The organism is Plantactinospora sp. A48, assembly GCF_055793945.1.
This window is the reverse complement of sequence record NZ_JBTIXF010000043.1, coordinates 1-57,578: the sequence shown is the minus strand read 5'-3', so window position 1 is coordinate 57,578 and position 57,578 is coordinate 1. Positions and strand designations below refer to the sequence as shown.

The following is a 57,578-nucleotide window of genomic DNA, read 5'->3' as shown; positions in this document are numbered from 1 at the left end:
TTTGTTGCACACACATCAAGATCATGGCGGGGATGATCTATTTGTCGAGCACCCCACATCGACGTGCCTCGCCATAACCCAACGAACCGAACCAGTTACCCGACAGTCTCTCAGAGCCTGCGAAGTCCACTCAGCACCCTCTCCAGCAGTTCAGTGCCCACCGCGTCATTCGAGTCGTCGAGGGACGTGGGCTCATGCACGGCCACCATGCCGTCGGCGGCCATGTCGGCGATGAGCACACGGGTAACTCCCAGCGGCAACTGCATCCGCGCCGCGATCTCGGCAAGTGACTGCAGCCGTCCATCACAGAGCGCGGCAATGTATTGATGCTCCCGACCGTGACCACCATTACCGTTTCCGGCGGTCCGACCACGCACCGTCGTTTCGACGAGCGCTTCGAGAGCTATGTCGAGCTTGGGCCGAGTGCGACCGCGGGTGACGGCATATGGCCTGACCAATGAACCCGTCGGCTCATCACGCTCGGGCATCATCGCCGCTCACCCCCTTCTCTTCCCATGCGTTCGACCCTATTGAGGTGCGATCCGTTCCTGATCCCCGGCCCGGTCCGGCTGGCTGCCGGCCGGGTCTGGCGGTGCTCAGCCCAGCATCCCCGCGGCCGCGCGTGGCGACGGCGTCAACGCCTCACCCACCCGGTCCACGAGCAGTGCCATCTCGTAGCCCACCTGTCCCACGTCGCAACTGCGAGCGGCGAGCACGGCGAACGAGGAGCCGTCCGAGATGGACATCAGGAACAGAAACCCATTGTCCATCTCGACGACCGTTTGCAGAACCGCCCCACCCTCAAAACAGCGCGCGGCGCCCTGGGTGAGGCTGACCAGACCGGACGCGATGGCGGCCAACTGGTCGGCACGGTCCCGCGGCAGGTCCTTCGACGAGGCCAGGAGCAGGCCGTCCGCGGAGACCGCGACCGCGTGGGCGACCCCGGGTACGCGTTCGGCGAAGTTGGCGAGCAGCCAACCGAGATCCTGCGTCGTTGTCATCCTTCATGCTCCTTCTGCCCGCCTCCGGCCAGATGGCCGAGGCCGGGCTGCGAGGACTGCCGACCAGCCGGAGAGGACTCCGGTCGGTGCGTGTTGTCTTCGGCGGGGTTCGTACGACCACGCTGCACTCCGCGGTGGTAGGCGGAGAGCAGTCCCCGGACCGCCTCGGGCGTGCGGCGTTGAACCGAGTTGTTCGGCTTCTCCACCCCGCCCGGGACCAGCTGTGCCATCGGCTTGCGTTTCGGCAGGCCGGTCGGCGTGGTCTCGTTGACCGGCCGCTCGCTCGCGGCGGTCGCCGCGCGCCAGCCCTCGTCCGCCGCCGTCTGCCAGCCTCCGCCGACCGCCGGTTCGGAACGGCGGGCTGCCGCGCCCGCGCCGAAGCCCGCTGCCGCACCGCCGAGCGTGCTCTGCGGACGGGTCGGCAACGGCGAGCCGGCGGACGCGACCGCTGGTTCGGGTTGCCGCCGCTCGGGCCGGACGTCATCCGGCCGAGCCGGCGCCTCGGGCGCCGCCTCGCGGATGGCGGCGAACTGTTCGGTCGCCGCCGCAGAGGGCGCGGTGGCCGCCGGCGTCGGCCTGGTGGCGACCGCCGGCGTCACGGTGCCGTTCTGCCGCGTCGGCCCCTCGGATTCGTCACCGGTGGAACCACGCGTACGGAACCATGCCGACTCCAGCTCCCGGAAGATCGGCAGTTCCATCGTCTCGTCGGCGAAGTGCTGCTGCCGGGAGTCGGTGGCCGACCGCACCGAGGGCGGCGGCGGTGCCGAGCGCTGCGCCGGTACCGGCCGGGGCGCCGGAGGCGTGTACGGAGCCGGTGGCGCCGACGTCACCGGCGACATGAACTGGGTTTCCGCGTCGCCGGCCATCGGTCCGGCGGAAACCGGGCGAGGCATGTCGGACGGCCGCCGCTCGCCCTGCTGTGACGCGGGCGGGGCGGACGCGGGCCGGGGCGTTCCGGCGGACCGGTCGGCCGGTCGGCCCAACCGCGGCAGCTCGGCGGTCATGTCCAGCGCCGCCGCGAGCCGCTCGGGTACCTGCGGCGCCCCGGTCTCGCGGTCGGGCTGCTGCTGCACCGGCGGCCACGCCGGTGGTGCGGGCGGGGCGGGCGGGGCGGACGCCACTGGCGCGGCCGGCTGGAACGGCTCGGGCCGCGCCTCCGCCGGGGGCTGGGGCGTCCGCTCGGGAACCGCCTGGGGCGGTACCGCCGGACCGGTGTCGCCGGTGGGACCCGACACCGGGGTGGCCGCGACCACCCAGGACGACGAGGTCGAGGGCGGAGCCGAAGCCACCGGCGGCGCGGAGGTCGGCTCCGGCCGGCCCATCGGGTCGTTCGGCCGCTGCTCGGGCGCGGTCTGCTCGGGCTGGCGCTGCTGTGCTCCAGGCCCGTCGTCGACCTCGCCCTCGACGGTCCACTGTTCGGTCCGACGCTGCGGCAGCGGCTCGTTGTCGTCGGGTCGCTGGCGCGGGAAGGCGTCAGCGGTACCGGTCGAACCCACGCCCGTGAGATCCGACCAGGCCGGCATCGACCGTCCGGGGCCGCCGTTGCGCGGTCCCGCGCCGTTCCCGTTCATCCCGGCACCGCTGGTCGGGGCGGCGGAGTGGCTGGTCGGAGCGCCGGAGTGGCCGTTCACGCCGTTGAGCGCCGGCGCACCGGTCCCGTTGAGCGGTCGCTGCGGCGGCCGGCCCTCCAGCGCCAGTGGGTTGCCATAGCCCGAGTTGGGCGCGGCGGGGGCACCGGTCAACGCGGCCGGAGCCTGGGGGCGGCCGGCCAGGGCCCGGGGCACCAGGACCGAGGGCGGGAGGGTCACGTCGGCGATCGTTCCCCGGTCAACGCCGGGTCGCAGCTCGACCCGTACGCCGTGCCGGGCCGCCAGTCGGGCGACCACGACCAGGCCCATCATCCGGGAGACCGCCACGTCCACCTGCGGTGGCGTCGACAGTCGGTCGTTGAGGTCGTAGAGCTGCTCAGGGGTGATGCCGATGCCGCGGTCCTCGACGTAGAGGGACGCCCGGTCGCCCACCCGGCGCGCCTCGACCATGACCTGGGAGTCCGGCGGGGAGAACGCGGTGGCGTTGTCGAACAGCTCGGCGACCAGGTGGACGAGATCGTTGACCGCGTGCGCCGCCACCTCGATGTCCCGGTCGATCACCCCGAACTCGATCCGGGTGTAGTGCTCGACCTCGGACTGCGCGGCGCGGAGCACGTCGATCAGCGCCGCCGGTTCGCGCTGCACGCGGGTCGAGTCGGCACCCGCGAGCACCAGCAGGTTCTCGTCGTTACGGCGCATCCGGGTGGCCAGGTGGTCGAGCTGGAACAGCTCGGCCAGCCGGTCCGGGTCCTCCTCGCCGCGTTCCAACCGGTCGAGGTGGCCGATCAGCCGGTCGACCAGGATCTGCGACCGGCGGGCGAGGTTGACGAACATCGTCGCGACGCTGGACCGCAGGGCCGCCTGCTCGGCCGCCGTACGGACCGCCTCCAGGTGGACCGCGTTGAACGCCTCGGTCACCTGCCCGAACTCGTCCTTGCTGCGGACCGGCAGCGGCTCGGCGATCTGGTTGGCCACCTGCGCCGGGGACATCTGCGCGGAGATCTGCGGATCGCGCAGCCGGGTCACCGCCTGCGGCAGACCGTACTGGGCGATGGAGAGTGCGCCGTGCCGCAGCTCGCGCAGCGACCGGGCCATCGACCGGGCCACCATCCAGGCGAAGAGGATGGACAGCAGCAGAACGGCGAGCAGCAGGCCGGTCTCGACGAAGACCTGGCGCTGGGTGGTGGTGCGGATCTGGTCGGCCTTGTCGACCACCTGCTCGTCGAACCGCGCCTCGACCGTACGGAAGAGTTTGTTGTTGCCGGACAGCGCGCTGTCCCAGTCGCTGGGGTTACTGAACGGCGCCAGCCTGATGTTGTTCTCGGAGGACTTGCCGGTGATCCAGCCACCGTAGGTCTCGACCACCCGCTGGTCCGGACCCGACAGCGTCCGGTCGAAGAAGCTGATCTCGTCCTCGTTGGCGATCGCCTTGAAGCTCTGCACCGCCTGCCGCTGGCCCTGGTCGGCACCGATGTACGCGGTGCGGCTGACCGCCGTGAGCTCGTTGTTGACCAGCGCCTGGTGCACGATCGCGCGACGCTCGGAGAGGAACTCCTTGGCCCGGGAGATGTCGGCCACGGCCCGCATCCGCTCGCTGAGCGCGGGATCGCCGGCCAGCTGCGCGGCGATGTCGCGCATGTCGAGCAACTCACCGATCAGGCTGTCGTACGACTGTTGGGCCGAGCTGGCCTGGGTCTTGCCGTTGGTGACCTGGCTGCGCAGGCCGGGCAGGGCGGCGAGGTCCTGATCGATCTTGACGAGCAGGTCGGCGGAGCTGGTCGGCAGATCGGTCAGATCCTGCCGACGCTCGGAGTAGGTGGCCCGACTCTTCTCGACCTTGTCGTAGAGCGAGGTGTAGCTCTCCTTGAGCCGTCCCTTGGCCGGGTCGTTCTGCCGGGTGCCGAGGTACCGGATGGCCAGCGTGCGTTCGTCCTGGAGATTGTCGATCAGGTCGCCGGAGGTCTGGGACAGGGTTGCCAGGCCGTGTGCGCGGTTGGCGTTGTTGAGCGCCCCAAGGTGATCGATGAGACCGCTTGTCCCCACCACGATCGTGGCGATGGTCGGCACGATCATGATGAGACCGAGCTTGGACCAGATCGGCATGTCGCGCAGCCGGCCAGTCGGTCGGCGTACCCGCGACAGGACTGAGCCCGCCGCCTTTGGCCGTTCGCTCACGTCACCGCCCTCCCACTTCGGCACCCGAAGGACGAACTGGGCACCGCTCAGCGACCGACCCGGTCGGATCGGACCCCCGAGATTCCATCACGCCGCCTCGCCAGAGGAAAGCCCAGGTTGTCACTCGCCGGAAGTGTGATGGGATATTAATGAGATTTGATTGCAAACCGTTTTCCTGGAGTCACTCACAGTGATTGACAGTTCTGCTGGCGCCATCCTTCTGGCCGGCCCTTCCGGGTCCGGGAAGTCGTACATAGCAGGTCGCACCGGGCTTCCCGTGCTCTGTTTGGACGACTTTTACAAGGACGGCGATGACCCGACCCTGCCTCACAGTGGCGGCCGAGTCGACTGGGAGTCACCGCAGGCATGGGACGCCCAGGCGGCGGTACAGACCATCGCCCGACTGGTTACCGAAGGCAAGGCCGATGTGCCGGTTTACGCGATCGGCGCGGACCGTCGAGTGGCCACCCAGACATTTGAGCTGGCCGGACGGGCATTCTTCGTCGCCGAAGGGATTTTTGCCGCCGAAATAGTCCAGGAGTGCCAGCGACTCGGCCTGCTGGCCGCCGCGTACGCGCTGCGCCGGCCCCGGTGGGCGACCTTCGCCCGGCGGCTGGTGCGGGACCTGGCCGAGCGGCGCAAGACGCCGGGGGTGCTGTTCCGGCGCGGTTTCTCGCTGCTGCGCGCCGAGCCCGTCGTGCTGGCCCGGCAGGCCGAACTCGGTTGCCAACCGGCGGGCGGCCGGACGGTGCTCCGCCGGATCGCCGCCCTCACCGCCGGTTCGCCGAACCCGCGCCCGCCCGCCGAGCCAACCGGCCCGGCTATGCCCGCCGAGCCGACCGGTCCGGCGGTGCCGGCCGGGGTCGCGGATCAGCCCCGTAGCGCCGCGTAACCCGGCTTGATCACCTCGTCGATGAGCGCCAGCCGCTCGTCGAACGGGATGAAGGCGCTCTTCATCGCGTTGATCGTGAACCACTGGAGTTCCGTCCAGCCGTAGCCGAACGCCTCCACCAGCAGCGCCATCTCCCGGGACATCGAGGTGCCGCTCATCAGCCGGTTGTCGGTGTTCAGGGTCACCCGGAAGCGCAGGTCGCGCAGCAGGCCGATGGGGTGCTCGGCGATCGACGGCACGGCCCCGGTCTGCACGTTCGACGACGGGCACAGTTCCAGCGGGATCCGCTTGTCCCGGACGTACGCGGCGAGCCGGCCGAGCACCGGTCGCGCGCCGGGTTCCACGGCCGGGGTGATGTCGTCGACGATCCGCACCCCGTGCCCGAGCCGGTCCGCGCCGCACCACTGGATGGCCTGCCAGATGGAGGGCAGTCCGAACGCCTCACCGGCGTGGATGGTGAAGTGGAAGTTCTCCCGCTGGAGGTATTCGAAGGCGTCCAGGTGGCGGGTGGGCGGGAAGCCGGCCTCCGCGCCCGCGATGTCGAACCCGACCACCCCGCCGTCGCGGTGCCGGACGGCCAGCTCGGCGATCTCCTGGGACCGGGCCGCGTGGCGCATGGCGGTCAACAGTGTGCCGATCCGGATCACCCGACCGGTCCGGGCCGCCTGGGCGGCCCCGTCGGCGAAGCCCGCCAGGACCGCTTCGACCACCTCGTCCAGCGCGAGGTCCCGGTCCAGGTGCTGCTCGGGGGCGAACCGCACCTCGGCGTAGACCACCCCGTCGGCGGCCAGGTCCAGCGCACACTCGGCGGCCACCCGGTACAGCGCCTCGGGCGTCTGCATGACCGCGACCGTGTGTTCGAACGTCTCCAGGTAGCGCTCCAGCGAGCCGGACGCCGCCGCCGCCACGAACCACCGGCCGAGTTCCCCGGCGTCGGTGCTGGGCAGCGGGTGTCCCACGTCGGCGGCCAGCTCGATGATCGTCTGCGGCCGCAGACCGCCGTCGAGGTGGTCGTGGAGCAGCGCCTTCGGTGCCCGGACGATGTCTTCGTACGCGATCACGGCCATGCTCAGACCCTAGTCAGGCCGGTCAGGCCGAAGGCCGCCACCCGTACAACCGGTCCACGGCCAACCGGACCACCAGCCGGTGGTCGGTCACCATCGCCCGACGGTAGTCGGCCCAGTCCGGGTGCTCGCCCCGGATCTCCCGGTAGACCTCGACCAGCTCCTCGACCGCCGCGTCGTCCTCCTCGGCGGCGACCGCGGAGAGCGTCACCGATCCCTCGGCGACCGCGTACGCCGAGCCGTCCGGTGGGCTGACGTAGAAGCTGGCTCGGGGATCCCGGCGCAGGTTGCGGGCCTTGGCCCGGTCGGCGGTGGTCGAGCAGCGGAGGAGTCCGCGGGCCGGATCCGCCAGGTAGTCCACGTTCGACAACTGCGGCCGACCGTCCCGCTTGAGGGTGACCAGCACCCCTCGACCGGTCCGGCCGAACAGCTCCCACAACGGATCCACGCCGGTCACGACGGCATCCGCCGGACGGCGCCGGCACCCACTGCGGCGGTCTTCGTTGGCATGTCGCCGAGCTTACGAGGTCCACCCCGGTCCTGTCCCGACCCGCACGGCGCCGATCCGCGCCGGACCGGGTGGGCCTACCGTGGTCGACGTGGAGTTGCCGTACCGCGCCACGCCGACCGGGCTGGCCGTCTGATGCGTGCCGACGTGCTGAGCCGGCTGCGCTGCCCGGTCTGCGCCGAACCGCTGCGAAGCACCGCCCCCGACGCCACGCCCACCCCGGAAGCCGGGCCGGGCCCGCCCGGGCGCAGCCTGCGCTGCCCGCGCGGGCACAGCTTCGACGTGGCCCGCCAGGGGTACGTCAACCTGCTCACCGGGCAGGCCCCGCACACCGGGGACAGCCCCGAGATGGTGGCCGCCCGCGAGGAGTTCCTGTCCGCCGGGCACTACCGGCCGATCGCCGCGCTCCTGGCCGAGGTCGCGGCCGGGGAGCTGGGACGCGATCGGGCGCCCGGCGGGGCGTACCCGGATCTGGTCGTGGACGCCGGCGCGGGCACCGGCCGATACCTCGGCGCGGTGCTGGACGCGGCACCCGAGGCCGTGGGCCTGGCCCTGGACGTCGCCAAACCGGCCCTGCGGCGGGCGGCCCGGGTCCATCCCCGGGCCTCCGCCGCGCTGGCCGACACCTGGCGGCCGATGCCGCTGGTCGACCGCGCGGCCCGGCTGGTGCTGAACGTGTTCGCCCCGCGCAACGGGCCGGAGTTCCACCGGATCCTGCGTCCGGACGGCGCGTTGCTGGTGGTCACGCCCGCGGCCGACCATCTCGGTGCGCTGGTCGAGCGGCTGGGTCTGCTCCGGGTCGACCCCGCCAAGGCGGACCGGTTGGCCGACAGCCTGGCCGACCGGTTCGAGCTGGTACACCGGCACGCCCACCGGCACGAGCTGCGGCTGGACCACACGGCGACGCGCACCCTGGTCGGGATGGGCCCGAGCGCCTGGCACACCGATCCGGCGCGGCTGGCCGCCCGGCTGGCGGGGCTTGCCGAGCCGGTCGTCTGCACCGTCTCGGTCGACCTGGCCGTCTACCGGCCCCGCTGATCAGGTCGACAGGTCGACCTCTTCCCAGCCGCCCGGCGGATCGTGGTACGGCCCGTGGAAGATCACCGCCCACTCCAGCGCCCAGCGGCGCTGGCCGATCGCGTTCGCGTCGACCACCCCGGGCAGCGGCGCCCCGGTCTGCTCGGCCTCCAGATAGGCCCAGTCCAGGCAGTAGTGGAAGTCGAGCAGCACGGCCGCCTCGGCGGCGTCCCGGGGCGCGGCGAGGGTCCGCGACCGCCACTGGGTGAGCGTCTCCCCGGTGGCGATGTTCGGCAGCAGGTCCATCAGCCGCTCGTCGGTGGGCTCGGTCGGGTCCAGATGCTTGGTCAGGCCGAGCACCCAGGCCAGCGCGAACACGGCGTCGTGATGCAGCACGAACGAACGGTGGTCGCCCACGCTGCCGGTGACGAACTGCCACTCCGGCGGGGTCAGCTCCTCCACCAGATGCGAGCTGAGCAGCCAGCTCATCCCGGCCCGGGGCGACATGCCGAAGCAGCGGGCCAGGATCAGCTGCAGGACCGCCGTACGAGCCTCCAGCTCACGGGTGGAGCGCAACTCGACCTCGTCGCCAAGCTCCCACACCAGCGGAAACTCCGGTGGCGGCAGTGGCAGCCGGAGCCGGCGCAGCTCGTCCACGTTCGCGGCCCGGACGGCCTGGGGGTCGGGAGCGGGTACGGCCACGTGACATCCCTGCTAGTCGCCACCGGCGGTGAACGCCGGACTTTCCCCCTGGGCGGGCAGGATAGTCCCTTCCCCGACCACCCGCGCACGACCCCAGGACGGTCGCTACGCACCGTAGCAGTGCTCAGCCGATCCGTTCCAGCACCAGGGGGGTGGGGGCTGGTGCCGCACCGGAGAGCGTGACGGCGTCCGCCGCGTCAGCGGCGGCGGCCGGGATCCGGGCGGCGTCGTCGGTACGCAGCTCATAGAGCACGTCACCGGCCCGGACCGGTTCGCCGGGCCGCCGGTGCAGCACCACCCCGGCGGCCGCGCTCACCGGATCCTCCTTGCGGGCGCGGCCCGCGCCCAACCGCCAGGCCGCGATCCCGATCCGGTACGCGTCGACGCGCTCGACGTATCCGTCCCGGTCGGCCCGGACCAGCTCGGTCTCGGCGGCGGTAGCCAGCTTGGCGTCCGGGTCACCGCCCTGGGCGCGGATCATCGCCCGCCACGAGTCCATCGCCCGACCGTCGGCCAGCGCGGCGGCCGGGTCGACATCGGGCAGCCCGGCGGCGGCGAGCATCTCCCGGGCCAGCGCCAAGGTCAACTCGACCACGTCGGCCGGTCCCCCACCGGCCAGCACCTCGACCGACTCGGCCACCTCGACGGCGTTGCCGATGGTCAGGCCGAGCGGGGTGGACATGTCGGTGAGCAGGGCGACGGTCCGCACCCCGTGCGCGCCGCCCAGCTCCACCATGGTCCGGGCCAGCTCCCGGGCGTCCCCGACGGACTTCATGAAGGCGCCGGACCCGACCTTGACGTCCAGCACCAGCGCCCCGGTGCCCTCGGCGATCTTCTTGCTCATGATCGAGCTGGCGATCAGCGGGATCGCCTCGACGGTCCCGGTGACGTCGCGCAGCGCGTACAGCTTCCGGTCCGCCGGGGCGAGTTCGGCGCCGGCCGCGCAGATCACCGCGCCGACCTCGCCGAGCTGCTCGATGAACTGCCGGTTGGTGAGCGTCGCCCGCCAGCCCGGAACCGACTCCAGCTTGTCCAGGGTGCCGCCGGTGTGCCCCAGCCCGCGCCCGGACAGCTGCGGTACGGCCGCCCCGCACGCCGCCACCAGCGGGGTCAACGGCAAAGTGATCTTGTCGCCCACGCCGCCCGTGGAGTGCTTGTCCACGGTCGGCCGGCGAACCGCCGACAGGTCCAACCGCTCGCCGCTGGCGATCATCGCGGCGGTCCACCGGGCGATCTCCGGGCCGGTCATTCCGCGTAGCAGGATCGCCATGGCCAGCGCCGACATCTGCTCGTCGGCGACCTGCCCCCGGGTGTAGGCGTCGACCACCCAGTCGATCTGCGCGTCCGACAGCACCCCGCCGTCCCGCTTCACCCGAATAACATCAACCGCCGCAAACTCAGCCACCGTCGTTGCCCCATCGGGTCGGGATCTCCGTGGGCGGCTCACCCTCGCCGGCCCAGAACATCGCGCCATCCGCGTCCACGACCACCACCCTGGGCGTACGGGCCAGGCCCCAGGCGACCGCCTCGGCGGTGTCGGTCCAGGTCGGTCCCTCCTCCAACACCCCGGTCTCGGTCTCGGCACCGGTGCCGGCGGAGCGGTCCCAGTATCCGGTCCAGACCTGCTGGCCGGCGGAGACGTCCGGGTGCACGAACACGGTGCCGCGACCCCGCCAGGCGGCCAACCGGGCCGGCACCTCGGGCACCGCCGTGTCCCCGGTGATCGCGTCGAGGTCCGCCACGTCGAAGGCGTGCGGCAGCAGTTCGCGCATGGTCAACGAACCACCCCTGGCCTCCACCTGGCAGTCCGGGCCACCGTTCTCCCAGAGCAGTTGCCGGCACCGCCCGCACGGCATCAGCGGCTCGCCGGTGGCGTCGACGCAGGAGAGCGCGACCAGCCGGCCGCCGCCGGAGGCGTGCAGCGCCGAGACGACGCCGCACTCGGCGCAGAGCGTCACGCCGTAGGCCGCGTTCTCCACGTTGCAGCCCACCACGACCCGCCCGTCGTCGACCAGGCCGGCGGCGCCGACCGGGAACTTCGAGTACGGCGCGTACGCGTGCCGCATCGCCTCGATCGCGGCGGCCCGCAGCCGGGCCCAGTCGACCCGCTCTCCGTTCACTGGTTCACCCGCACCTGATCCATACTGCACCGGCTCAGCCCTTGACGTACGGTTTGCCGTCGGCGGCGGGTGCCCGGACCCGACCGACCAGACCGGCCACGGCCAGGATGGTCGCCAGGTACGGCAGCATGGCCAGGAACTCGCTGGGGATCACGCTGTTGTTCGCGCTCAGGTACGTGCCGAGCTGGTCGGCGAAGCCGAAGAAGAGCGCCGCCAGCAACGCGCCGGTGGGCGTCCAACGTCCGAAGATCATCGCGGCCAGGGCGATGAAGCCCTTCCCGCCGATCATGTTCTTGGTGAAGCTGAACAGCGCCAGGGTGTAGGAGGCGCCGCCGACGCCGGCGACCAGACCGGCCATGAAGACATTCCGGTAGCGCAGCCGCAGCACCCGTACCCCGAGGGTGTCGGCGGCGGTCGGGTGCTCGCCGACCGCCCGGGTGCGCAGTCCCCACCTGGTCCGGGTGAGGGCCAGGTGGATGACCAGGACCAGGACCAGGCCGAGGTAGAGGAAGATGTTGCCCCGGAACAGCGCCGGTCCGAGCACCGGGATGTCCTTGAGCAGCGGGATCTCCCAGTTGCCGAATCGGGGCGCGCTGTTGTACCGCTGCGCGTCGGTCTGCATCAACCGTTCGTAGAGGAAGCCGGTCAGGCCCACCGCGAGCAGGTTGATCACGATACCGATGACCACCTGGTCCACCAGGTAGCGGATCGCCAGCACGGCCAGCAGCAGCGAGATCAGCGCTCCGCCGAGCGCGGCGGCCACCAGGCCCACCCAGACGCTCTGGGTGACGCTGCCGAACAGCGCGCCGGAGAAGGCGCCCATCAGCAGCTGGCCCTCGATGCCGACGTTCACCACACCGGACCGCTCGCAGAGCACCCCGGCCAGCGCGCCGAAGATCAACGGCAGGGCGGCCAGGAACGTCCCGCGCAGGATGTTGACCAGCGGCATGAAGTTCTGCCCGGCCGGTGCGTCGGAGACCTGCCAGCACAGGAACGACAGCACGAACCCGACGATCCCCACCCCGAGCAGGGTGGTGAACCAGCGCCGGTCGCCGACGACCAGCAGCGCGGCCCCGGCCAGCGCGGCCAGCACGCCGAACAGCACCGCGCCGGTCGTACCGGGGATCGACAGGGCGGCACCGCCGGCGTCCTCGCTGAGGGTGAACCGGGCCCGCTCGGTGGTGGCCAGCGGGCCGAACACCGCCGCCGCGACCAGCCCGAGCACCAGCAGCCCGGCGCCCACCTTGCGGTTGCGGGTCCAGAAGCCCTGCGCGACCGGGGCCACCGCCACGTCCTCGACCGCCACCGTGGACATGCCGTTCACCAGCCCTTCGCGAGGCTCGTCTGCAACCGGGCGGCGCGGGCCGCCCGGAGCCGGAAGATCGCCTTCACCAGGGCCGGCGCGGCGATGAAGATGACGATCAACGCCTGTAGCACCGTCACCAGCTCCAGCGAGATCCCCGAGTACGACTGCATCCGGTTGCCGCCGGCCTGGAGGGCCCCGAACAGCAGGCCGGCCAGCAGCACGCCCCACGGTTTCACCCGGCCGAGCAGCGCCACCAGGATGCCGTCGAAGCCGATCTGGGCCACCACCTGCGCGGTCAGCGCGTTGGCCGTGGTACCGACCACCATGTTCGCGCCGCCGAGCCCGGCCAGGCCGCCGGAGATCACCATCATCAACACGTACGCCTTAGTGACGCTGATCCCGGCGGTACGCGCGGCGTCCGGGTTGGCGCCCACCGCGCGCAGCTCGAAGCCGAAGGTGGAACGGTCGAGCAGCCAGGCGACGCCGGCGGTGGCCAGCACCGCGACCAGGATGCCCAGGTGGACCCGGGGGGTGTCGCCGAGCAGCCGGGGCAGCTGGGCGGAGGAGTCGACCGACCGGCTGATCGCGTCGCTGCGGGACGGATCGTGTACGCCCTTCTGGTTGATCGTCCAGGTCAGCAGGTTCAGCCCGACGTAGTTGAGCATGATCGTGGTGATCACCTCGTGTGCCCCGGTGCGGGCCTTCAGGTAGCCCGGCACGAAGCCCCAGATGGCACCGCCCAGGATGCCGGCGGCCAGCGCCACGATCAGGTGGATGACCGGCGGCAGTGGCAGCAGGAAGCCGGCCAGGGCCGCCAGGATCACCCCGAGGGTGGCCTGGCCCTGCGCGCCGATGTTGAACAGTCCGCCCCGGAACACCAGCGCCACCGCCAGGCCGGTGAGGATCAGCGGGGTGGCGTAGGTGAGCGTCTCCGAGATCGGGTACACCACCTGCTGCCAGCCGGTCTTGCCGCCGCTCAGCCAGTCGGCCACCGCGGCCGGGTCGACGATCGCGCCCTTGAACAGGTTGGCGTACGCCTCGCTGACCGCGGTCCAGCTGGAGGTCAACGCGTCGGAGGGCCGGGACGTGAGGTACGCGTACGTGGCCAGCACCTCCGGGTCGGAGATGATGATCAGGATCGCGCCGATCACCCCGGCCAGCACCAGGGCCAGCACCGTCACCGTGAGGGTGTTGGCGGACCAGAGCTGCTGCACGAACGTCTGGGTGAACGAGGGCGCCCGGTCGGTCTGGCCGGCACCGGCCCGGCCACCGCGGTTCGGGCCAGCACCGGTCCCCGCACCACCGCGGTTCGGGCCGGCACCGGTCCCCCCACCACCGCGGTTCGGGCCGGCACCGGTCAGGTCGTCGGCGGGCGGGACCTCGTGGGCCGCCGTCTTCGCGGTCTCGGCCTCGGTCGCCGGTTCCTTGTCGGGCGAACCGGCGCCCGGCTGGACGTCACTCATGCCTCTTCCTCGGTTCCGGACTGACCGGTGGCGGACGTTCCCGGCGCACCGCTGGCGGCGTCCTCGTCGGCGTCCCGGCCGGCGGAGTCGGGGGTCACCCCGGCCATCAGCAGGCCGATCTCCTCGCGCGGGGTTTCCGGACCGACGATCGCCAGGATCCGGCCGCGGTACATCACCGCGATCCGGTCGGCCAGCCCGATCACCTCGTCCAGCTCGCTGGAAACGACGAGTACGGCCGTACCGATGTCCCGCTCGTGGATGATCCGGCGGTGGATGAACTCGATCGAGCCGACGTCGACCCCGCGGGTCGGCTGGGCGGCCACGAAGAGCTTCAGCGGCCGGGACAACTCCCGGGCCACGATCACCTTCTGCTGGTTGCCGCCGGACAGGTTGCCCACGGCCGTGTCGGCGGACGGGGTCCGCACGTCGAACTCCTCGATCCGCTGCCGGGCCGACTCGCTGATCGCCCCCGGCCGCAGCGCGAAACCGGAGCCGAACGGCGGCTGGTCGTACAGGTCGAGAACCAGGTTCTCGGCGACGCTGAACTCCTTGACCAGGCCGTCGACGCTGCGATCCTCGGGGACGTACCCGACGCCGGCCCGCAGCACCCGCTTGGTGGGCCAACCGTCGATCCGGTCCCCGGCCAGGGTCACCGAGCCGGCCAGCGCCGGCCGCAGGCCCATGATCGCCTCGACCAGCTCGGTCTGGCCGTTGCCCTGCACTCCGGCGATCCCGAGCACCTCGCCGGACCGCACCGTGAGGTCGACGCCGTCCACCGCCCGGTGCGCCCGGTCGTCGTCCACGACCAGCCCTTCGACCCGGAGCATCGGCTCGCCGGTCCGGGCCGGCGCCTTGTCGACCCGCAGGCTGACCTGCCGGCCGACCATCTGCGCGGCGAGTTCGTCCTCGCTGTCGGTCGGGCTGGCCGTGCCGACCGTACGGCCGCGCCGGATGATGGTGATCCGGTCGGCGATGGCCTTGACTTCCTTGAGCTTGTGGGTGATGAACACGATCGACTTACCGGCGGCCTTGAGCGACCGCATGACGGTGAGCAGTTCCTCGGTCTCCTGCGGGGTCAGCACCGCGGTGGGCTCGTCGAGGATCAGCAGGTCGACGTCGCGGGTGAGCGCCTTGACGATCTCGACACGCTGCTGCACGCCGACCGGCAGGTCCTCGATCACCGCGTCCGGGTCGACCCGCAGGTTGTACCGGCTGGACACCTCGGTGACCCGCCCACGGGCCCGCCGCCGGTCGAGCAGACCCGCGAGGCCGCCCCGGATCTGCTCGGCGCCGAGCATCACGTTCTCGGTCACGGTGAACACCGGGACCAGCATGAAGTGCTGATGGACCATCCCGATGCCGGCGGTGATCGCGTCGGCCGGTCCCTTGATCGACAACGGCTGGTCGTTGACCAGGATCTCGCCCTCGTCGGGTTGCAGCAGCCCGTACAGGACGTTCATCAGCGTCGACTTACCCGCGCCGTTCTCGCCGAGCAGCGCGTGAATCTCTCCTGGCTCCACCGTGAGGTCGATGTGGTCGTTGGCGACCAGCTCACCGAACCGTTTGGTGATGCCGCGCAGTTCGAGTTTCAGCGCAACCTCCTGGAGGACGGGGGGGACGGTTTCCCCCAAACCCCGCCCGCTCTGGGCGGTCAGGCTTGATCCCGACGCGGGCGGGGTCGGCGGAAACCGATGGTGTGGGCTGGCCGCTGGCCGTCCCGAGCGCCGTGGGGCGCCGGGACGGCCAGCGGGGGCGTCACTTCGGCTGGCTCGGGGAGCTGACCGTGATCTTGCCGGAGACGATGTCCGCCTTGACCTGCTCGACCTCGTCCTTCAACGCGGTCGGGATCTTGGTGTCGAACTCGTGGTACGGGGCGAGCGCGACGCCGCCGTTCTTCAGCGTGCCAACGAAGCCCGGGTCGTGCTGGAGCTTCTCGCCGTTGGCGGCCTTGGTGACGGCTTCCTTCACGGCGTCCGAGATGTTCTTCGCGACCGTGCTGAGCAGCACAGAGCAGTTCTGCGTGCTCTGGCAGCCGTCGACGTCCACCCAGATGGCGTTGTACTTGCCGTTGGACGCCTGCGCCGCGGCGGTCGTACCCAGGCCGGCGCCGCCGGCGACGGGCATGATGATGTCCGCGCCCTGGGCGACCAGCGCGTCGCTCTTGTTCTTGCCCTCGTCCTGCTTGACGAAGTCGTTGGTGAACAGGCCGTTCTGGCTGTCCTTGTTCCAACCGAGAACCTGAACGTTCTTGTTCTTCTTCTCGTTGTAGTACTTCACACCGTCGGCGAAGCCATCCATGAAGATGGTCACCGGCGGGATCTTCGCGCCGCCGTAGGTGCCCACCTTGCCGGACTTGCTCATGCCGGCGGCCAGGTAACCCGCCAGGAAGGCGGCCTGGGCGGTGTCGAACTGCATCGGGTAGACGTTCGTCTCCGGCAGCTTGGCGTCGACGATGCCGAACTGCTGGTCCGGGTGCGCCTTGGCGATCTTCGAGGTGGCGTTGCCCATCAGGCCACCCACGGCCAGGACGAAGTCGCACTTCTGGTTCACGAAGCCGGTCAGGTTCGGCTCGTAGTCAGCCTCGGCCTTGGACGCGACGTTCTTGATGTCGATGTTGCTGTTGTTTGCCTTGGCGGCCTGCAGGCCGGCCCAGGCGGACGTGTTGAACGACTTGTCGTCGATCCCCCCGGTGTCGGTCACCATGCAGGCGGTGTACTTTTTGCCGCCGTTGCCGCCGGCGTTGTCATCCTTCGGGGCCTCGCCACAGGCGGCGACACCCAGCGCGAGGCCGCCCACCGCGAATACCGAGACGACCCGCATCCCACGCGCAGTGCGCAAGACGGTCTCCTTCCCCATGCACACCGCCGCGCGGTGGCAAACCAGTACCGGCCACCCTTCGGGTGGCCAGCGTCCCACGTTACGGACGGCAGCGTACGCGCGCACCCGCCCGCCGGCCGACAATCGTGCAGGACCGTTGGCTCCCCGTTACCCTCACGTAACAGTTGCGTGGGGAAGATCACTTTTTGCGTTCAGCGCATTACGACCGCTCGCGACGGAACGTCCGGATCGCGCGGTTCGGCTCGCGTACCAGCAGGTCACCGGCGAGCACAGGCGCTCAGCGCCAGAAGACCGCCACCGCGGCGTTCACCAGGGTGAGCGCGATGATTCCCAGGAAGTGGCCGCGGTTCACCGCATTTCGCTTGCGGGAGAAGAAGACCATCACGAAAATGGCCAGCCCGATCAGGCCCTTGGTGATCAACTTCGCTGGCGCCGGCTCGTCCCCGTCGCGCAGCGGCGCCGACAGAGCCAGCCCGGTCAACACCTGGATCGTCGCACCCCACAGCATCGCGGGGTTGATCCGCAGGCGACCCGAGACGTACTGGGCGATGCCACCGCCGAGCAGCAGCGCGAAGCCGATCAGGTGCAGATAGAGCAGGACCAGACGGAGAGCTTCCACGCGCCCATCCTGCCACCGCCCTCCCGCCGTGAAAGGAAGGGCCCCTTGTTATCGCTTTCCGTATAGCAAGGGACCCCTCTTAACCTTCCTTTCAGGCGAGGCCGGCGCGGGCGGCGACGGCGGTGTCCGGCTGGTCGGCGAAGACGCCGTCCAGGCCAAGCCCGAGGAACAGCTCGTACTCGGCCGTGATGTCGCCCCGGGCGTTCGGGTCGGTGCCGATCCGGAAGTCCGCCGGCAGGAACTGGTTCTCGGCCCGGAACGTCCAGGCGTGTACGACCAGCCCGGCGTGGTGGGCGTCCCGGATGACCGTGGTGGGCGCCTTGAGTCGCCCGTTCGCGTCCCGGGGCACGATGATGTCCTTGCTCAGGCCGACGCCGTCGACGTACCGGCTGAGCTCCTTGAGCCCGACCGGGGTGACCAGGTCGGCGTAGGTCCGCGGGTCGCCGGCCGCGGTGAAGTCGTACGGCTGTCCGGTGGCGTCGATCAGCTGCACCTTCCGGACCTTGATCATCGAGTCGAGCTTGCGCAGGTTGGCCGTCTCGAAGGACTGGATGAAGACCGGGGCGTTGGGGCTGGCCAGGCCGTTGCGCCGCAGCGTGGCCACCAGCGGCTCCTCCAGCGGCAGCCCGATGGACTGGAAGTAGGTGGGGTGCTTCGTCTCCGGGTAGATGCCGATGGTCCGGCCCCGGCGGCGTCCCTCGTTGCGGGCCAGGTCGATGACCTCCTGGAAGGTCGGGATTTCGAGGGTGCCGTCGAAGGCGGTGGTGGTGGGGCGGACCTGCGGTAGCCGTTCCTTGGCCCGCAGCGTCTTCAGCTCGACCAGGGTGAAGTCCTCGGTGAACCATCCGGTGGCGGGCACCCCGTCGATGGTCTTCGTGGTCTTCCGCCCGGCGAACTCGGGGTGCTCGGCCACGTTCGTCGTACCGGTGATGTTGTTCTCGTGGCGGGCGACCAGCACGCCGTCCTTCGTCGAGACCAGGTCCGGCTCGATGAAGTCGGCACCCAACCGGATGGCCAGCCGGTACGACTCGAGGGTGTGCTCCGGCCGGTACCCGCTGGCGCCGCGGTGGCCGATCACGATCGGCCGGGTCTGGTGCGCGGCGTCCCGGCCGTCGCCGCGACCTGGTTCCTGGTTGCCGGCCAGGGCGCTCGATCCGGGTACCGTCACCAGACCGAGCAGCAGGGCCGCGGCCAGGCCGAGAGTGCCCACGGTACGTCTCATTCCGCTTCTCCTTGTCGCGCGTGTTGATCGAGCGGAGTCAACCGGGCCCAGGCGACCGGCGGCTGCGGCGGACCTGACCGGCGGGTGAACCTCACCCGAAGCACCGGAGGACCGGGCCCGTTGGTGGTACGACTGGACACCGTGGCGGTACGCGCGGAGATGCTCCGCCGGCTCGCGCAGAATCCCGTCCGGGTCGTGCCACTGGCGTTCCTCGGGGCGATCCTGGCGGGTACGGCTCTGCTGATGCTGCCCGTCGCGCACAGCGGTCCGGGTTCCGCGTCGTTCGTGACGGCGCTGTTCACCTCGACGTCGGCGATCTGCACCTCGGGGCTCGCGGTGGCGCCCACCCGGGAGTACTGGTCACCGCTGGGGCACGTGCTGATCACGGTGCTGACCCAGGCCGGCGGGTTCGGCATCACCACCATGGCCACGCTGCTCACCCTGCTGGTGTCCCGCCGGCTGGGTCTGCGCAACCGGCTGGTGCTCCAGGCCGAGGGGTCCCGGCTGGGCATCGGCAACGCCCGTCGGGTGCTGCTGCGGATCGCCCTGGTCTCGCTGGGCTGCGAGGCCGCCGCCGCCGCCGTGGTCGCGGCCCGCCTGTTCACCGCGTACGACTACCCGCTGTGGAAGGCCTGCTGGTACGGCGTCTTCCACGCGGTGCAGGCGTTCAACAACAGCGGTTTCAGCCTGTTCCCGGACAGCCTCCGACACTTCGTGGGGGACGGCTGGATCTGCCTGCCGCTCACCCTGGCCGTCATCGTCGGCGCGACCGGGTTCCCGGTGCTGTTCGAGCTGTGGGGCCGGTGGCGTGAGCCGGGCCGGTGGTCCACGCACACCCGACTCACCGTGCTGGGCTCGCTGGTTCTGCTGGCCGTCGGGTTCGTGGCGGTGCTCGCGTTCGAGTGGCGCAACCCGGTCACCCTCGGCCCGCTGGACGTACCCAGCAAGGTGCTGGCGAGCTTCGTGCAGGGCACCATCCCGCGATCCGGCGGCCTGAACAGCCTCGACTACGGTGCCATGCGCGAGACGACCAGTTCCGTGATCACCGGGTTGATGTTCATCGGTGGGGGCAGCGCGAGCACCGCCGGCGGCATCAAGGTCACCACGTTCTTCCTGCTCGCCTTCGTGATCCTGGCCGAGTTGCGGGGCGATCCGGATGTGATCATCGGGCGTCGCCGGATCGCCGAGTCGACCCAGCGGCTCGCCCTGACCATCTCGCTGCTCGCGGTCGCCGTCGCGAGCGGCGGCACGCTGCTGCTGGCCGGGATGACCACCGGGGTGCGGCTGTACCAGGAACTGTTCGAGGCGGTGTCGGCGCTGTCGACCGCCGGGATCACCTCCGGGGTGACCGGGGTGCTGCCCACCGACGGCCGGCTGCTGCTGATCGTCCTGATGTACCTGGGTCGGGTCGGCACGGTGGCCGCGGCCTCCGCGCTGGCCCTGCGGGCCCGACCACGGCTGTACCGGTACGCCGAGGAGCGTCCCCTTGTGGGCTGACCGGCACCTGCGGCGGCGGACGGCGGTGGGGGACATCGCGGTGATCGGGCTGGGCCGGTTCGGCAGCAAGGTCGCCGAGTCGCTGGCCCGGCTGGGCCACGGGGTGCTGGCGGTCGACCACCGGCAGGAGGCCGTCCAGCACTGGTCGGCGAGCCTGACCCATGTCGTCCAGACCGACGCGACCGACCAGTCCGCCCTGCGCCAGCTCGGGCTGGCCGAGTTCGACCGGACCATCGTGGCCATCGGGTCGGCGCTGGAGGCCAGCGTGCTGGCGGTGGTCAGCCTGGTCGAGATCGGCGTGCCGGAGGTCTGGGCGCGGGCCACGTCGGACGCGCACGCCCGGATCCTCTCCTCGGTCGGCGCGCGGCACGTGGTGTTCCCGGAGGCCGACATGGGGGAACGGGTGGCCCACCTGCTCGCCAGCCGGCTGCTGGACTTCGTGGAGTTCGGTGACGACTTCGCGATCGCCAAGACCCGTACCCCACCGAGCATGGCCGGCCGCCGGATCGGCGACATCACCAGCGAGGACCGCTTCGGGGTGGTCATCATCGGGGTACGCGACGGGGAGCACCGGTTCACGCCGGTTCAGCCGGACACCGTGGTCCCGAAGGACGGCGCGTTGGTGGTCGAGGGCACCATCGAGGGCGTACAGCGGTTCTCGACCGCGCGGTGACGCCCGGCGGGCCGGTCCAGCGGTGGCTCCCGGCGGGCCGGTCTCGGGGCGGCGGCGACGCCGAGCGGCTCAGGACCGCTTGGCCTTCGTGGGCCGTTTCGCCCCCTTGACCGGCGCTACGCTTTTTTTGCCGACGACTTCGGGTTGGCCCTCTTCGCGTGCTCGGGGGCCTTCGGCTTCTCCGGCCGGGGCGGCTTGGCCTTCCCGCCGGTGACCGTGGTCGGCCGCCGGCTGCCGCCGGTGGCCCGGTCGCCCGCGGCCTGGCCGCCCGACGCGGTCGCGCGGGTCTCCGGGGTGCCCGCCACCCCGGAGACCTGGACGGTGCAGGTCGAGTCGTTCAACCGGAACTCGGTCGGCAGCGGGTTCCCGCTCCGGTACGCCCCGGCGAACTCCACCGCCGCGGAGCCGCCCGCACCGAGGGTCGCCGCGCCGGGCTGCGGCCTCAGCATCACCGAACTGCCGTGCTGCTCGACCTGGGCGGCGGCGCCTCGGGACACCGTCTGGTCGCCGGGAAAGGCGAAGCTGAGCCGCCAGTCGGCAACCGCCTCGGTGCCGCTGTTGGTGACCGTGACGGCCGCGTCGAAGCCCGACCCGGTGTCCCGGCGCAGCGCGTAGTCGACCTGGCACCGCGGCCCCGCCGGCTCGGCGGCCTGGACCTCGTCGGGTCCGCCGGCGGGGGTCCGGGAGGTGACCGCCCAGACCGCGCCGGTTATCGCGACCAGGCCGATGCCCGCGGCCGCCGCCTCCAACCGGGTACGGCGGCGCGGGCCCGCACCGTCGCCCGGTGCGCCGACGCTGGCCCGCCCACGCCGTCGTTGCCGCCCGGTCGCCGCCGTGGGCAGCCGGAACGCGCCGGTCGTCGCCGACGACGGCAGGATGGTGGTCCCGGCGTTCGCCAGGTCGTCCGGGTCGTACTCGTAGCCGCCGGATAGGCCGGTCGGTGCCGGGGAGACCGGCAGGACCGAGGCGATGCCGAGCGCCTCGGCCAGTTCGCGGGCCACCTCGGCGCTGCCCGGCCGGTCCGTCGGGTCCTTGGCCAGGCACCTGTCGCACAGCCGGGCCACCCCGTCCGGCAGGCCGGGTACGGCCGGCAGCGGCTCGGGTTCGCGGTGGAGGTGCGCGCGCAGGATCTCGGTCTTGGTGCTGGCCGTCCAGGGCAACCGGCCGGTCAGCGACCGGTAGAGCAGCAGCGCGAGCGCGTAGACGTCGGCCGCGGCGGTCACCTGCGCACCGTCCAGCCGCTCCGGCGCCAGGTACGCGGGCGTACCGAGCAGGGTGCCGTCCGGGTCGACATCCCGCTCCCCGACCAGCGCGGAGATGCCGAAGTCCACCACCTTGGCACCGCCGCTGGTCAGCATGACGTTCCCCGGTGTCACGTCGCGATGCACGACGCCTCGGGCGTGCGCGGTGGCCAGCGCCGACGCGACCTCCGCGCAGACCGTCAACGCCTCACGCCAGGGCAGCGACCCGCGCTGGGCCAGGCGGGCCGCCAGCGACTCCCCGTCGAGCAGTTCCATCACCACGTACGGCAGCGTGACCGCGTCCTCGGTCGACTCGCCGTAGTCGTACACGTTTGTGATGTTGGGGTGGCACAGCCGGGCGACGGCCTTGGCCTCCTGTCGGAGCCGGTGCCGGAAGGCCCGGTCGGCGGCCAGCCGGGGGGCCAGCACCTTGATCGCCACCTGCCGGCCCAGCACCTCGTCGTAGCCGCGCCAGACCACCGACATGCCACCGGCGCCGAGCCGTTCCACCAGCCGGTACCGCTCGCCGAGCAGTCGGGTCACCGGTCCGTTTTCCGCAGCCATGAGGTCAGCTGTTGCCCTACCGCAAGGAATTTACACCTTCCACGGCCGTCGACTTTGGTCCCGCCGGCCGGCGCCGGTCAGCCTCGGGCGAGGAGCTGGTCCACCGGGGCGTAGTCGTCGGTCAGCACCCGGGCCCGGTCGACGAAGTCGGCCAGCGCCGCGCCCGAGTACAGCGCCACCGGTTCGGTGGAGACCTCCGCGAGCCGCCGGTCCAGCGCGGTGAGCGGCAGCGGCGACGGCGAGGCGACGATCACGAAGTTGGCGCCCTGCCGCCCGTCCACCGCGTCGGGCGGCGCGACGAGGGCCACGTACGGGAACTCGGCCGCCACCGTGGCCAGTTCGGCGCGGACGAACCGGGCCGGTGGATAGTCGATGACGTTCTGCACGTACATGCCACCGGGGCGGACCACCCGGCGGATCTCGGCCGCCATCTCCCGGGTGGCCAGGTGCCAGGGCACCACCAGATGCCCGAAGGCGTCGCCCACCACCAGATCGGCGCTGGCCGACGCCCGCCGCCGCAGCGAGATGCGCGCGTCACCGACCGACACCGTGAGGTCGGGGCCGGTCCGCACGCCCAGCTCGCGACGGTCCAGCTCGACCAGCGCGCCGTCCAACTCGTACACCGCGTTGGTGGAGCCGGGCCGGGTGGCCGAGAGGTACCGGGGCATGGTGAAACCGCCGCCGCCCAGGTGTACGGCCGCAAGCGGCCGGTCCGGCGAGGCCAGGACATCCACCGCCGCGCCGAACCACTGGGTGTAGCCGAACCTCAGCCGGCGCGGGTCGGCCAGGTCCACGTACGAGTGCTGGGCCGAGTTGAGCCACAGCGTCCGGCCGGACCCGACCCCGGGATCGGCCACCACCCGCGCGCAGTGATACGCGGTCTCCACATCGCAGGGCGTCGGCGCCACCGCCGACGCCGCCGCCCCGGCCAGCCCGACGACGGCCGCGGCGGCCCGGACCCGGGGCCGACCCGGCAGACCGGTACGGGACCGCCGCCGCAGATAACCGGCCAGCAGCAGCCCGGTCAGCCCGAGTACGACCGCGAGACTCACCACGATCGCCGTGGTGGACAGCGCCGCCACCAGGACGAAGCCGGTGGCCAGGGTGGCCGTGATGCCACCCAGGGTGCCGAGGCTGGACAGCCGGCCCACCACCTGCCCGGTCCGGCGCAGGTCACCCAGTTGCAGCTTCACCACCAGCGGGGTCACCGCCGACAGCAGGGCGGCCGGCACGAAGACGGCGAGCGAGGTCAGCAGCAGGATGCCGGACACCGCGCTGCCCCGCAGCCACTCGCCCGCGTACCGCACCACGGGCAGGCTGACCGCGGCGGCGATCCCGGCCAGCACGAAGGCCGGCGCCAGCAGCGCCCGCGGGTCACGCCGGTCGGCCAGCCAACCGCCACACCACGCGCCGTAGGCGATGGCCGCCAACGCCACCCCGATGACCGAGCTGGTCACCTGGAGGGTCACCCCGAGGTACGGCCCGACGAGCCGAAGCGACACGGTTTCCAACACCAGCACGGCACCGCTGGCCAGGAAGACCAGGCCGGCCGCGAGGCCGGCCGGCAGGGCACCGGCAGCGTCCGGCACCGCCGGCCCGGTTTCGGTCGCGAGGTCGGGTGAGGTGGAGGTCACCGTCGAGATGGTACGCAGCCGGCGGCACAAAAGCCCTAATACATCGACAAATGAACGTGGTTCGTGTGGTCGGCGGCCGGGCTGCCACCCCCGCTGTACGAGCGCCAACCCGTACTCGGCATCCAGATCTGCCGGTACCAGATCACGTACAGCACGCCGAGTCGGCTGGCGTTCTTGAGGAAGAACGCGGCCAGCCGGTCGCCGTACGCCTTGTCCCCGCCGGTGGCGCTGCGGTTCTCGAAGCCCCCGGCCGCGGCCGAGAAGTCGCAGGCCCGGCCCTTGGGGTGTTCACCGCCGCCGCCGGTGCGATGGCAGTTCGTGTACCGGGTGAAACCGGCCGCCCGCGCCTGCTGGTAGGCGTGCAGGGTGCGCGGGGTGATGCAGCTCGACGTGGTGGGATCGTCCACCGAGCACGACTCGCTCGGCCAGGAGCCGTCCGAGTTGCGCGGCGCCGGCTGGGCCAGTTTGGAGCTGGCGCTGACGAAGCTGCCCGTACCTCCACCGCCGGCCGCCGTCAGCGCCCGCTCGGCATCGCGCTTCTTCTGGGCCATCACCGCGACCTGGCGGCGCTGCTCGGCCACCTCCGTGTCGATGCCGGCCTTCGCCTCCGCCGCCTCGGCGCGGGCCCGGGCGAGCGCGCCGAGCGCCTGGTCGTCCCGCTGGGCCATCATCTCCAGCTCCGCCGCCCGGTCCAGGAAGTCCTGCGGTGAGGCGCTGTTCAGCAGCGCCGTCACCGGGCCGAGCCGACCCATCCGGTACGACCGGGCCGCGACGGCGCCAGCCTCGACGTTCAGCGCGGCCAGCCGGCCCTCGACGTCCCGCAGCCGCGCGGTCAGTTCCTTCTGCCGCTTGACCGAGACGTCCAGCTTGTGCTGCGCGTCGATGTGTCCCCGGGACGCCGCCTCCAGGACCTCCCGCAGCTTCTTGGTGCCGCCCTCGTCGTCCGTGCCCGGGGCCGCGAACGCGACCGTGGCCGGCACCACCGCGACGGCCGGACCGCCCAGCAGCGCCAGGACCAGAACCAGGAGAAATCGTCGTACGACCGGCGTCCCACGCATCCGCACGCGGATCCTTCCCCTCGGCCGCCTCCCCGGCCGGCGGGTTCGGACCCGCCTGGCGGCTGCCCCGGACGGACCGGACCATGCCGGCCACGTCGAGGCGCCCGAGAGCCTACCCGAGCACGCCACCCCCGGCTGCCCCACAGAACCCACCGCACCCACCCAACCACCCTCCGCACCCAGCCCAGCGACCACAGGGGTTCCGCCGAGCCCGCCCACGACGGGATCAAGCCTGACCGCCCAGAGTGGGCGGGCTCGGCGGAACCCACCCCCGGGCTCGGCGTAACCCCGACCGGGCTCGGCGGAACCCCCGACCGGCGGAACCCGAACCACTACTGGTCGGGAAGCAGCACCGACCTCACCTCGTGCCAGGTCTCCTCGTCGATCGCCACCAGCAGCCCCCGGTCGTCACCTGCCGGGTGGTACTCGGTGCCGTCGAACCGTCGAGCCACCCCGCCCGCGGAGCGGACCAGCAGCACTCCGGGGGCGTGGTCCCAGGGCAGGGTGCGCCAGAAGAGCACGAACTGTTGTGCTCCGGTGAGCATGTCCAGGTACTCCCGGCCGGCGCAGTGCTGACCGTCCAGCAACTCGCCGAGTCGGTGTTCGCCGGCCGCCACCTCGGCCCGCAGCTCGGGGGGTAGGAACCGGGTCATCGCCACCCCGCGTACCTCGTCGAGCGGGGGCCGGTCGGCACCCGGCCGGACCGGTACGCCGTTCAGCCGGGTGGGGCTGCCGAGCGTGGCGACGGCCAGATCGTCCGCGAGCGGGTCCAGCACCCAGCTCGCGGTCAGCACGCCGTCTCGCAGCAGGGCCACCATGATGGCGAACGGCCGCCGCCCGGCGGCGAAGTTGGCGGTCCCGTCGACCGGGTCGACCAGCCAGACGTCACCGCCGCCGGACAGGTGCTGGAGCTGTTCCGGCCGGTCGGCGACGGACTCCTCGCCGACCACCACGGAGCCGGGTAGCAGCTCGACGAGGCGGTCGGTGATCAGCCGCTCGGCCTTGCGGTCCGCCACGGTCACGAGGTCGCCGGGGGCCTTCTCCTCGATGTCGGCCGCGTCGAGCTGCTGGAACAGTGGCACCACGACGTCCGCCGCCGCTTCCCGCAGCAGCGCGCTGACCTGGTCGAGCGGTATCTCAGCCACGTGGCGGAAGCTTGACCACGCTGACGAAGAACTCGTCGATCTGACGGACCACCGCGATGAACCGTTCGAAGTCGACCGGCTTCGTGACGTACGCGTTCGCGTGCAGTTGGTAGCTGCGCAGGATGTCCTCGTCGGCCTGGGAGGTGGTGAGCACCACCACGGGAATCTGCCGCAGCAGCTCGTCCTTCTTGATCTCCTCCAGCACCTCCCGGCCGTCCCGGCGGGGCAGGTTGAGGTCGAGCAGGATGAGATCGGGCGTGGCGGCGTCGGCGAACTGGCCCTGCCGGCGCAGGTACGCGAGCGCCTCGTCGCCGTCGGAGACGACGGTGAGCCGGTTGCGCAGCTTGTGCTCCTCGAACGCCTCCTGGGTCATGAGCACGTCACCGGGGTCGTCCTCGACGAGCAGGACCTCGATCGGGCTCCTGCCGTCGGCGGGTGCCGTCATGCCACCGTCTCCTTCGCGTCACCACTGCTCTGGCCCCGGCCCTGCGGCGTCGGCTCTGCCTCGTCGTCCGCCCGCACGCTACCGTCGGCGCGCTGGTCGGCCGTCTCCGAGGTCGTCCCGACCGCGTCCGGCGCCGTAGCGGTCGCGTCCGCCGCTGGACCCGCCGCGTCCGCCGCTGGACCCGCCGCGTCCACAGCCGGTCCGGCCGCGTCTGGTGCCGCAGCCGATCCGGCCCCGGCCGCCTCGGCGTCCGGGTCCGCCTCGACCCCGGTCGCCGGTTCGTCGGCGGTGTCCGTTTCGGCTTCCGCGTCCGCCTCGGCCCCGGTCGCGGGGTCGTCGGCGGTGTCCGGCTCGTCCTCGGGCGTGAGGTTCCCGAACCCCGGGATCACCGGCAACGTGAACCGGATGGCCGTACCTTCGTCGACGTCCGTGGCCACCCACACCCGGCCGCCATGGTATTCCACGATCTTCTTGACGATGGCCAAACCGATGCCGGTACCGGGATAGGCGTCCTTCGAGTGCAGGCGCTGGAAGATCACGAAGATCTTGTCGACGTACTCGGGCTCGATCCCGATGCCGTTGTCCCGGCAGGTGATCTCCCACTCGTCGTCGACCCGGCGCGCCGACACCTGCACCTTGGCGGGTACGTCGGGACGACGGAACTTGATCGAGTTGCTGACGAGGTTCGCGATCAGGTTGGTCAGCAGCGCCTCCTCGCCCCGTACCACGGGCAGCGGCGACCAGGTCAGCTCGGCGTCGGCGTACTGGCGCGCGGCCTCGGTCTGGCCGGCCACGTCGCCCATCACCTTGTTGAGGTCGACCTCGGTGAACCCGGAGGTGACCCGGCCGATCCGGGAGAAGGCCAACAGGTCGTTGATCAGCCGCTGCATCCGCTGGGCACCGTCCACCGCGAACGCGATGTACTGGTCGGCCCGCTCGTCGAGCTGCCCGGCGTACCGGCGTTGCAGCAGCTGGCAGAAGCTGGCCACCTTACGCAGCGGCTCCTGAAGGTCGTGCGAGGCCACGTACGCGAACTGCTCCAGGTCCCGGTTGGACCGGACCAGCTCCTCGGCCTGCTGCTGGAGCCGCTCGTTGGCCTCCTCGATGTTCGCCCGCGCCGCCCGCACCTCGGCCAGGTCGGCCGCGATCCGCTGCCGCATGGCGTCGACATCCCCGGCCAGCAGGGCCACCTCCGGCGGCCCGACCCGGTCGATCGCGGCGCCGTAGTCGCCGGACGCGACCTGCCGCACCTGACCGGCCAGGGCGGTCACCGGGCCGATGACCAGCCGGTTCAACGAGACCAACAGGGCCGTACCGGCGAGCAGCACCACCGCGGCGGCGATGATCAGCAGCACCACCAGGGTGTTGCTGGTCCGGTTGACGTCGTCGGCGCCCTGCTGGCGGACCTGCTGGATCGACTCCTGTACGTCGGCGACGCTCGCCCGCAACCGGTCGAACTGCATCCGGCTGGCGTCGGTGAGCAGCGCCTGACCGGCGGCCCGCCCCCGCGCACCGGTGGCCTGGATGACCGGCTCGGCGACGTCCTGCCGCCACCGTTCGGCCTGCCGCTCGGTCTGGGCCAACTGGTCGCGGATCTCCGGCTTCCCGGCCAGCAGCCGATCCATGGTGGCGACCGCGTCCCGCTCCTGCTGCCGACCGGCCTCGTACGGGGCGAGTTCGCTGCGGTCGCCGGTCACCGCGTAGCCGCGTACCCCGGTCTCCTGGTTGACCAGGCTGTTGAGCAGCACCTCGCCCTGAACCCGGAGCGGACTGGTGACGTTCAGAACACGGTCCGTGGCGGACCGGTTCTGCGCCGCCACGACCGCCTCGGCCACGGCCAGCCCGATGAGCAGCAGACCCACCGTCACGCACAGGGCGATCACCCGCTGGCGCAACGACCACCGGTCGCGCCTCATCTGCCCCTCCCCCGGCTCACCAGCAGCATCGCCACGTCGTCGGCGAGCGGCCCTCCGTTGATCTCCTCGGCCCGGCCGACCAGCCAGGCGGGCAGGTCGGACAGCGGCACCAGGCCGGTGGCCGGCTCCCTGAGCAGCCCACCCAGCCCGTCCACGTCGAGGCGGTCGTCGCCCTCCCCCACCCGACCCTCGATCAGCCCGTCGGTGTACATCAGCAGCGACCAGTCCCGGCCGGTCAGCTCCAACTCGTACGCCGTGGGCCGGCGCGGGCGGACCCCGAGCAGCAGCCCGCCGGGCGCCGGTACGGGCGCCACCTGACCGTCGGTGAGCAGCAGCGGCGGCGGGTGTCCGGCCAGCCGGACGGTGGCCCGGTTGGCCGCCAGGTCCAGCCGGGCCGTCGCCACCGTCGCGAAGATCTCCTGGAGCCGGCGCTCGCTCATCAGCACCTGTTCCAGGGCGGGCAGCACCTCGTCGTCCGGGACCCCGGCCAGCACGAGGGCCCGCCAGGCGACCCGCAGTTCGACGCCGAGCGCGGCCTCGTCGACCCCGTGCCCGCACACGTCGCCGACGATCAGATCCACCCGGTCCGGGGAGGTCTGCACCACGTCGTAGAAGTCGCCGCCGATCAGCGCGGCGTGCCGGCCCGGTCGGTAGAACGTGTGTACCGCGACCTGGTCGGTGTCCATCAACGGCTGCGGGAGCAGACCCCGCTCCAGCCGGGCGGACTCGGCCTGTCGCAGTTCCACCTCGCGCAGCCGGCGGGTGTTCTCGTCGGCCCGCTTGCGCTCGACCGCGTACCGCAGCGACCGGGTCAGCAGCACCCCGTCCACCTGGCCCTTCACCAGGTAGTCCTGGGCGCCTTCGGCCACCGCCGCGATACCGAGGTGTTCGTCGGAGCGGCCGGTGAGCACGCAGACCGCGGCGAACCGGGCCATGTCCAGGACCCGCCGCAACCCGTCCAGACCCTGCGCGTCCGGCAGGCCCAGATCGAGCAGCACGCAGTCGACCCCGGTGATCCGCTGCCGGGCCTGGTTGAGGCTGGTGGCGACCGCCAGATCGATCGCCGCGCCGGTCTCGGCCAGCAGCTCACCGACCAGGAAGGCGTCACCCTCGTCGTCCTCGACGAGCAGCACCCGTAGCCGTTCGCCCGGCGGCAGCGCCAGGCCACCGCCAGCCCCACCGCGCGGTTCGGACGCCGCGACGGACGGATGGGTCATCTCGCCGCCTCGTGTCGTCGGAACCGCGCCGTTGGGCGGGGTGGCTCAGTGCTGATCTCGACTCCTTCGCGGTCAGACCGTTGATCGAGCATCAGACGGCACTGGCCGGACCACATTACTGGCGGTGAACGACGTACCGCCACCTCCCGAGCGTCGCCCCTGGTGACGCCCCCGGCCGTCCTGAAACGGCGGGTGGGCCGGCCCCGGTCGCCCGTGCTGGGCGCACCACCTGCCGAACGGGTCTCGGACACGGGGTCCAGGCTAGGCGACGGCCGTCCCGGTCCCCCTACCCGGGACGGCGTGCCGTGGCGGATGATGACCTCCCCCTGCTCAGCCTCGGGCGGGACCACGTCGTCTGTGTCTGGAGGAGCCGCCGTGCCCATTCCGCTGGACCGACCGGCCGACCGGGCCCTCGCCCGGCCCCGCCGGCGCGGGCTGGCCGCCGGCGCGACCCTGGTCGCCCTGGCGGCGGTGGCCGTCGCGAGCCTGCTCGGGCTGCGCAATCCGGAGCCCCGACCGGCCGGTGCCCCGGCAACCGAGTTCAGCGCCGGACGGGCGTACGACACGGTGCGGGCGATCGCCGGCCAGCCCCGGGCGGCCGGCAGCCCGGCCGCCGCGCAGGTCCGGGAACGACTGGTCGGCACCCTGCGCGGGCTGGGTCTGACCACCGAGGTGCAGGACGTGGTCGCCGGCGAGGCCGGCCAGAAGATCGGAAAGGGCGGCGCCGCCCTCGGGCGGGTACGCAACGTGATCGCCCGGCTGCCCGGCACCGCGCCCACCGGGCGGGTGTTCCTGGTCGCGCACTACGACTCCGTACCGGTGGGTCCCGGTGGCAACGACGACGCCGCCGGGGTGTCGACGATCCTTGAGGTGGCTCGGGCGCTGGCCGCCGGGCCGCGCCCCCGCAACGACATCGTGTTCGTGCTCACCGACGCCGAGGAGGCGTGCCTGTGCGGCGCGTCGGCGTTCGCCGGTGCCCACCCGCTGGCCGCAGGTGGCGGGGTGGTGCTCAACCTGGAGGCCCGGGGCAGCTCCGGGCCGCCCATCATGTTCGAGACCTCGCGCCGCAACGCCCGGCTGGTCGGCGTGTACGGCGCCGCCGCGCCACACCCGGTGGGCACCTCGTTCGCGGTCGAGGTCTACCGGCTGCTGCCGAACGACACGGACTTCACCGCGTTCACCGAGCACGGTTTCGTCGGGCTGAACTCGGCCTACATCGACGGCGCCGCCGTCTACCACACCCCGCTGGACACGCCGGCCGCGATGGACCGGTCCAGCCTCCAGGCGCACGGCGACAACGCGCTCGCCCTGGCCCGTGCGTTCGGCCGGGCGGACCTGCCGGATCTGCGGGCCGGCGGTGACGCCACCTACTTCCCGGTCCCCGGCGGCCTGATCCACTATCCGGGCTGGCTGACCTGGCCGCTGGCGCTGCTCGCGCTGCTCGCGGTCGGCGCGCTGGCCACGCTGGCCCGACGCGCCGGCCGGACCAGTTGGCCCCGGCTGGCCGCCGCCTTCGGGCTGGGACTGCTGCCCATCGCACTGGCCCCGGTCGCCGCGCAACTGCTCTGGCTCGCCATCACCACGATCCGGCCCGGCTACGCGGAGCTGCTCGATCCGTACCGTCCACTGTGGTATCGGCTGGCGGTGCTGGCGCTGGCCGCGGCGGTCCTGCTCGGCTGGTACGCGCTGCTGCGCCGCCGGACCGGACCGGCCGCGCTGGCGGTCGGCGGCCTGGCCTGGCTGGCCGGGCTGGGAGTGATGCTGGCCGCCGTCGCGCCCGGCGGCTCGTACCTGGTGGTCCTGCCCGCGCTGGCCGGAGCGCTGGGGGGTCTGGCGGCCCTCGCGGCACGCCGGGACGGCCCGTGGGCGGTGCTCGCCCCGTCCGCCGCGGCGGCCGTCGCCGTGATCGTCCTGCTGCCGACCGTGGTCCTGCTCTTCCCCGCCCTCGGGATGGCCCAGGGCGGCGTAGCGGCGCTGCTCGCCGTACTCCTCGGGCTGGCCGCGCTGCCGGCGCTGGAACTGCTGTTCCCGGCCGCCGGCGGCCAACTGGGAATGGCCGCCCTGCGGGCCCGGCGGGCCGCCATGGTCCCCGCACTGGCCACGGCGCTGGCCACCGTACTGTTCGCCGTCGTGGGCCTGGCCGTGGACCGGTTCGACGCCGCGCACCCGGCGCCCACCCATCTGATGTACGCGCTGGACGCCGACACCGGGCAGGCCCGCTGGCTGAGCCGGGAAACCGACCCGCAGCCCTGGACCGCACGGTACGTCCCCGGGCCGGCCACCGACCTGAGCACGGACTTCCCCGCCCTGGACGATCTACGGGTCCGAACCGGACCGGCCGACGCGGCGCCACTGCCCGCCCCGGCCCTCACCGTGCTGGCCGACACCCGGGACGGGACCACGCGCACCCTGCGGCTCCGGCTGACCCCGCAGCGACCCGGCGTACGCCTGCTCTCCCTGCACCTGGACCCCGGCGGCGCCACCCTGCGCCGGGCCACGGTGGCCGACCGGGACCTGCCGGTCAACGACCAACCCGACAACGCCGACACGGCCGGCGAACCGCCCGGCGGCAGCGCTACGACCAGCGGACCGCCCGACGGCAGCGGCCAGCCCAGCGGCAGCGGCAGCGGCAGCGGTCAGGCCAGCGGCAGCGGCAGCGGCAGCGGTCAGGCCAGCGGACGACCTGATGACGGCGGTCAGGCCAGCGGCCAGCCCGGCGGCGGCGGTCAGGCCAGCGGACGACCCGGCGGCAGCGGTGCGGCAAGCGAACGGCCCGGCGGGGGGTCCGGCGAAGGTGGTGCGGGCGGGCCGTGGTCCTGGGGGATGGTGTTCCATGCCCCACCCGCCGACGGCGTCGAGGTGTCGCTGACGCTGGACGGCGCTGCCGGACCGATCCGGTTGCGTGCGATGGACGGCAGCGACGGGCTGACCACCCTGCCCGGCTTCCGCCCCCGGCCCGCCGGCGTCGGCATCACCGGCTCACACACCTCCGAACTGGTCGTCGTGGCCCGCACATACCCGCTGTGAGTGCAAGGAAGGGCCCCTTGTTAACGGCCGTTCCTTCCCTCGAGGTCTTGTTCCTCCGACCCCCGCCGCTCCGACCCCCGCCACCCGGGCCGCTGCCACCCGGCCTACCGCTCCGGCCCCTCCTACCACCCGGCCCTGCCGCTCCGGCACCTGCCGCCCTGGCTCCTGCCGCTCCGGATCTTGGAAGCCTGCTACCCCGCACGGGGTAGTGGAATTCCAAGATCCGGGGTGGCAGAGCGGCAGGATTCCAAGATCCGGGGTGGCGGCACGATCCGGGGTGATAGCAGGGTCCGGGGTGATGGCAGTCCGGGGTGATAGCAGTCCGGGGTCGCGGCAGGGTCCGGGGTCGCAGGAAGGTCCGGGGTGGCAGACGGTCTGGCAGGCGGTGGCCTCCACCCGGTGAACCCGTAGGCCCGGTAGGACGGTAGGCCCGGGAGGACGGCAGGCCCGGTAGGCCCGATAGGCCCGGGAGGACGGCAGGCCCGGTGGGCCCGGGAGGACGGTGGGCCCGGGAGGGCGGTTACGGACGCCAACCGGCGGCGAGCAGGGCCGCCCGGACCTGGGCCAGCACCTCGGCGGGCCGTTCCCGGATCGCCCACGCCGGAAACCGCAGCACCCGGATCCCCGCGATCCACAGGTCGTTCTGCCGGCGCATGTCGGCCCACCAGTGCCCGACCTCGCGATGCTGCCCGCCGTCGATCTCGACCTGGATCTTCCACTCCTCGAAGTAGACGTCCAGGTACCGGCGCCGGCCCGCGGCGTCGACCCGGCGGACCTGCCGGCTCGGCTTCGGCAGCCCGGCACGGCGACAGAGCCGACCAAACTCCGACTCTGCGATCGATGCCGCGCCATCCCGGGCGTCCGCCGCCGCGGCGAGGATCAGCCGCCGTCGGCGGGCCCTGGGCAGCCTTGCCAGTACGTCGTCCAGCTCGGTTCCCCACACCAGTCGCTGCTGGAAGCCGGCCGCGACGATCGCTCGGGCCCGGTCATCATCCGCGCACCACTGGGCCGCGTCGACCAACGACCGGGCCGGCATCGTGCACGGCGGCAAACCCATCGAGTGGATGTCCGCGGGGATGAGCGTGGTGGTCCGGTGTACCACCACGCCCGGCGGCGGATCGGTGTCCCGACGGTGCCCCCTGATCAGCACGTGGATACCGGGTGTGTGGTAGCCGCGCATACCCAACTGCTCCAACGCCGACGTCCCGGCGAGCACGGTGCGCCGGCCGGCACCGGCGGCGAGCACCGCGTGCCACCAGCGCTGCCGCTGGGTCATGGTGCCGGTGCCGGCGAGATAGACACCTCGGGACGCCGGCTGCCATCGGCCGGTCGCCAGTCGGTGCTGGATGGCCTTGGGTGACAGGTACCGGAGCGCCTGCCGTCGGCTGAGCACATCGTCCTGCGTCCAGAGCAGGTACGTCAGCGGATCGTCTTCGGGGTCGGGTGGCGGGCGCAGTCCGGTGATCGGATCGGGGCGGGCCATGCCGATCGAGTCTGACCGGCACCGGCCCGCCTGTCACCACCACCGCCATCCGCCCTGTGGATAACCGCCTGGCTGTGGATAACCACGCCACCCCTCTCGCTCCCCCACCCGCAGAAACCCACGACCCCACCACCCGGGAACCCGCCACCCAAAAACCCGAACCCGGAGATCTTGGAAGCCTGCTACCCCGCACGGGGTAACAGGCTTCCAAGATCTCGCTGGACCCGGGCAGGCCCGGCAGGGCCAGCCGGGCTGGGCCGCCGAGCCGGCCGCGCCGGTCAGGCCAGTCAAGCCGGCCGCCGGGCCGGCCGCGCCGGTCAGGCCAGTCAAGCCGGCCGCCGGGCCGGCCGCGCCGGTCAGGCCAGTCAAGCCGGCCGCCGAGCCGGCCGCGCCGGTCAGGCCAGTCAAGCCGGCCGCCGGGCCGGCCGCGCCGGTCAGGCCAGTCGAGCCGGGCCGCCGGGCTGGCCGCCGGGCTGGGCCGCCGGGCCGCCAGGCCGGGGCCCGGATGGCCGGGTCAGGCCGGACGGGCCCCGGGCGGTTGCCGACGGGCCGGGCGGGTTACCGCAGGTGGCCGCGGGCGTCGCCGTTGTCCTGGTCGGCCGCGAAGGCCGCCACCCAGGACAGCGCCGAGTTCCAGTTGATCGCCAACTCGTTGGTGGAGTACGACTCGATGTCGTCGATGTAGCAGAACTGCGGGGCGCAACCGGCCAGCTTCTGCTGGGCCAGCGGGTCCTGCAGGCCCGAGTTGGCGCCACCGGCGAGGGTGCCCACGGGCGGGTTCGGCAGGTCGGTGTTCAGCTCGTGCGCGTACCAGCGGGTGTGCTGGTTGTGGGACGCGACCTCGCCGTACCCGGTGACGTAGGACTGGTTCAGCGCGTTGCGGCCGAGCAGGTAGTCCAGCGACTCCAGCGCGCCGGTGCGGTACTTCTCGGCGCCGGTCAGGTCGTACGCGGTGGCCAGCACTTCGGCGTTGTTGAGGATCGAGCTGTTCGAGCCCCACGCCCACTGGTTGCCGCTCGGGGCGTACGGCACGCTGTACGGCGAGGCGGCGATGATGCCGAGGTACCGGTCGGCGCCCTGGGCGACCGAGTCGCGCACCCGGGCGCGGTCGGGCAGCGCGTTCGGGATCCGGGCCAGGTCCAGCCGGCCCAGCGCGGCGACGCTCTGCCAGCTGAAGCCGTCCGGGCTCCAGATGTCGGCCGTGTGCAGCGGCGAGGCCAGCAGGTAGTCCTTGTACTCCTTGCCGCCGGTGCTCAGGTACAGCTCGGCCGCCGCCCAGTAGAACTCGTCGCTGACGTTGTTGTCCTCGTACGCCCCGCCGCCGGTGGCGTCGGACGCGGGAGCGTAGATGGCCGGGTGCGCCTTCGCGGCGTTCCAGGCGGCCTTGGCGGCCGTCAGGTTGCGGGCGGCGAACTTCGGGTCGTACGGCAGGAAGACCCGTGCGGCCTGTGCGGCGGTGGCCGCCAGGTTGAGCGTCGCGGCGGTGGACGGCGCGTGCAGTTCGCGCGGCTGCGGGTCCTGGTTGGGCAGCAGGGGCAACCCGGTCCAGGCCGCGTCGTGGATCTTGTGGTGGGCCATCCCGGCCAGTGGCTGACCGGCCGGCACCTGCATCTTGAGCAGGAACTCCTGCTCCCAACGGGCCTCGTCGAGCACGTCGGGCACCTTGTTGCCGCTCTCCGGGATGTTCAGCGTCCCGTCCCAGAGCTTCCACGGCTCACCGGTGCGGGCCAGCACGGACCGCTCGTACTCGCTCATCACCTGGTGGACGGCGATGCCGCCGTTGACCACGTATTTGCCGTGGTCGCCGGCGTCGTACCAGCCGCCCGAGACGTCCAGCCGGTAGTCACAGCCGCCGGGCTGGCAGGGTACGGAGGTGTCGCCCTGGTTTGGCGCCACCCCGACGTGCCCGGCCGGGCGGGCGTACCCGGGTCGCAGGTCGTCCCGGATCGCGATGCCGCTGCGCTGCGGGTAGTAGAACTTGAGCGAGTCGGTGCGCAGCTTCTCGTAGAGGTCGCCGACGATGTCGAACGGCCGGCTGGTCTGTCCGTCCGCGACCAGGGTGTAGCCGGTCCCGGTCTTCGCGTACGAGCCGAAGTCGATCGACTGGACGTTCTGCCCGGAGGAGGCGTCGACGCCGCGCGGGGTGCTGTTTCCGCGGGCGACGACCGCGCCCGCGCTGTTGTGCAGTTCCCAGGGCAGCGGGTCGGTGGCGTCGGTGACCACGGTGGCCTTCTTCGGGCCCTTGGGCAGGTAGCCGACCTGGTTGACCCGGACCCGTGGGCCGGTGTCCGGCACGTACACGTCGGGTGGGGCGCCTCCGGTCAGCGAGACGTTGTCGACGCAGAACCGCCACGGCGTGGTGCTGCCGCCGATCTGGAACGCCACCTGCGCGTTCGGCAGGTCCACCGGCGAGGTGAAGGTGTACGAGTAGGTGTCGCCGGAGACGCTGAGGCTCGGGTTGGCCGCGAGGTACTGCGTGTACGGGTCGACCGGCAGCTGCACCAGCGCCTTGGCCACCTTGCCGGGGTTGGCCGAGCCGAAGAACGAGAACTTGTACGTCTCCCCGGCGACCAGCGGGATGTCGTTCTGCCCGATGATCACGTCCCAGGGGTTCACCGTGCCACCGGGTACGTCGGCACAGAGCTGGCCGCCGGTCGCGTCGAGGGTGATGTTGGCGGTGCCCCACCACGGCGCGGAGCCGGTGTCGAAGGTGCCGTTGACGATCTGTTCGGGTCCGTCGGCGTACGCGGGCGAGCCGAGACCTGTGGTGACGAGGGTGAGGGTGGCGGCGGCGGCGAGCGGCACCCGCCACCGGGATCGCAGGGACACGGGCGCGTCCTTTCGGAGGGAACGGGAGACCGGGCACTGCCGGTGATCCGGGCCCGGGCCGTGGAAGCGCTCCCAGACCCGGTCAGGGCGATGTTGCCAGTCGATTTCAGGCATGTCAATGGAGCTATATTCCACCGGCTCCGACCAGGGCCGCGACCATCGCGGCCGGGAGTCCACCAGGTCCGTCGGCGCCGCGGCGGTGGGCGCCTTGAGTGTCGTACCCACGGTCCATAATCGACCGACAGCAGATCTTGGGCGCACGCCCACACGGCTGTCCTTACCTGCGGAAGGGAACGGGGATGCGAGGATCCTGGCGGAGGGTTGGCCTGGTGGCCGCCCTGTCGATCACGGGAATGCTGGGCGGGATGGCGGCCGCGGCACCCGCACAGGCGCAAGCCGGCCAGTCAGGTTCGGTCTCCTTCAGCGGAGACCCCGGGGACTACATCACGGGAGGCGGTTCCTACTCATACTCGACCGGCGTCGGCGACGAGGTCACCACGTCCGGCTCGGATGACAACAGCCACGTTTCGATCAGCATCGACGGCGCCAACGGCGACTGGTGGTACCTGGACTTCGACGCCCCGGGCAGCACCGCGCTGGCTCCGGGGACCTACGACCAGGCGACCCGATACCCGTTCAACGGCGCCGGCGCGGGCCTGAGCCTGGACGGCAACGGGCGGGGATGCAACGAGTTGACCGGTACCTTCACCGTGCTCAACGCGGTGTTCGGACCCGGCGGCTACGTGCAGACCTTCGACGCGACCTTCGAGCAGCACTGCGAGGGCGGCTCGGCCGCGGCGCGCGGCGAGGTGCACATCGGCAACCCGGCACCGCCCGCCCCGCTCGACCTCGAACTCGCCGTGGCCACCGACGGCACGGCCAGTGCGGTAAGTGGCAACGCGGTCGTGCACGGCACGGTGAGCTGCAACCAGCCCACCTCGATCACGCTGACCGGCACCGTCACGCAGGTCGTCAGGAAGGTGATCGTCCGCGGTGACTTCTCGACCACGGTCAGCTGCACGCCGGGCAACCCGGTGCCGTGGACCGCGAAGGCCGTACCGGGCGGCACCACCCCGTTCAAGAAGGGCCAGGCGGAGGTCAACACCACCGCGACCGGCCACGACAACGAGTACGACAAGGACGTCAGGGTCACCGACACCACCGCGGTGACCCTCATCCGGTCCTGACCTGCTGAACCTGCTGACGGCCCGGCGCGACCTGTCGCGCCGGGCCGCCCGGCCGGGCCAGCCCGTGGGTGACGCCGGTCAGCCCACCCGCACGACGAAACAGCCCCGGCCCGATCCGACCATCGGGTGGCGGTCGGTGATGGCCGAGACGTTCACCACCGGCTCGACGGGGGTGTGCTGGATGACCGCGTACGCACCGGACGACCGGTGACGCTCCGCGATCGTGTCGACGATCAGCGGCACCGGCGGGCTGGTCCGGACCAGGTCGAGGCCGTGCGCGAACGAGAACGCGGCACCCCACGGCGGTGAGATCACGTACACGACGGTGTCGGCATCGAGCGGGTCGTCGAAGTAGGAGCGCCAGTCCTGGTTACGCACCTCGATCCGGGCGCGGCGCCGCAGGGTATCGCGCTGCCGGCCCGGCGGACCGGGCCACCGAACCGGACCTGGCCGACGGGCTGGGCCGCCGAACCGGCCCCAACCGACAGACCGGGCCGCCGAACCGGACCTGGCCGATGCACCGGGCCGCTGACCTGTCGCTCGATGGGCTAGCGTGCCCCGGCATGAACGCTTCCGGCTGGCTGGCCGACACCCGGGCCTCCTACGACACGGTGGCCGAGACCTACGCCGGCATGTTCCGCGACGCGCTCGCCGGGGAGCCGTTCCAGCGCGGCATCCTGGCGCTGTTCGCCGAACTCGTCCGCGCCGCCGGCCCAGGGCCGGTGGCCGACATCGGCTGCGGAACGGGCCGGATCACCGGTCACCTGCACTCGCTCGGCCTCGACACCTTCGGCGTCGACCTCTCGCCCGGCATGATCGAGATAGCCCGGCGGGATCATCCGGACCTGCGGTTCGAGGTCGGCTCCATGACCGACCTCGACCTGCCCGACGCCACCCTCGCCGGCCTGCTCGCCTGGTTCTCGCTCATCCATGTCCCCGACGACGAGATCCCATCGGTCCTGACCCGGTTCCGCCGGGCGCTCCGACCGGGCGGCGTGCTGCTCGTCGGTTTCCACGTCGGCGACGAGGCCCAGCTCAGGACCGAGGGTTACGGTGGCCACCCGATGAGGCTGTACGTCCACCGCCGCCGGCCCGACCGGGTCGCCGAGTGGCTTCGGGCCGCCGGGTTCCACCTCGATGGTGAACTGCTGCACCACGCGGACGAGTACCGGGATGGCGCCTTCCTCTTCGCCCACCGCAAGCCATAGCCCCCCGCCTCGGGGCCCGACAGCTCACCCCAAAGTCGGCGAAGTCGGTGGGTCAGGACCACTCGGACACCCCAACCTCGCCGATCTTGAGTTGATCTCCACCGCCGGCGGCGCCGGCTATTTCCAACGGAAGTGGATGAACAGGCGGCCGAAGTTCTTCGAGTCCTTCTCCACCCGGTGGTAGAGCTGCTTGACATCCTTCTGGTCGAGGAAGCGCAGCACCCGCTTCTTGAGCTGCCCGGACCCCTTGCCCGGGATGATCTCGACGAGGGTGGCCTTCTTGGCCACCGCCTCGTCCATGATCCCGCGCAGCGCCCGGTCGATGTCCTGGCCCCGGTTGAAGATGTCGTGCAGATCGAGCTTGAGTTTCACTTACGCACCCTGCCCTCGACCCGGCGCAGCGCGATCCGGTAGTCGTCGTTGTCGGAGTACATCGCGAACGCGAGCCGCAGGTGCTTCAGTGCCTCACCGGGCCGGCCGGCCCGCTCCAGGGTGCGGCCCAGCACGTGGTGCGCGTAGTGGTCGCTGGGGTTGCGGTCCACCAGCGCCCGCAACTGCTCCTCCGCCCGACCGAGCTGGGCCGACTGGAAGTACGACCGGGCCAGCAGTTGCCGCACGGCGGCGTTGTCGGGTTCGACCTCGACGATCGGCTCCAGCAGCCGTGCCGCCTCGGCCGGGTCACCGGCTTCGAAGTACATGGTCGCCCGCCGGTAGTCGGCCAACAGATCCATCGGTCCCACCTCCTCCAGCACCGTCCCCCGGGATACCCGCGGGAGTCGTCCGTACCGCGCGGACCACGCCGGTGGCGTCGACCACGTGAATACGACGCTGTCACAACATCGCCGGAGCCGCGAGTCTTCCCGTCCCGGCGGGGGCACTCACGGCGCCCCGGTCATGGCGCCTCGGTCATGGCCCAGGCCCGTACGCCGCCGATGATCCCCGCGTCGTTGGGCACCACCACCACGTCGTCACCCATCCGGGCGAGCTGGTCCGGCCGGACCAGCCGGGAGTTGCCGCCGCCGAGGTAGAGCCGGTCCCAGCAGAAGACCGGACGCAGCCCTTCGACGACCCCGCGTACCCGCCGGGACCAGAAGCTGTCCCCCAGCCGGCGGCGTTCGTGTTCGCCGATGTAGGTGTCGTAGCTCATCCCCCACCGCACCGGCGCCTGGGACAGCTCCAGGTGCGGGGCCAGCCGCCCGCCGTCGAAGACGGCGCAGCCCAGGCCGGTACCGAGAGTGAGCACGAGTTCCAGCCCGGTTCCGGCGACCACCCCGGCGCCGTGGACCTCGGCGTCGTTCAGCACCAGCACCGGCAGGCCGAAGGCGTCGGCCAGCGCGGTGCGGGCGTCGAAGCCGGTCCACTCGACGACCAGGTCGGGATCGACCCGGGTACGCGGACCGGCCCGGGTGACGTAGTGCGGGGTCGCCACCACGACGCCGTGCCGGAGCATCCCCGGCATCCCCACCGTGACCCGGTCGGGATCGGGCAGCCGGGCACCCAGCTCGACCAGGGTCTTGATGAACAGCGCCGTCGGCAGCGGGTACGGCGTGGGCACCCGGATCGGCCGGGCCCGCATCGTCCCGGCGGCGTCCAGCACGGATGCCTTGATCCCGCCGCCCCCGCAGTCGATGCTCAGCGTGGTCATCACGAACGCCAGTGTGCCTCGCGTTCCCCCCGATCGCCCGCCGGAAACCCGGGCCGCCGCCGAACCCCGACCGGCCGGACCCGCGCCGGAACCCGGGCGGGCTCCCGGAGACCCGGGCCGGCGGAGGCCGACACCCGGGTTCGAGCCGGATACGATCGCCCTGATGAGCGCCACGATGATCGCCAAGGACCTGACTGCCGGCCACGGCGACCGGATGCTCTTCGCCGGGCTCGACCTGGTGGTCGCCCCGGGCGACGTGCTCGGACTGGTCGGTGCGAACGGCGCCGGCAAGTCCACGCTGCTGCGCATCCTCGCCGGACTCCAGGCCCCGGAGGAGGGCTCGGTGCAGCTCAACCCGCCGACGGCCACCGTCGGGCACCTGCCGCAGGAGCCCGACCGCCGGCCCGGCGAGACGATCCGCGAGTTCCTGGGCCGGCGTACCGGGGTCACCGCCGCGCAGGCCGCGCTGGACGCCGCGACCGAGGGCCTGGCCGCCGGGGAGGCCGGCGCCGACGACAGGTACGCCACGGCGTTGGAGCGCTGGCTCGCGCTGGGCGCCGCGGATCTGGCCGAGCGGGCCGGGCAGGTGGCCGCCGAGCTGGGTCTGGCGGTGGACCTGGACGCCGCCATGACCAGCCTCTCCGGCGGTCAGGCCGCCCGCGCCGGCCTGGCCTCCCTGCTGCTCAGCCGGTACGACGTGATCCTGCTCGACGAGCCGACGAACGACCTGGATCTGGACGGCCTGCGCCGGCTGGAGGAGTTTGTCACCGGCCTGCGCGCCGGTACGGTGCTGGTGAGTCACGACCGGGAGTTCCTGACCCGGACCGTGACCGGGGTGCTGGAACTCGACCTGGCCCAGCGGCAGACCCGGTACTACGGGGGCGGTTACGCGGCGTACCTGGAGGAGCGGGAGATCGCCCGCCGGCAGGCCCGCGCCGAGTACGACGAGTACGCGGACAACCGGGCGAACCTGGAGACCCGGGCCCGGACCCAGCGGGCCTGGATGGAGAAGGGGGTCCGGAACGCCCGCCGCAAGGCCACGGACAACGACAAGAATCTCAAGCACTTCCGGGGTGAGACCAGCGAGAAGCAGGCCGCCAAGGCCCGGCAGACCGAACGGCTGATCGAGCGGCTGGAGGTCGTCGAGGAACCCCGCAAGGAGTGGGAACTGCGGATGGAGATCGCCGCCGCACCCCGGGCCGGCGCCGTGGTCGCGGCGCTGCGCGGCGCGGTGGTACGCCGGGGCGACTTCACCCTCGGGCCGGTCGACCTCCAGATCGACTGGGCGGACCGGGTGGCGATCACCGGCGCCAACGGCTCCGGCAAGTCCACCCTGCTGGCGGCGCTGCTCGGCCGGCTGCCGCTGACCGCCGGGCACGCCTCGCTGGGTCCCGGCGTGGTCGTCGGCGAGGTGGACCAGGCCCGCCGGCTGTTCCTGGGCGACCAGCCGTTGCTGGACGCCTTCCGGGAGCACGTACCGGAGTTGAACCCGGCCGACGCGCGGACGTTGCTGGCCAAGTTCGGGCTGCGGGCCGACCACGTGCTGCGCCGGGCCGCGACGCTGTCGCCCGGCGAGCGCACCCGGACCGCGCTGGCGCTGCTCCAGGCTCGCGGGGTGAACCTGCTGGTGCTGGACGAGCCGACCAACCACCTCGACCTGCCGGCCATCGAGCAGCTGGAGTCCGCGCTGGCCGGCTATCCGGGCACGCTGCTGCTGGTCACCCACGACCGGCGGATGCTGGAGACGGTCCACACCACCCGGCACCTGGCGGTGGCGGCGGGCCGGGTCACCGACCGCTGAGGACGGCCCGCGTCGCGCCCCGACCGGTCCGCCCGACTTCCCGCCTGATCTTGCCCGTTGGCGACGCCCGGCGGTTCTGCGCGATCCTGACGTGACCGGCCGGGTGTGGGCGGCGCGGATCGGGGTAGCCGGGCCACCGGAGGTGACCCATGGTCGCGCTGACCAGAACCGCGCTGCCCGGTGAGCGCCTGCGGGCGATGGACGAGTACCTGGACGCCGCGTGGACGGATCTCGCGAAATTCGACGAACGGCTCCGGGACGTGGCGGTCGAGGTGCGTTTCGACCGGGCCGTCGCGCATCTGAGCGGTACGGTCGCGGACCACCGGGAGCACCGGCTGGTCCGGCAGCTGGTGGGACGGCTGGACGGGGTGCTCGCGGTCTGGTCGAAGGTCCGGGTCGGTGGGCAGGAGCCGGTGGTGCTCGATCTGGGCTGCGGCGCCGCCAAGCAGTGGCCCGGCAACCTGGGTTTCGACCTGCGCCCCGCCAGCGGGGCCGACGCGGTCGCGGACCTGTCCGGCTCGCTGCCGGTACGCGACGACTCGGTCGACGTGATCTTCACGGTGCACATCCTGGAGCACCTGCTCGACTTCCTGCCGTTGGTGGACGAGTGCCACCGGGTGCTCCGGCCCGGTGGCACGCTGCACGTGATGAGTCCGTGGTGGGGACACGTGAACGCGGTGGCGGACCCGACCCACGTCCGGCTGCTGGACGTGCAGACCATCAAGGGGATCTGCCAGCGCCCACCGGGTACGCCCCGCTGGTACCCGCTGCACGCCGGCTGCGACGGCGCGTCGATCTTCGCTGATCTCACCCCGCTGGCCGACGACGAGCCGGGTCCGGACCGTGGTCATCTGGCCCGGTTCTTCGACTGAGCGCGTACGTGTCCCGGCGGGCGCTCACGTTCCACGGCGGGCGCCCGGGGCCGGTGTCGACGTCCTCGGCTCGATCGAGGAGCGGCGAGCGCCAAGGGCGGGTGGGCCGGTGAACCGGTAGGATCAGCTCAGGTGTGCCGGGAAGACTGGTCGGCGCTGTTTCGCCGTACCCGGTGCGCGGTCCTCCGCTGGCCGGGCCGACCAGGAAGGGTCATCCGGTGCGCGCCGCAGACCTCGCCCAACCGTTTCCCACGGTCTCGTTCGACAGCCCGGCGGTGGACGCCGCACGGCTGATGGCCGCACGCAACCTGCCCGGCCTGATCGTGGTCGACGAGGCCGGACGGCCGGCCACCATCCTGCCCGGCACGCAGGTGCTGAGAATGGCCATCCCGGCGTACTGCCAGGACGATCCGGCGCTGGCCCGGGTGGTCGACGAGGCCGCCGCCGACGTCTTCGTGCGCGGCCTGGGCGCCCGGTCGGTGCGGGAGTGCCTGCCACGGGAGCCCCGCGAACTGCCCGTGGTGGATCCCCGGGCCACCGCGCTGGAGGTGGCCGCGGTGATGGCGCAGACCCGCAGCCCGCTGGTGGCGGTCGCCCGGGACGGCGAGCCGATGCTCGGTGCCATCACCCTGGACGGGTTGCTCGACCGGATGCTCGACACGTGAGCCTGACCGCCTGGGCCAGCGTCGTCGTCTTCGCGGTCGCGTACGTCCTGATCGCCACCGAACGCATCCACCGGGTGGCCGCCGCGCTCGGTGGTGCGGCCGTGATGCTGCTGATCGGCGCCACCGACGGGCGGCACGCGTTCTTCTCCGAGGAAGCCGGCATCGACTGGAACGTCATCTTCCTGCTGCTCGGGATGATGCTCGTGGTCGCGGTGCTGCGCCGGACCGGCGCCTTCGAATACCTGGCCGTCTGGGCCGCGAAGCGGGCCGGTGGCCGGCCGTTCCGGGTGATGGTGATCCTCGTGGTGGTCACCGGGGTCGCGTCGGCGGCCCTGGACAACGTGACCACGGTGCTGCTGATCGCGCCCGTGACGTTCCTGGTCTGTGAGCGCCTGGCGGTGCCGGTCGCGCCGTACCTCATCGCCGAGGCGATGGCCAGCAACATCGGCGGTACGGCCACCCTGGTCGGGGATCCCCCGAACATCATCATCGCCAGCCGGGGCGGGCTGTCGTACAACGACTTCCTGCTCAACCTGGCCCCGTTCATCGTGCTGGTGATGGTGGTCTTCGTCGGGCTGTGCCGGGTGCTGTTCCGGAACGCCTTCCGGTACGACCCGGAACGGGCCGCCCAGATCGCCACGCTCAACGAGCGGGACGCGATCCGGGACCGCCGGCTGCTGGTGATCAGCGTCGGGGTGCTGGTCCTGGTCACCGTCGCGTTCGTACTCCAGACGATGCTGGGCCTGGAGCCGTCGGTGGTGGCCCTGCTGGGCGGGCTGCTGCTGCTGGCACTGTCCCGGTTGGACGCCAACGCGGTGGTCCGGGACGTCGAGTGGCCCACCCTGGTGTTCTTCGCCGGCCTGTTCGTGATGGTGGGGGCGCTGGTCAACACCGGGGTGATCGAGGAGGTTTCCCGAGCGGCGGCCGGCGCGACGGGTGGCCGGCTGTTGCTGTCGTCGATGGTCCTGCTCTGGGGTTCGGCCGCGCTCTCCGGCGTGGTGGACAACATCCCGTACGTCGCCACCATGAGCCCGGTCGTCGCCGACATGGTCCGGGCGGCCGGTGGCGGCGAACAGTCGCACGTGTTGTGGTGGGCGCTGGCCGTCGGCGCCGACCTGGGCGGCAACGCCACCGCGGTCGGCGCCTCGGCCAACGTCGTGGTGCTGGGCCTGGCCGAACGCGCCGGCCAGCGCATCACCTTCTGGCAGTTCACCCGGTACGGCCTGCTGGTGACCCTGGTCAGCGTCGCGCTCGCCGTCCCGTACCTGTGGCTGCGCTACTTCGTGCTGGCCTGAGCCGGACCGGCGGCGCCGTCGCCGACGGCGGCTGATCCGGGAGCCTCACCGGCGCCGACGCCCGGCCCGGCGCCGCCCGGCTCGGCGCCGCCCGGCTCGGCGCCGCCCGGCCCGGCGCCGGCGTTCGCGGTGGCCTGTTCCCGGCGGGCCAGCCGGTTCTTCCGGCGTCCGTAGGCCAGGTAGATGATGCCGCCGATCACCATCCAGACCAGGAACCGCAGCCAGGTCTCCACCGACAGGTTGCTCATCAGATACAGGCAGGCCAGCGCGGAGACGATCGGGATGACCGGCGAGAACGGCACCCGGAACGGCCGCTTCAGCTCCGGCCGGGTGCGGCGCAGGACCGGCACCGCCACCGACACCAGCACGAACGCGAACAACGTACCGATGCTGACCAGGTCGGCCAGCTCGGACAGCGGCACGAAGCCGGCGAGCAGCGCCACCGCGACCACCATGATGGCGGTGATCCGGTAGGGCGTGCCGAAGCGCGGGTGGACCTTCGCGATGGCTGGCGGGATCAGGCCGTCCCGGGACACGGCGAAGCCGATCCGGCCCATGGCCACGAGGTCGACCAGGATTCCGCTGGTCAGTCCGGCGACCGCGGCGATCGACACCAGCGCCGACGCCCAACCCGCGCCCACTGCGGAGAACGCGGAGGCGATCGGCGCGCCGGGGTCGATCTCGGGGTACGGGACCATGCCGACCAGCACCAGCGAAACGCCGATGTACAGCACCGTGGAGATCACCAGCGTACCGATCAGACCCAGGGGAAGATCCCGGCTTGGCTTGCGGGTCTCCTCACCCAGGTTCGCCACGGCCTCGAATCCGGTGTACGCGAAGAAGACAACGGCGGCGGCGGTGAGTACCCCGGCGAAGCCGAACACCGAGGGTTCCAGCCCGAATATCGCCTGGGTCAGCGGTTGGGCCAACCCGTCGTCGGTGGTGTCCGGCTGTCGGGCCGGCGGAACGAACGGGGTCAGGTTGGCGGCCTTCACGAAGAACAGGCCGGCCGCCACGACGAAGACGCAGATGGTGACCTTCACCAGCACCAGCAGGTTGGTCAGCCGAGCCGACTCCCGGATGCCCGTGATGGCGACCACGCCGAGCAGGACCACGATGGCCATGGCGCCGATGTTGACGACGCTGCCCTCCTCGCTGAACCATGCGCTGGGCAGGCCGAGCAGCTCAGCCAGATAGCCGGACCAGCCTCGGGCGATCACGGCCGCCCCGAGGGCGAACTCCAGCAGCAGGTCCCAGCCGATGATCCAGGCGGCCAGCTCACCCAGCGTGGCGTAGGCGTAGGTGTACGCGCTGCCCGCGGTCGGCACGCTGGAGGCCAGTTCGGCGTAGCAGAACGCGGCGAGCAGTGCCACCGCCCCGCCGATGGCGAACGAGATCACCACGCCGGGGCCGGCGGTGTCGCGGGCCTCGACGCCGGTGAGCGTGAAGATGCCCGTGCCGATCACGATCCCGATGCCGAAGCCCATCAGGTCGACCGGCCCGAGGCGCTGCCGCAGCCTGCCCCGCTCGGCACCGTCCTCGGAGCCCTGGGCGATCACATCCTCGATCGGCTTTGTCCGCAACAACGAGGTCGACAAGGCCGGCCTCCCTCTCCACCGGATCGACCCACCCGGTGGTGGGTCCTGCGTGCCGGGTCTGCTACCCCGGCCCGTAACCGGCCAATCGCCCTGCGCGGCCCGCTCGTGACCCACGCCCGCGAAGGCCGTTGTCGCCGCCCTCAAGCCCGGCGTGACGCCGAACCGTAGCGGTTACGACTTCTGGTTCCTCAGCAGCACCGGCAAGACCCTTGCCTCAATCCGCTCCGGCCGTTAGACACCCACCCCGGTTTCCCTTGTCAACCCTTACGACCGGTGGTGGCGATGCCCTCGACAAAGTGTCGTTGGGCCAGGAAGAACAGGATGATCATCGGTACGGTGGAAATGACCGTACCGGCGAGCAGCACCTCCCACTGCTGGTGTTCGCCGCCGTAACCGAACCGGTCGACCATCACCTTGAGGCCCCGGGGCAGGGTGAACAGCGACTCGTTGCGCAGGTAGATCAGCGGCTTCATCAGGTCGGTCCAGCTTGCCTTGAACTCGAACACGAACGCCACCAGCAGTGCGGGCCGGATGAGCGGGAACGCCAGCCGCCAGAACAGCTGCGGATAGCTCGCGCCGTCGACCCGGGCCGCCTCGAAGTACTCCCGGGGCAGCGACAACAGGAACTGCCGGAGCAGGAAGATGTAGAACGCCGAACCGAACAGGTTGCCCGCCCACAGCGGCACCTGGGTGTCGATGAGCCCCAGTTTCGACCAGATCAGATAGGTCGGGATCATCGTCACCGCGAACGGCAGCATCATGGTCGCGAGCACCAGCCCGAAGAGCACGTTGCGCCCCGGGAACCGGAAGTAGGCGAAGCCGAAGGCCACCCAGGCGCTGGACAGGGTCACCGCGACGGCAGCGGCGACCGCCACCACCAGACTGTTGCCCAACCAGGTGAGCAACGGGACAGCCTGCCACACCGTCCGGTAGTTCTCCGGCGCGAAGGGGACCGGCAGGAAGCCGGTGTCGAAGACGTACGCCCGGGGTCGCAGCGACGCCGAGACCAGCCAGGCGAACGGCGCCAGGAAGACCACGGCGGCCCCCAGCAGCACGACCAGGTAGAGCGTCCGCGACCACCAGGGCCGCCCGTCCGCGCCGTGATCCGCCGGCCGGCGGATCGGCGTCGCGGTCGGCGCCCGCTCCGGTACGGGAGACGCCACGTCCTGATCCACGGCGGTGCTCATGCGTCCCCCTCGTAGAAGACGAACCGGTTGGACAGCCGGACCTGGATCAGGGTGATCAGGCCGATGACCAGGAAGAGGATCCAGGCCATCGCCGAGGCGAAGCCCATGTGCAGGAACTGGAACGCCTCCTGGAACAGCCGGATGACATAGAAGCTGGCCGCGTCGCTGTTGAAGGCACCGGCGTTCTGCCGGTTGCCGAAGTACATGGTGTAGACCTCGGTGAACATCTGTAGCGCGGCGATGGTGTTGACGATCAGCGTGAAGAACAGCGCACCGGAGATCATCGGCAGCGTCACGCTGCGGAACCTGGCCCACCAACCGGCGCCGTCGATCTCGGCCGCCTCGTACAGGTCCTGGGGCACGTTCTGCAACGCCGCGAGGTAGATGATCACGCTGGAACCGAGGCTCCAGAGGCTCATCAGCACGATGCCCGGCAGCACCCAGTGCGGGTCCGTGGTCCAGCTCGGGCCGGTGACGCCGACCAGGCCGAGCGCCCGGTTGACCAGCCCGGTCTGGGTGTTGAGCAGCAGCAGGAAGAGCACCCCGACGGCGACCGCCGGGGTCATCGCCGGCAGGTAGAACACGGTCCGGAAGAAGCCCTGCAACCGGCCGACCCGCTTGAGCAGCAGCGCCAGGCCGAGCGAGATGGCCATCATCAGCGGTACGTGCAGCAGCGTGTAGTACATCGTGTTGGTCAGGCTGTGCAGCACCTGCGGATCGGTGGCGAGCCGGCGATAGTTGTCCAGCCCGGTGAACCGGGGCGCGTTGATCACGTCGTAGTCGGTGAAGCTCAGCCAGAGGCTGGCGATCATCGGTCCGGCGGTGAAGACCAGGAAACCGAAGATCCACGGCGCCAGGAAGACGTACGCCCAGCGGGCCTCACGCCGGGCGGTCGGCGTCATCCGGCGCCGGCGCACCCGGGCGGCGGGCCGGGTACCCCCGCCGGTGGCGGCGGGGGCGGTGGCGACGGCGGCCATGCCCGGCCTACTTCTTCGACGCCCGGTCGAGCGCGGCGGTGGCCTCCCGTTGGGCCCGGTCCATCGCCTCGGCCGGCTGGGCCTGCCCGGACAGCACCCGGTTGACCCCGTCGGTCCACGCCTTGTCGAATTCGGCGCCGGCCGGCGACGCCGGGATGACGAAGGCGGCGTCCTGGGCGGCACGGATCACCTGAACGGCATCGTCGAAGCGCTTGTTGCCGCTGGGCTGGTACAGCTCGTCGAAGATCTTCTTGTCCGCGGTGACGTTGCCGGTCCACACCCCGGTGAACGGCAGGTTCTGCGCCTTACGCGCCGCCAGCCGGGCGCGGGCCGCGGCCATCCAGGTGTCGGTGGCGGTCATCGTCCTGGCGAACCCGCAGGCGGCGTCCGGATTCCTGGCCCCCTTGGGGATCACCCACGCCTGCCCGTTGGTCATCGTCAACGGCTGTCCCTGACGGTCGGTGAACGGCTTGACGACGAACTGGGCGTTCGGCGAGTTCTTGGCGATCTGGTTGAGGAACCAGTCCTCCAACGGCCAGATCCCGATCTGGTTGCGCGCGATCGGGTTCTTGGCGCCGAACAGGTCGAAGCTGTCCCGGAACGACTTGAAGTTCCCCCAGCCGCCCTGTGCCTGGATCAGCGAGGCGGCGGTCTGCACGGCCTCGACCACCTTCGGGTCGTTGAGCTTCGCGGTCCTGCCGTCGGCGGAGATCATCTCGCCGCCGTTGGCCTTGACCCACATCGGCAGGAACTCGGGGATCTTCGGATCGAGGCCGATCCGGGTGAGCTTGCCACCGTCCACCTTGGCCAGTTTGCGGGCCAGGCCCGGCAGCGCCGACCAGTCGCCCAGATTGACCTGGTCGGCGGTCATCCCGGCCGACCTGAGCACCGACTCGTCGAGGTAGAGCACCCGGACGATGGAGAACTCCGGGATGCCGTAGACGGTGCCGTCCAGGGTGACCTGGGCCTTGGCGTCCGGTCGGTACTGGCCCATGTCGATGCCCTGCTTGTTGACGCAGTCGGTCAGCGGCTGGATCGCGCCGCTCTTCGCGTAGGTGCCGATCAGCTTCCGGTCCAGATAGACCAGGTCCGGCGGGTTGCCCGAGGCGACGGCCGAGAGGAACTGCTGCTCGTCGAAACTGCCCTCGCTGACGTTCAGCTTGACGTCCGGATTGGCCTTCTTGAAGGTGTCGACGCGGGTCGTGGCGATCTCGTCGGAGAAGCCGAACCCCATCGTGGTCAGCGCCCCCGAGCCCTTCGCCCCGCCGCCCGCGGCACTGTCCCCGCCACCGACCCCGCCGCAACCGGCCGTCGAGACCGTTGCCGCCAGGGCGAGAGTCGTCAGCAACGCGGCCGCACACCTCTTGTCTGTCACCGGAACCTCCCTGGACCCACTTGTTCGCAACTGCCTCTTCCACCACGGTGACCAGTTCAAACCCCACCAGGGGAGGGTCACCTCCCGCTTTGGCTCCCCGACGACTGGTTTCAGCCCGACCGTCGGGGGAAGTCGGAGCGGGTGCTCGATGACGCCGTACGTCTGGTTCTGGAGGGTTACGGCTGGTTGCCGAACCGGCTGCGCCGCACGCCCGGCCCGGTGACCCGGACCCGCCTGTTCGGCCGCCGGACCGTGGGCATCTCCGGTCCGGAGGCGGTCCGCTTCTTCTACGACGAACAGCGGATCCGCCGGCACGGCGCGGCGCCCGAGCCGGTGCTCGGGACGCTGTTCGGCAAGCGGGCGATCCACACCACCGACGGGGAGACCCACCGGCTCCGCAAGGCGATGTTCATGGCGCTGATGACGCCGGACGGCATCGCGGCGCTCGTCGAACAGGCCGGCCGGGACTGGGATGACGCGGTTTCGGCCTGGGCGGGACGCGACCGGGTGGTGCTGTTCGACGAGGCGTCCCGGGTGATCACCCGGGCGGTGTTCCGCTGGGCCGGGCTGCCGTTGCCCGACGCCGACGTGCCGGGGACGGCCGCCGACCTGGTGAGCATGATCGACGGTTTCGGCACGTTGGGGCCCCGACACCTGCGGGCCCGCCGGGCACGCGGCCGGCAGGAGGACCGGCTGCGCGGACTCGTCGAGGCGGTACGCCGGAAAGAGGTCACCGCCCCGGCCGACTCGGCGCTGGCCGCCGTTGTCGAGCACGTCGAGGCCGACGGCGAGGTCATGGATCCGCAGCTCGCGGCCGTCGAACTGCTCAACGTGGTACGGCCGACCGTGGCGGTGAGCTGGTTCGTCGCGTTCGCCGGGCATGCGCTGCACCGCTGGCCGGTGCACCGGCAGCCACTGCGCGACGGGGACCCGTCGTACGCGGAGGCGTTCGCCCAGGAGGTCCGGCGGTTCTACCCGTTCGCGCCGTTCGTCGGCGGCATCGCCGTGCGGGACCTGACCTTCGCCGGGGAGCCCGTCCCGGCCGGCACCATGGTGCTGCTCGACCTGTACGGGCAGGATCACTCCGCCACGCTGTGGCCCGAGCCGTACGCCTTCCGGCCGGAGCGGTTCCTCGGCCGGCCGATCGGCGAATTCGACCTCGTGCCGCAGGGCGGCGGCAATCCGCACACCGGGCACCGCTGCCCCGGCGAGGCGATCACGGTCGCCCTGCTGTCGGCGCTGGCCGTCCGGCTGGCCCGGCTGGACTACACCGTGCCCGAGCAGGATCTGGACATCCCGCTGGACCGGATACCGACCCGACCGGCGAGCGGGGTCGTGCTCACCGCCGTACCTCGATACGCCGTACCTCGATAGTCACGCCGACGTCCGGGCGGCCGTTGCGCCGGTGCTCGGCCATCGGGCCGCCGATCCACCTGGGTCCGGCGGGCGGACCGCCGCCGTTCCGTCATCGCCCGGCCGCCGCGCCGGCGTTCCGATCGCGGTCCGGCGGCGGCGTTCGGGTCGCCAGGTGGCGACGAGGGCGGCTGCGAGCAGCAGTTCGGCGATGTCGCCGCCGTAGTACATGATCTCCGCGCCCCGCTGGACCTGGGGGATGGGGGCCGGAACGTCGACCCAGAAGCCGCCGTACATCAGCTGCGCGATGATGGCGTGGCCGGCGATGGCGAACCCGAGGTAGACCAGCCGGGTCCGCACGCCGGGCCGGGCGGGCGCGGGGTCGGGCCCGGCGATGACGTACCCGAACAGGCAGCCCGACAGCAGGAAGTGGGCGTGCAGCAGCCAGTGCCCGCCCGGGTGGGTGGTGGCGACGGTGTAGAGCGGGGTGAGATAAAGCGCCGCCAGACCCCCGGTGGACAGCAGCAGAGCGGTCGCCGGATGGGTCACTACCCGGACCGGACCGGTGTGCGACAGGGTGCTCAGCACCCGGCCGCGGGCGGCGGGCAGGGACCGGAGCACCAGCGTGACGGGCGCTCCCAGCACCAGACCCAGCGGGGCGTACATGCCGATGAGCAGGTGTTGCGCCATGTGGCCGCGAAAGTCGGCGTGGGCGAGCGGCGCGAGGGGCGGCAGGAGCGCCACGGCGAGCAGGAGCAGACCGGCCGTGAAGCTGGTCGTCCGCCAGGGCGGCCAGCCCCGGGCGGGGTTGCGACGCCGGGCCCGGCCGACCAGGTAGAGGTAGCCGGCCGCGCAGGCGAGCAACGCCAGCGCGGGCAGCAACGTCTCCGGAAGACCACCCTCGGTGGCCGGACCGGACGGGTGGTGTCCCGGGCCGTGATCCATCAGCCGCGCTCGGTCGCCGGCCGGCGGGGAGCCGTGGCCTCCCACTGGTCGGTCGTATCGGGTCCGAGGGGTCGGCCGGCGCGCTGGAGCAGCCAGCCTCCGGCGAGCAGCAGCGCGCCGAGGACGAGGAAGCCGATGTCCCACCAGAGCCGGTGCGGGCCGCCGTGGACGTGGTGGATGCCGAGAACGTGGTGGTCCAGCACGCCTTCGACGAGGTTGAACAGGCCCCAGCCGGCCAGCACCCAACCCCAGAGCCCCCGGGACGACCACACCCGGCGCCGGTCGTGGGTGACCCGCGAGTACAGGATCGCCAGACCCAGCAGTACGGCCAGCCAGCACACGGTGTGGAAGATGCCGTCCCAGACGGTGTTCATCCGGAGGCCGGAGACGGTGTGCGGGTTGTAGTACCGCACCCCGATGCGATCCTCGTTGGTGCTGGTCAGCATGTGGTGCCATTGCAGGAGCTGGTGCAGCAGGATGCCGTCGGCGAACCCGCCCAGCCCCACCCCCAGCACGATCCCGGGCAACCGGAGGCTGGCCACGCCGGCCCTCGTCCCGTCCACGGTCGTTCCCATCACCGATCTCCGCTCGGCTCGGGGGTTCCACCCTTGGTGTCCTACCTTTTGGCCGGTTTATCCGCCCGACGCACCGGATAAACACCGACAGGCGGGTGCCCGGTAACCGGATCCACCAAAGTTGTCATGGATTGTCAACAAAGATGCCTGAAAGGAGCAGCCCGATGCCCGACACGCAGCAGTCCGAGCCGGAGCAGCGGCCACCCGGCACCCTGTCCGAAATGAACCACCAACCGGACCACGGCGAGGACTCGTACCGGGGTTCGGGGCGGCTCGCCGGCAAGAAGACGATCATCACCGGCGGCGACAGCGGCATCGGTCGGGCCGTCGCCATCGCGTTCGCCCGCGAGGGCGCCGACGTGCTGATCTCCTACCTCAGCGAGCACGACGACGCGAAGGAGACCGCGCGGCTCGTCGAGCAGGCCGGGCGCCGGGCGGTACTGGTCGCCGGCGACCTCGCCGAGCGGGCCCAGTGCCAGGCCGTGGTCGACCGCGCGGTGGAGGAGTTCGGCCGGATCGACGTACTGGTGAACAACGCCGCCTACCAGATGACCCACGAGACCGTCGAGGAGATCACCGACGACGAGTGGCAGCAGACCTTCGACATCAACATCACCGCCATGTTCCGGCTGGTCCAGGCGGCGCTGCCGCACCTCGGCAGCGGCGCGTCGATCATCAACACCTCCTCCATCAACTCCGACATGCCCCGCCCGACCCTGCTGCCCTACGCCACCACCAAGGGTGCGATCGCCAACTTCACCGCCGGTCTCGCCCAGATGCTCGGCGAACGCGGCATCAGGGTGAACAGTGTCGCCCCGGGTCCGATCTGGACCCCCCTGATCCCGGCCACGATGCCCCCGGAGCAGGTCGAGCAGTTCGGCAGGAACACCCCGCTGGGGCGTCCCGGCCAGCCGAAGGAGGTCGCTCCGGCCTTCGTGCTGCTCGCCTCGGACGAGGGCAGCTACATGTCCGGGGCGATGATCCCGGTCACCGGCGGCAAGCCCATCCTCTAGCACCGTCCCGTCCGGGCAGCGCGGCGCGCGGACCCGCCGCGATGCCCGGACGGGCCGCCGCCCCTCCCCGCCGATGCCAGGACGACGCGGCCCTCCCCCGCCGCGCCGCACAGGCGTTTTGGGGGCGCCTGTCCGGGTAGGGCCAGGATCAACCGGCCGTCGCCCGCTCCCGAAGAGGTGTCTCGATGGATTCCAGCAAGCCCGTGAAGATGGTCAAGGAAGCCGTGGAGGCCGCGGCAGAGAAGGTGTCCGACCTCGTCAGCCCCGACGTCCCCGGAACACCGGGCAGCGTCCCGCCCACCGTCGAGGAACCGACGACGCCACACGACCCGCTGCCGCCCAAGAAGGAGCAGGGCGCCCCCGAGACACGCACCCCCACCGGGGCGCAGACCGGTGCGCCGACCACCGCCAACGGCCAGCAGGGCGAATATCTCACCACCGCGCAGGGGGCCCGGCTACGCGACACGGACCACTCGCTGAAGGCCGGGCCACGCGGCCCGCTCCTGATGCAGGACCACCACTTCCGCGAGAAGATCACCCACTTCGACCACGAGCGCATCCCCGAGCGCGTGGTGCACGCGCGCGGTACCGGCGCGCACGGCGTGTTCACGGGCTACGGCGCCGAGGAGATCACCAGGGCCGGCTTCCTGCGCAGGGGCAAGGAGACCCCGGTCTTCGTACGGTTCTCCACCGTCCTCGGTTTCCGGGGCTCGGCCGACACGGTTCGGGACACCCGTGGCTTCGCCACGAAGTTCTACACCGACGAGGGAACCTTCGATCTGGTCGGCAACAACATGCCGGTCTTCTTCATCCAGGACGCGATCAAGTTCCCCGACATCATCCACGCCGCGAAGCCGCACCCGGACCGGGAGATCCCGCAGGCGCAGAGCGCCCACGACACGTTCTGGGACTTCGTCTCGCTGCACACCGAGGCGCAGCACCACACCATGTGGAACATGTCCGACCGGGGGATCCCGCGCTCGTACCGGACGATGGAGGGCTTCGGCGTACACACCTTCCGGCTGGTCAACGCGGCCGGACAGACGACGCTGGTGAAGTTCCACTGGAAGCCGAAGCTGGGCGTCCACTCGCTGACCTGGGAGGAGGCCCAACTGCTCGGCGGTCTGGACCCGGACTTCCACCGGCGGGACCTCTACGACGCCATCGAGGCCGGCGCGTACCCGGAGTGGGAACTCGGCGTCCAGGTCTTCCCCGACACCCCGGAGGAGACCTTCGCCGGCATCGACCTGCTGGACCCGACGAAGATCGTCCCGGAGGAGTTGGCGCCGGTACAGCCGGTCGGCAGGCTCGTGCTCAACCGGACGCCGACGAACTTCTTCGCCGAGACCGAGCAGGTCGCCTTCCACCTCGGCAACCTGGTACCGGGCATCGACGTCACCAACGACCCGCTGTTGCAGGGCCGGCTCTTCTCGTACGTCGACACCCAGCTCACCCGGTTGGGCGGCCCGAACTTCGCGCAGATCCCGATCAACCGTCCACACGCCCCGGTCAACGACATGCTCCGGGACGGGTTCCACCAGGACGCCGTCCACGCGGGCGTCGCGCCGTACCGGCCGAACTCGCTCGACGGGGGCAACCCGTTCCCGGCCGGGGACGCCGAGAACGCCTTCCTCGACGTGCCCGTGACGGTGACGGAGGCGCCCAAGGTACGAGCCAACCCCGTCTCGTTCGACGACCACTTCAGCCAGGCCCGCCTGTTCTGGTTGAGCATGTCGCCGGTCGAAAAGGAGCACATCATCCGGGCGTACACCTTCGAGCTGGGCAAGTGCTACCACCAGCCGATCCGGGAACGGCAGCTGCGATGCCTGGCCAACATCGATCCCGTGCTCTGCGCGCAGGTCGCGGTCGGCCTGGGGCTACCCGTCCCGGAACCGACCGGCCCGCTCGCCGAGGTCGAGCCCAGCCCCGCCCTGTCCCAGGTGGGCCGGGACTGGCCGGCCGACGGCCGGATGATCGGCATCGTGGTCGACGCCGACGGTGACCTGGACGGCGTGGAGCTGGTCCGGCGCGAGGTGTTCGCCGCCGGCATGGTGCCCCTGCTGATCGCCGCCCACGGTGGCAAGATCGACGCAGCCGCTCACGGCGGCAAGGTCGGCGACCTCACGGTGCAGCGGACCTTCGCCACCGGCCGTTCGGTCGAGCTGGACGCGCTGCTGCTCGCCGGGGCTCCGGCGCCGGCACCGGACGCGCTGCCGGCCCGGGACGCCAAGGCGGGTGCGGCGGACGCGTCGCTCGTGGATCCCCGCGTACTGCTGTTGGTGCAGGAGAGTTGGCGGCACGCCAAGGCGATCGGCGGCTGGGGCGCCGGCGCCGTGGTGTTGGAGCGAGCCGGGCTGGCCGGCGCTCCCGGCGTGGTGACCGGCGATTCCGGGACGGGCGTCCTGGCCGGGGTGCGGCGGCTGATGGCCACGCACCGGGTCTGGGACCGCTTCCCCGCCTCGGTCTCCTGACGACCCTGCCGGCGGGCCGGCGGGCCGGCGGGCCGGCGGGCCGGCGGGCCGGCGGGCCGGCGGGCCGGCGGGCCGGCTGAGCATGTGGTGGGGGGGGGGGGGGGGGGGTGTGGGGAGGGTGGGGGAGGGGAGTGGTTGGTGGGGTGTGGGGGGTGTGGGTGGGTTT

General features: G+C 71.8%; 47 protein-coding genes. 14 read left to right on the top strand and 33 right to left on the bottom strand.

Annotated features, from left to right (window positions below):
* Positions 1-110 precede the first annotated feature (110 nt).
* The 3 genes from ACXN5W_RS20915 to ACXN5W_RS20905 all read right to left on the bottom strand — a co-directional run bounded on the left by ACXN5W_RS20915 (position 111) and on the right by ACXN5W_RS20905 (position 4,765).
* On the bottom strand, positions 111-488 hold the full coding sequence (locus ACXN5W_RS20915; protein WP_473160026.1) for a DUF742 domain-containing protein: 378 nt from the start codon (positions 486-488) through the stop codon (positions 111-113).
* Between the two features lie 108 nt (positions 489-596).
* Complete coding sequence (locus tag ACXN5W_RS20910) at positions 597-1,001, bottom strand: roadblock/LC7 domain-containing protein (protein ID WP_473160025.1); 405 nt, start codon at positions 999-1,001, stop codon at positions 597-599.
* On the bottom strand, positions 998-4,765 hold the full coding sequence (locus ACXN5W_RS20905) for a sensor histidine kinase (protein WP_473160024.1): 3,768 nt from the start codon (positions 4,763-4,765) through the stop codon (positions 998-1,000). Before ACXN5W_RS20905 ends, ACXN5W_RS20910 begins: the two co-directional genes overlap by 4 nt.
* Before the next feature lie 286 nt (positions 4,766-5,051).
* On the opposite strand from ACXN5W_RS20905, the gene ACXN5W_RS20900 reads away from it, so the two are divergent.
* Positions 5,052-5,657 (top strand): ATP-binding protein, encoded by a 606-nt coding sequence (locus tag ACXN5W_RS20900; RefSeq protein ID WP_473160023.1) that lies wholly within the window; start codon positions 5,052-5,054, stop codon positions 5,655-5,657.
* Here the strand turns inward: ACXN5W_RS20900 and ACXN5W_RS20895 are convergent.
* Both ACXN5W_RS20895 and ACXN5W_RS20890 read right to left on the bottom strand, forming a co-directional pair.
* The gene (locus ACXN5W_RS20895) at positions 5,636-6,724 is read right to left on the bottom strand and encodes an adenosine deaminase (protein WP_473160022.1); all 1,089 of its coding nucleotides are present in this window, start codon (positions 6,722-6,724) and stop codon (positions 5,636-5,638) included. The two genes, ACXN5W_RS20900 and ACXN5W_RS20895, sit on opposite strands and share 22 nt — an antisense overlap.
* A 22-nt stretch (positions 6,725-6,746) precedes the next feature.
* Positions 6,747-7,178, bottom strand: coding sequence for a PPOX class F420-dependent oxidoreductase (locus ACXN5W_RS20890; protein ID WP_473160021.1), 432 nt, complete (start codon positions 7,176-7,178; stop codon positions 6,747-6,749).
* 186 nt (positions 7,179-7,364) lie between these two features.
* Between ACXN5W_RS20890 and ACXN5W_RS20885 the strand changes: the two genes are divergently transcribed.
* On the top strand, positions 7,365-8,267 hold the full coding sequence (locus tag ACXN5W_RS20885) for a putative RNA methyltransferase (protein WP_473160020.1): 903 nt from the start codon (positions 7,365-7,367) through the stop codon (positions 8,265-8,267).
* Here ACXN5W_RS20885 and ACXN5W_RS20880 read toward each other — a convergent pair whose 3' ends face one another.
* The 9 genes from ACXN5W_RS20880 to ACXN5W_RS20840 form a co-directional block, all read right to left on the bottom strand.
* Positions 8,268-8,948, bottom strand: a complete 681-nt coding sequence (locus ACXN5W_RS20880; protein ID WP_473160019.1) for a DUF4272 domain-containing protein — start codon at positions 8,946-8,948, stop codon at positions 8,268-8,270. It lies immediately after the preceding gene.
* Positions 8,949-9,072: 124 nt separating this feature from the next.
* Entirely contained in the window at positions 9,073-10,353 is a 1,281-nt protein-coding gene (locus ACXN5W_RS20875) for a thymidine phosphorylase (RefSeq protein ID WP_473160018.1), read from the bottom strand.
* Positions 10,346-11,068, bottom strand: coding sequence for a cytidine deaminase (locus ACXN5W_RS20870; RefSeq protein WP_473160017.1), 723 nt, complete (start codon positions 11,066-11,068; stop codon positions 10,346-10,348). The genes ACXN5W_RS20875 and ACXN5W_RS20870 overlap by 8 nt, the downstream gene beginning before the upstream one ends.
* A 34-nt stretch (positions 11,069-11,102) precedes the next feature.
* Positions 11,103-12,383: an ABC transporter permease gene (locus tag ACXN5W_RS20865; RefSeq protein ID WP_473160016.1), complete on the bottom strand. Its 1,281-nt coding sequence runs from the start codon at positions 12,381-12,383 to the stop codon at positions 11,103-11,105.
* 5 nt (positions 12,384-12,388) lie between these two features.
* Positions 12,389-13,837, bottom strand: coding sequence for an ABC transporter permease (locus tag ACXN5W_RS20860; RefSeq protein WP_473160015.1), 1,449 nt, complete (start codon positions 13,835-13,837; stop codon positions 12,389-12,391).
* Positions 13,834-15,468 (bottom strand): ABC transporter ATP-binding protein, encoded by a 1,635-nt coding sequence (locus ACXN5W_RS20855; protein ID WP_473160014.1) that lies wholly within the window; start codon positions 15,466-15,468, stop codon positions 13,834-13,836. Before ACXN5W_RS20855 ends, ACXN5W_RS20860 begins: the two co-directional genes overlap by 4 nt.
* A 124-nt stretch (positions 15,469-15,592) precedes the next feature.
* Positions 15,593-16,657 carry a BMP family lipoprotein gene (locus tag ACXN5W_RS20850; protein ID WP_473160028.1) on the bottom strand — a complete coding sequence of 355 codons (1,065 nt, stop codon included), beginning with the start codon at positions 16,655-16,657 and terminating at the stop codon, positions 15,593-15,595.
* Between the two features lie 295 nt (positions 16,658-16,952).
* The gene (locus ACXN5W_RS20845) at positions 16,953-17,294 is read right to left on the bottom strand and encodes a hypothetical protein (RefSeq protein ID WP_473160013.1); all 342 of its coding nucleotides are present in this window, start codon (positions 17,292-17,294) and stop codon (positions 16,953-16,955) included.
* Between the two features lie 91 nt (positions 17,295-17,385).
* On the bottom strand, positions 17,386-18,516 hold the full coding sequence (locus ACXN5W_RS20840; RefSeq protein WP_473160012.1) for a glycerophosphodiester phosphodiesterase: 1,131 nt from the start codon (positions 18,514-18,516) through the stop codon (positions 17,386-17,388).
* A gap of 159 nt (positions 18,517-18,675) precedes the next feature.
* Between ACXN5W_RS20840 and ACXN5W_RS20835 the strand changes: the two genes are divergently transcribed.
* On the top strand, positions 18,676-20,013 hold the full coding sequence (locus ACXN5W_RS20835; RefSeq protein ID WP_473160027.1) for a TrkH family potassium uptake protein: 1,338 nt from the start codon (positions 18,676-18,678) through the stop codon (positions 20,011-20,013).
* A complete protein-coding gene (locus ACXN5W_RS20830; RefSeq protein ID WP_473160011.1) occupies positions 20,003-20,686 on the top strand; it encodes a potassium channel family protein in 684 nt (227 codons plus the stop codon). The genes ACXN5W_RS20835 and ACXN5W_RS20830 overlap by 11 nt, the downstream gene beginning before the upstream one ends.
* A gap of 116 nt (positions 20,687-20,802) precedes the next feature.
* Here ACXN5W_RS20830 and ACXN5W_RS20825 read toward each other — a convergent pair whose 3' ends face one another.
* The 7 genes from ACXN5W_RS20825 to ACXN5W_RS20795 all read right to left on the bottom strand — a co-directional run bounded on the left by ACXN5W_RS20825 (position 20,803) and on the right by ACXN5W_RS20795 (position 29,906).
* Positions 20,803-22,491 (bottom strand): serine/threonine-protein kinase, encoded by a 1,689-nt coding sequence (locus tag ACXN5W_RS20825; protein WP_473160010.1) that lies wholly within the window; start codon positions 22,489-22,491, stop codon positions 20,803-20,805.
* A 77-nt stretch (positions 22,492-22,568) separates the two neighbouring features.
* Positions 22,569-24,125 (bottom strand): fused MFS/spermidine synthase, encoded by a 1,557-nt coding sequence (locus tag ACXN5W_RS20820; protein WP_473160009.1) that lies wholly within the window; start codon positions 24,123-24,125, stop codon positions 22,569-22,571.
* 35 nt (positions 24,126-24,160) lie between these two features.
* Positions 24,161-25,183, bottom strand: coding sequence for a coiled-coil domain-containing protein (locus tag ACXN5W_RS20815; protein ID WP_473160008.1), 1,023 nt, complete (start codon positions 25,181-25,183; stop codon positions 24,161-24,163).
* A gap of 332 nt (positions 25,184-25,515) precedes the next feature.
* Positions 25,516-26,328, bottom strand: a complete 813-nt coding sequence (locus tag ACXN5W_RS20810; protein ID WP_473160007.1) for an inositol monophosphatase family protein — start codon at positions 26,326-26,328, stop codon at positions 25,516-25,518.
* Positions 26,321-26,773 (bottom strand): response regulator, encoded by a 453-nt coding sequence (locus tag ACXN5W_RS20805; protein ID WP_473160006.1) that lies wholly within the window; start codon positions 26,771-26,773, stop codon positions 26,321-26,323. Before ACXN5W_RS20805 ends, ACXN5W_RS20810 begins: the two co-directional genes overlap by 8 nt.
* Positions 26,770-28,689, bottom strand: coding sequence for a sensor histidine kinase (locus ACXN5W_RS20800; RefSeq protein ID WP_473160005.1), 1,920 nt, complete (start codon positions 28,687-28,689; stop codon positions 26,770-26,772). Before ACXN5W_RS20800 ends, ACXN5W_RS20805 begins: the two co-directional genes overlap by 4 nt.
* On the bottom strand, positions 28,686-29,906 hold the full coding sequence (locus ACXN5W_RS20795) for a PP2C family protein-serine/threonine phosphatase (RefSeq protein ID WP_473160004.1): 1,221 nt from the start codon (positions 29,904-29,906) through the stop codon (positions 28,686-28,688). Before ACXN5W_RS20795 ends, ACXN5W_RS20800 begins: the two co-directional genes overlap by 4 nt.
* A 375-nt stretch (positions 29,907-30,281) precedes the next feature.
* Between ACXN5W_RS20795 and ACXN5W_RS20790 the strand changes: the two genes are divergently transcribed.
* Complete coding sequence (locus tag ACXN5W_RS20790) at positions 30,282-32,933, top strand: M28 family peptidase (protein WP_473160003.1); 2,652 nt, start codon at positions 30,282-30,284, stop codon at positions 32,931-32,933.
* Between the two features lie 520 nt (positions 32,934-33,453).
* On the opposite strand, the gene ACXN5W_RS20785 is transcribed toward ACXN5W_RS20790, so the two are convergent.
* Positions 33,454-34,416: an endonuclease domain-containing protein gene (locus ACXN5W_RS20785; RefSeq protein WP_473160002.1), complete on the bottom strand. Its 963-nt coding sequence runs from the start codon at positions 34,414-34,416 to the stop codon at positions 33,454-33,456.
* A gap of 558 nt (positions 34,417-34,974) precedes the next feature.
* Positions 34,975-37,359: a glycoside hydrolase family 9 protein gene (locus tag ACXN5W_RS20780; protein WP_473160001.1), complete on the bottom strand. Its 2,385-nt coding sequence runs from the start codon at positions 37,357-37,359 to the stop codon at positions 34,975-34,977.
* A gap of 185 nt (positions 37,360-37,544) precedes the next feature.
* On the opposite strand from ACXN5W_RS20780, the gene ACXN5W_RS20775 reads away from it, so the two are divergent.
* A complete protein-coding gene (locus ACXN5W_RS20775) occupies positions 37,545-38,432 on the top strand; it encodes a hypothetical protein (RefSeq protein ID WP_473160000.1) in 888 nt (295 codons plus the stop codon).
* Between the two features lie 78 nt (positions 38,433-38,510).
* Here ACXN5W_RS20775 and ACXN5W_RS20770 read toward each other — a convergent pair whose 3' ends face one another.
* A complete protein-coding gene (locus ACXN5W_RS20770) occupies positions 38,511-38,810 on the bottom strand; it encodes a hypothetical protein (RefSeq protein ID WP_473159999.1) in 300 nt (99 codons plus the stop codon).
* Between the two features lie 185 nt (positions 38,811-38,995).
* On the opposite strand from ACXN5W_RS20770, the gene ACXN5W_RS20765 reads away from it, so the two are divergent.
* Positions 38,996-39,640 carry a class I SAM-dependent DNA methyltransferase gene (locus ACXN5W_RS20765; RefSeq protein WP_473159998.1) on the top strand — a complete coding sequence of 215 codons (645 nt, stop codon included), beginning with the start codon at positions 38,996-38,998 and terminating at the stop codon, positions 39,638-39,640.
* 117 nt (positions 39,641-39,757) lie between these two features.
* Here ACXN5W_RS20765 and ACXN5W_RS20760 read toward each other — a convergent pair whose 3' ends face one another.
* From ACXN5W_RS20760 to ACXN5W_RS20750, 3 genes are all read right to left on the bottom strand, one after another.
* Positions 39,758-40,012 (bottom strand): Smr/MutS family protein, encoded by a 255-nt coding sequence (locus ACXN5W_RS20760; RefSeq protein ID WP_473159997.1) that lies wholly within the window; start codon positions 40,010-40,012, stop codon positions 39,758-39,760.
* Positions 40,009-40,371 (bottom strand): tetratricopeptide repeat protein, encoded by a 363-nt coding sequence (locus ACXN5W_RS20755; protein ID WP_473159996.1) that lies wholly within the window; start codon positions 40,369-40,371, stop codon positions 40,009-40,011. The genes ACXN5W_RS20760 and ACXN5W_RS20755 overlap by 4 nt, the downstream gene beginning before the upstream one ends.
* Positions 40,372-40,532: 161 nt before the next feature.
* The gene (locus ACXN5W_RS20750) at positions 40,533-41,288 is read right to left on the bottom strand and encodes an ROK family protein (RefSeq protein WP_473159995.1); all 756 of its coding nucleotides are present in this window, start codon (positions 41,286-41,288) and stop codon (positions 40,533-40,535) included.
* A gap of 160 nt (positions 41,289-41,448) precedes the next feature.
* Between ACXN5W_RS20750 and ACXN5W_RS20745 the strand changes: the two genes are divergently transcribed.
* The 4 genes from ACXN5W_RS20745 to ACXN5W_RS20730 all read left to right on the top strand — a co-directional run bounded on the left by ACXN5W_RS20745 (position 41,449) and on the right by ACXN5W_RS20730 (position 45,918).
* Positions 41,449-43,086 (top strand): ABC-F family ATP-binding cassette domain-containing protein, encoded by a 1,638-nt coding sequence (locus tag ACXN5W_RS20745; RefSeq protein ID WP_473159994.1) that lies wholly within the window; start codon positions 41,449-41,451, stop codon positions 43,084-43,086.
* A 149-nt stretch (positions 43,087-43,235) separates the two neighbouring features.
* The gene (locus ACXN5W_RS20740) at positions 43,236-43,958 is read left to right on the top strand and encodes a methyltransferase domain-containing protein (protein ID WP_473159993.1); all 723 of its coding nucleotides are present in this window, start codon (positions 43,236-43,238) and stop codon (positions 43,956-43,958) included.
* A 218-nt stretch (positions 43,959-44,176) separates the two neighbouring features.
* Complete coding sequence (locus tag ACXN5W_RS20735) at positions 44,177-44,623, top strand: CBS domain-containing protein (protein WP_473159992.1); 447 nt, start codon at positions 44,177-44,179, stop codon at positions 44,621-44,623.
* Positions 44,620-45,918 (top strand): ArsB/NhaD family transporter, encoded by a 1,299-nt coding sequence (locus tag ACXN5W_RS20730; RefSeq protein WP_473159991.1) that lies wholly within the window; start codon positions 44,620-44,622, stop codon positions 45,916-45,918. Before ACXN5W_RS20735 ends, ACXN5W_RS20730 begins: the two co-directional genes overlap by 4 nt.
* Here ACXN5W_RS20730 and ACXN5W_RS20725 read toward each other — a convergent pair.
* The 4 genes from ACXN5W_RS20725 to ACXN5W_RS20710 all read right to left on the bottom strand — a co-directional run bounded on the left by ACXN5W_RS20725 (position 45,900) and on the right by ACXN5W_RS20710 (position 51,055).
* Entirely contained in the window at positions 45,900-47,516 is a 1,617-nt protein-coding gene (locus ACXN5W_RS20725) for an amino acid permease (protein WP_473159990.1), read from the bottom strand. The genes ACXN5W_RS20730 and ACXN5W_RS20725 overlap by 19 nt on opposite strands.
* 257 nt (positions 47,517-47,773) lie before the next feature.
* Positions 47,774-48,703 (bottom strand): carbohydrate ABC transporter permease, encoded by a 930-nt coding sequence (locus ACXN5W_RS20720; RefSeq protein ID WP_473159989.1) that lies wholly within the window; start codon positions 48,701-48,703, stop codon positions 47,774-47,776.
* Positions 48,700-49,680, bottom strand: coding sequence for a carbohydrate ABC transporter permease (locus tag ACXN5W_RS20715; RefSeq protein WP_473159988.1), 981 nt, complete (start codon positions 49,678-49,680; stop codon positions 48,700-48,702). Before ACXN5W_RS20715 ends, ACXN5W_RS20720 begins: the two co-directional genes overlap by 4 nt.
* Positions 49,681-49,687: 7 nt before the next feature.
* Complete coding sequence (locus ACXN5W_RS20710; RefSeq protein ID WP_473159987.1) at positions 49,688-51,055, bottom strand: extracellular solute-binding protein; 1,368 nt, start codon at positions 51,053-51,055, stop codon at positions 49,688-49,690.
* A gap of 141 nt (positions 51,056-51,196) precedes the next feature.
* Here ACXN5W_RS20710 and ACXN5W_RS20705 point away from each other — a divergent pair, with 141 nt between their 5' ends.
* Complete coding sequence (locus tag ACXN5W_RS20705) at positions 51,197-52,429, top strand: cytochrome P450 (RefSeq protein ID WP_473159986.1); 1,233 nt, start codon at positions 51,197-51,199, stop codon at positions 52,427-52,429.
* Here ACXN5W_RS20705 and ACXN5W_RS20700 read toward each other — a convergent pair whose 3' ends face one another.
* A complete protein-coding gene (locus ACXN5W_RS20700; protein ID WP_473159985.1) occupies positions 52,430-53,353 on the bottom strand; it encodes a cytochrome c oxidase assembly protein in 924 nt (307 codons plus the stop codon).
* Complete coding sequence (locus tag ACXN5W_RS20695; protein WP_473159984.1) at positions 53,353-53,928, bottom strand: DUF2243 domain-containing protein; 576 nt, start codon at positions 53,926-53,928, stop codon at positions 53,353-53,355. Before ACXN5W_RS20695 ends, ACXN5W_RS20700 begins: the two co-directional genes overlap by 1 nt.
* Before the next feature lie 164 nt (positions 53,929-54,092).
* Here ACXN5W_RS20695 and ACXN5W_RS20690 point away from each other — a divergent pair, with 164 nt between their 5' ends.
* Complete coding sequence (locus ACXN5W_RS20690; RefSeq protein ID WP_473159983.1) at positions 54,093-54,941, top strand: glucose 1-dehydrogenase; 849 nt, start codon at positions 54,093-54,095, stop codon at positions 54,939-54,941.
* Positions 54,942-55,126: 185 nt separating this feature from the next.
* Complete coding sequence (locus ACXN5W_RS20685; protein ID WP_473159982.1) at positions 55,127-57,412, top strand: catalase; 2,286 nt, start codon at positions 55,127-55,129, stop codon at positions 57,410-57,412.
* The last annotated feature ends 166 nt before the right edge of the window (positions 57,413-57,578 follow it).

Excerpts from the sequence above, each read along its gene's own strand:
- ACXN5W_RS20915 (WP_473160026.1), bottom strand. The coding sequence starts at position 488 with ATGCCCGAGCGTGATGAGCCGACGGGTTCATTGGTCAGGCCATATGCC.
- ACXN5W_RS20910 (WP_473160025.1), bottom strand. The coding sequence starts at position 1,001 with ATGACAACGACGCAGGATCTCGGTTGGCTGCTCGCCAACTTCGCCGAA.
- ACXN5W_RS20895 (WP_473160022.1), bottom strand. The coding sequence starts at position 6,724 with ATGGCCGTGATCGCGTACGAAGACATCGTCCGGGCACCGAAGGCGCTG.
- ACXN5W_RS20885 (WP_473160020.1), top strand. The coding sequence starts at position 7,365 with ATGCGTGCCGACGTGCTGAGCCGGCTGCGCTGCCCGGTCTGCGCCGAA.
- ACXN5W_RS20865 (WP_473160016.1), bottom strand. The coding sequence starts at position 12,383 with ATGTCCACGGTGGCGGTCGAGGACGTGGCGGTGGCCCCGGTCGCGCAG.
- ACXN5W_RS20860 (WP_473160015.1), bottom strand. The coding sequence starts at position 13,837 with ATGAGTGACGTCCAGCCGGGCGCCGGTTCGCCCGACAAGGAACCGGCG.
- ACXN5W_RS20850 (WP_473160028.1), bottom strand. The coding sequence starts at position 16,657 with ATGCGGGTCGTCTCGGTATTCGCGGTGGGCGGCCTCGCGCTGGGTGTC.
- ACXN5W_RS20840 (WP_473160012.1), bottom strand. The coding sequence starts at position 18,516 with ATGAGACGTACCGTGGGCACTCTCGGCCTGGCCGCGGCCCTGCTGCTC.
- ACXN5W_RS20835 (WP_473160027.1), top strand. The coding sequence starts at position 18,676 with ATGCTCCGCCGGCTCGCGCAGAATCCCGTCCGGGTCGTGCCACTGGCG.
- ACXN5W_RS20825 (WP_473160010.1), bottom strand. The coding sequence starts at position 22,491 with ATGGCTGCGGAAAACGGACCGGTGACCCGACTGCTCGGCGAGCGGTAC.
- ACXN5W_RS20815 (WP_473160008.1), bottom strand. The coding sequence starts at position 25,183 with ATGCGTGGGACGCCGGTCGTACGACGATTTCTCCTGGTTCTGGTCCTG.
- ACXN5W_RS20805 (WP_473160006.1), bottom strand. The coding sequence starts at position 26,773 with ATGACGGCACCCGCCGACGGCAGGAGCCCGATCGAGGTCCTGCTCGTC.
- ACXN5W_RS20800 (WP_473160005.1), bottom strand. The coding sequence starts at position 28,689 with ATGAGGCGCGACCGGTGGTCGTTGCGCCAGCGGGTGATCGCCCTGTGC.
- ACXN5W_RS20795 (WP_473160004.1), bottom strand. The coding sequence starts at position 29,906 with ATGACCCATCCGTCCGTCGCGGCGTCCGAACCGCGCGGTGGGGCTGGC.
- ACXN5W_RS20785 (WP_473160002.1), bottom strand. The coding sequence starts at position 34,416 with ATGGCCCGCCCCGATCCGATCACCGGACTGCGCCCGCCACCCGACCCC.
- ACXN5W_RS20780 (WP_473160001.1), bottom strand. The coding sequence starts at position 37,359 with ATGCCTGAAATCGACTGGCAACATCGCCCTGACCGGGTCTGGGAGCGC.
- ACXN5W_RS20775 (WP_473160000.1), top strand. The coding sequence starts at position 37,545 with ATGCGAGGATCCTGGCGGAGGGTTGGCCTGGTGGCCGCCCTGTCGATC.
- ACXN5W_RS20765 (WP_473159998.1), top strand. The coding sequence starts at position 38,996 with ATGAACGCTTCCGGCTGGCTGGCCGACACCCGGGCCTCCTACGACACG.
- ACXN5W_RS20755 (WP_473159996.1), bottom strand. The coding sequence starts at position 40,371 with ATGGATCTGTTGGCCGACTACCGGCGGGCGACCATGTACTTCGAAGCC.
- ACXN5W_RS20745 (WP_473159994.1), top strand. The coding sequence starts at position 41,449 with ATGAGCGCCACGATGATCGCCAAGGACCTGACTGCCGGCCACGGCGAC.
- ACXN5W_RS20740 (WP_473159993.1), top strand. The coding sequence starts at position 43,236 with ATGGTCGCGCTGACCAGAACCGCGCTGCCCGGTGAGCGCCTGCGGGCG.
- ACXN5W_RS20720 (WP_473159989.1), bottom strand. The coding sequence starts at position 48,703 with ATGAGCACCGCCGTGGATCAGGACGTGGCGTCTCCCGTACCGGAGCGG.
- ACXN5W_RS20715 (WP_473159988.1), bottom strand. The coding sequence starts at position 49,680 with ATGGCCGCCGTCGCCACCGCCCCCGCCGCCACCGGCGGGGGTACCCGG.
- ACXN5W_RS20700 (WP_473159985.1), bottom strand. The coding sequence starts at position 53,353 with ATGGATCACGGCCCGGGACACCACCCGTCCGGTCCGGCCACCGAGGGT.
- ACXN5W_RS20695 (WP_473159984.1), bottom strand. The coding sequence starts at position 53,928 with ATGGGAACGACCGTGGACGGGACGAGGGCCGGCGTGGCCAGCCTCCGG.
- ACXN5W_RS20690 (WP_473159983.1), top strand. The coding sequence starts at position 54,093 with ATGCCCGACACGCAGCAGTCCGAGCCGGAGCAGCGGCCACCCGGCACC.
- ACXN5W_RS20685 (WP_473159982.1), top strand. The coding sequence starts at position 55,127 with ATGGATTCCAGCAAGCCCGTGAAGATGGTCAAGGAAGCCGTGGAGGCC.